Here is a 53806-nt window from a genome sequence, read left to right as displayed (position 1 = left end):
CACCGGGCCTTGCGCCAGCAGGCGCGACCAGACGCGGCGGAACTGGTCGGGCGTCGCCGCCTGCAACTGCGCCGGCGTGGGCGTGGCGAAGCGCGGATCGCGGTCACGCAGCAGCCAGTCGAGATCGCGGTTGATGATGCCGTTGGGATCGCGGCTGAAGGAATCATACCCGATGCTGGCACTGGCGATGGCACGTTCCACCGGTGCCGCATCCCAGCGCGGCTGGGCCAGTTTGGCCGCGAACAGGTACAGCTGGTTCTCGAGGTCTTCCTGTCGGGTCAGGCCTTCGAACACGAAGGCGCCGTCCTCGATTTCGAAATCGAAGCCCAGCTTGCTGCCGGCGGCGGCCCGGTCCAGCTCGTTCTGGCCCAGTTCGCCGACCCCGGAATTGACCAGCGCCATGGCGCCAAGCTGCGCATAGACGGCTTCGTCGTCCTCGAACCCGCGCCAGCCTGCGCCCCAGCGCACGCGGACGGTGACGCGGCCCGGTTCGTTGTCGCGGCCGAAGATGATCGCCCGCACGCCGTTGGCGAAGGTCAACCGCTCGACATCGAGCACGCCGAGCGGTTCCTGCACGGTGGGCAGCACGGGTTCGCCCAGCGGCGGCAGGTCGGCAAAGTCGATGGGTTCAGCGTTCTCGCGGGCATCGGCCAGGGCGACCGCCGGTTGTTCCAGCGCCGCGCGCAGGTCGGCCTCGCTCGCACCACGCGGATCGGGGCTGAGCATGACGGCGCGGATGACTTCGCCCTCGAACAGTTCGCGGGTGGCCTCCAGCACCTGTTCGGGCGTGAAGCGTTCGCTGATCGAGCGGAACACCTCAAGGAAGGTTTCCGGGCTGGCGATGGCTTCGCGGATATCGACCGCCTGCACCACCTGGTCCGCCAGTTCGGACCCGGCCTGGATGCGCGACTGCTCCACCATGTCGACGAAGGCGACGTCGAACAGCGCCACGGCCTGGTCGATCTCGTCCTGGCTGGGCGGATGATCCAGCGCATCGGCAATCACGCCGCGCGCATCGGCCAGCGCCGCTTCCCAGTTGTCGCCGATGGGGGTGATCGACACGAAAGTGCCGTCGACCGTGCGGCTCACCTTGTCGCGCCCGACCGAGGCCAGCAGATAGTCGCCCCCGGCGCGCGCGCGATTTTCCAGCCGCCGGTTGACGATGGCCACGCCAACCGAGCCGAGCAGGTTGCGGCGATTGTATTCGAGATTGTCGATCACCTGCACCCAGGGGCGCATGATGCCATACGACAGCGTACGCGGCTGTCCGGCCTCGACGATCACCTCGACTTCGCCCACCGGATTGTCCGGGTCGGCCCCGGCGGGTGCCACCGGGTCGCCGAAATCGGGCGCGGGCGTCACCGGCCCCTCGCCTTCCCAGTCGAGGAAATGGCGTTCGACCATGGCTGCCAGCACGCGCTCGTCGGCATCGCCGACCAGCACCACCACGGCATTTTCGGGACGGTACCAGCGCGCATGGAAGGCCTGCACGGCCTCTGCCGTCGCGCCCTCCAGCGTCTCCACCGTACCGATCGGGCTGCGGTTGGCGAGCCGCTGGCCGGCGAAGAAGGTTTCGGTCGTGGTTTCGGCAATGCGGCGTGCGGGGCCGGCGCGCTCGCGCCGCTCGGACAGCACGATCGGCACGTCGAGCGAGACGTTCTCTGCCGAGAGCACCGGATCGATCACCATGCCGGAGAACAGGCGAATGCTCTCGTCCATGCTGGCGCGCGTCGCATTGGGCAGGTCCAGCTTGTAGGTGGTCTGCGTCGGCGTGGTGGTGGCGTTGGTATCGTTGCCCAGCGCCGCGCCCAGCCGCTGGAAATGCGGGATCGCCTCGCCCTGGCCGAAATAGCGCGATTCGCGGAACACCATGTGCTCCAGCAGGTGGGCAAAGCCGCGTTCCTCGTCGGTTTCATGGATCGAACCCGCGTCGATGGCGACGCGCAGGCTCATCTGGCACGGCGGCACGCCGTTGCTGCGCACCGCATAGCGCACGCCATTGGGCAGTTCGCCGAACAGCCATTCCTCGTCGATGGGAATATCGGTGCCACGGTAGATCCACGGATCGTCCGGCTCCGCATATTGCGGCTGGTCCTCCGCCGTGGCGGGGATCGTGCAGCTTTCGAACTGCGCCAGCGCGGGGGCTGGAACCAGCAGGACGAAGGGAAGCAGGGCGCGAGCGAAACGCGAGAATAGAGTCATGGCGGCCCATTAGGTCAGCAAGCGATGAAGCAAGGGTGAATAGGGGCCAAGAAGTCCTTGCGCCACCCGTGCTTTCGCCAGTCTTGCCGCCAGCGGCCCTCGCCCCTACATCGCAGCCATGTTCATCGAGACCGAAACCACGCCCAACCCCGCCACGCTCAAGTTCCTGCCCGGCCGGCAGGTCATGCCTTCGGGCACGCGCGACTTCGCCACCCCGGAAGAGGCCGAGGCCAGCCCGCTGGCGCAGGCCCTGTTCGACACCGGCGAAGTGACCGGGGTGTTCTTCGGCAGCGAATTCGTGTCGGTCACCGCCGGACCCGGCGTCTCCTGGCCGGAGCTGAAGCCGCAGGTGGTGGCCGTGCTGCTCGACCATTTCGTGTCCGAGGCCCCGCTGTTCGCCGGCGGCGATGCCAGCGGCATTGCCGTCCCGCCCGAGGCCGACGATGCCGACATGGGCGACGACGATGGCACCGAGGATATCGTCGCGCAGATCAAGGAACTGATCGAAACCCGCGTACGCCCGGCCGTGGCCAACGACGGTGGCGACATCCGCTATCGCGGTTTCCGCGCCGGGATCGTCTACCTGCAGATGCAGGGCGCCTGCTCGGGCTGCCCCAGCTCCACCGCTACGCTGAAGCACGGCATCGAGGGGCTGCTGAAGCACTACGTCCCCGAAGTGAAGGAAGTGCGTGCTGCCTGACCGGCAGTGAACTTTCGGCGCGCTGCGCCGTTGTCCACGCAAACCCTCCCCGAATTCCTCCCGGAGTCCCCATGTCCGAACCGCTTTCCGATTCCGCCCTCGACCAGATCTTCCGCGAGGCGCGCAGCTTCAACGGCTGGCTCGACAAGCCGGTCAGCAAGCAGCAGATTCACCAGATCTACGAATTGCTGAAGATGGGCCCGACCTCGGCCAACCAGCAGCCCGCGCGCTTCGTGTGGGTTCGTTCGGACGAGGCGAAGCGGAAGCTGGCCGACTGCGCGATGGAGGGAAACAGGGACAAGATCCTCTCCGCGCCCGTCACCGTGATCATCGGTTATGACCTCGATTTCCACGAGCAGCTGCCCTGGCTGTTCCCGCACACCGACGCCAAGAGCTGGTTCGAGGACGAGGCGGCGCGCAAGGAAAGCGCCTTCCGCAACTCCGTGTTGCAGGGCGCCTACCTGATGATCGCCGCGCGCTCGCTGGGGCTCGATTGCGGCCCGATGTCAGGGTTCGACCAGGACGCCACGACCAAGGCCTTCTTCGCCGATCAGCCGCGCTATCGCGCCGACTGGCTGTGCTCGATCGGCTATGGCGACCGCGATTCCATCTTCGAGCGCAGCCCGCGTCCGGAATTCGAGCGCTTCAACCAGGTCGCCTGACGCGCTAGGCGGGGGGCGTGAGAACACTGGCGATAGATTGCGCGACCGAGGCGTGCTCGGCGGCGCTGTTCGACGGCACGACCCTGGTCGATGGCCGTTTCGAGGTGCTGGGCCGCGGCCATGCGGAGCGGCTGGTGCCGATGATCGCCGAATTGCCGGACAAGGGGCGCGCCGACCGCATCCTGGTTTCGCTCGGCCCCGGCAGCTTCACCGGTGTGCGCATCGGCATCGCCGCCGCTCGCGCGCTGGGCCTGGCCTGGGGTGCCGAGGTGCTGGGCTATCCCACGCTGGAACTCGTCCGCGCGCGCAGCTGGCAGCCGACCCCGCGCGCCGTGACGGTGTGCATGAACGGCGGCCACGGCGAATTCTTCCTGCAGAACTTCGGCGCCGACGCGCAGCCGGAAGACGAGGTGCGCTCGCTGAAACCGGCAGAGGCGGCCAAGGCTGCCCGGCACAAGGTCATCGCCGGCAACCGGGCGCGGGAACTGGCTGAACTGCTGGGCGACGACAGGCTGGCGCTGGAACTGCTGCCCGATGCCAACCACGCCCACCTGCTGCACGAAACGCGGCTGACCACCGACCTCACCCCGATCTACGGGCGCGGCCCAGATGCCAAGCCGCAGGCGGTGCGCAAGTGACCGACGCGCTCGATGCCATCATGCTGGTGATGCAGGAAGCCTTCGACGATCGTTACGGCGAGGCCTGGACTCGCCGGCAGGTGGCGGATTCCCTCACACTGCCCGGCACGCACTTCACCCTCGTCGGGATCGACCCGCAAACGGAATTCGCGGCCGAGGACGTGCGCGGTTTCGCGCTGACCCGGCAGGTTCTCGACGAAGAGGAAATCCTGCTGCTGGCCGTGCGCCCGGCCTATCGCGGCAAGGGCGTGGGCAAGCAATTGTTGCAGGAAGTCATTGATGCTGCTCGTGCACGCAGCGTTAGGCGCCTGTTTCTTGAGATGCGCGACGGGAATACGGCGGAACACCTTTATTGCGGCTCCGGCTTCGAAAAAATCGGATTTCGCAAGGGCTATTACCGCGGCGCAGTAGGCGGGCCTCTGGATGCCATTACTTTTGCCAAGCAAATAGCCTGAAGAGCGCAATTATTCGCGCCTTGTAATCACTTGCGCGATAGAGTGCTTGTACTTTCAGATGAAACCGAATGCTTCCCACTTGAAGTGACCGGGCCTTTGCGCCAATGGGCCTTCCAGCCGCTCCGAGTAACGAGGGTGGTTCCAATAATATTGGGTCACATCACAGAGGTACAAATGGACAATACTGATAACGGCACGAATGAAATGCTGATCACGCTGACGGCTGACATCGTGACCGCCCACGTCGCCAACAACAATGTCGACGTAGACACCCTCCCTTCGCTGATCGAGAATGTTTATGGCGCCCTGGCTGGCCTGGGTTCGCATGAAGTCGTCGAAGCCGCGCCCGAACCGGCCGTTTCGCTGCGCGCATCGGTGAAGAACGATCACATCGTCTGCCTGGAAGACGGCAAGAAGATGAAGATGCTCAAGCGCCACCTGATGACCGACCACGGCATGACGCCGGAGGAATATCGCGAGCGCTGGAACCTGCCCGCCGATTACCCGATGGTCGCCCCGGCCTACGCCGAGAAGCGCCGCCAGCTGGCGAAGAAGATCGGCCTTGGTCGCAAGCCCGGCCAGAAGGTCAAGTCCAGGAAGGGCTGACAAGCTGTAGAGGGCCCAAGGCCCATGCTTGAGTGAAACGCCCCGTGCCACTATGGCAACGGGGCGTTTTCATTTTAGCGGGATGAACCTTGCACCAACCGATCGATCTTGAAGCCCTGTGCGCCGAACGTGGCCTGCGTATTACCGACCAGCGCCGCATCATCGCCAAGGTGCTGTCCGAAAGCACGGACCACCCGGACGTGGAAAAGCTGCACGAACGGGCATCGGCGATCGATCCGAAGATCTCGATTGCCACCGTCTATCGCACGGTGCGCCTGTTCGAAGAGGCAGGGATCCTCGACCGCCACGATTTCGGCGACGGTCGCGCCCGCTACGAAGCCGCGCCGGAAGCGCACCACGACCACCTGATCGACGTCGAGACCGGCAAGGTCGTCGAATTCGTCGACCCCGAGCTGGAAGCCCTGCAGAAGCAGATTGCCGAGAAGCTGGGCTATCGCCTGGTGGACCACCGGATGGAGCTATACGGCGTACGCATCGGGCGCGAGGACAAGGGCTGAGGCCAGCCCCGTGTCGCCCGAACGTGCTGCCATTGCCGAGGGCGTCCCCACGAATATCGGCGTGATCGGCTGGGTGCGGCTGATTGCCCGCACATTGCTGCTGCTCCTGGCGCTGCTGGTCTGCGTGCCGCTGCATTATCTCTATCGCACCCTTGCCTATGGCTCGCCCTTCCCCATGCTGTTCCTGCGCTGGGGCGCGCGCATCTGCGGGGCACGGGTGAAGACCGAGGGGACGGCACTGCGGCGCGACGTGGTGTTCCTTTCCAACCACGTTTCGTGGCTGGATATCCTGGCACAGGCGGGCGCCAGCGGCACGGCCTTCGTCGCCAAGGCGGAGCTGGAGAAAGCCCCCGTGGTCGGCTGGCTCGCCAGCCTCAACCGCACCGTCTACGTCAAGCGCGAGGCGCGCAATAACGTCGCCGCCCAGATCAACGCCGTGCGCGAGGCGATGGCCGACAACTGGTCCGTCACCATCTTCCCCGAAGGCACGACCACCGACGGGCAATCGCTGCTGCCGTTCAAGACCTCGCTGCTGAAAATGCTCGAGCCCCCGCCGCCGGGCGTGATGGTGCAGCCGGTGGTGATCGACTACGGCCCGGTCGCCGAGGAAATCGGCTGGATCGGTGACGAAAGCGGCGTGAACAACTTCAAGCGCATCCTCTCGCGCAAGGGCAGTTTCCCGGTCACGATCCATTATCTCGAGCCCTTCGACCCGGCGGAGAACGGCAATCGCAAGGAAATCTCCGCCAAGGCCCGCGCCGAGATCGAGGAAAAGCTGGGCGAATGCCTCGGCAAGCCGCTGCGCGACTACGGTCTCGACGTGAAACCGGTCCGCTACACGCCCAAGCAGCAGCCCGATGATCCGCCGACCTAGGCGAAGGCTTCACCCCGCGCCGCGAATGCTGTAGGGGCGCGCCTCCATGAAACCGAGTGACACCCCCAAGACCTACCGGGTTAAGAGCTTCGGCTGCCAGATGAACGTCTATGACGGCGAGCGCATGGCCGAACTGCTCGATGCCAAGGGCATCAAGCCTGCCGCCGATGGTGAGGAGGCGGACCTGGTGGTGCTCAACACCTGCCACATCCGCGAGAAGGCGACCGAGAAGGTCTATTCCGATATCGGCCGGCTGAGGAAGGCCGACGGCTCCAAGCCGCTGATCGCGGTGGCGGGCTGCGTGGCGCAGGCCGAGGGCGAGGAAATCATGGCGCGCGCCCCGGCGGTGGGCATGGTGGTCGGCCCGCAGGCCTATCACCGCCTGCCCGACATGCTCGACCGCGCGGTGAAGGGTGAACGCTCCACCGACACCGACATGCCGGAGGACGCCAAGTTCGCCGCCCTGCCCAAGCGCCGCAAGGTGGCGCCGACGGCGTTCCTGACGGTGCAGGAAGGGTGCGACAAGTTCTGCACCTATTGCGTGGTACCCTACACCCGCGGTGCGGAAATCTCCCGCCCGTTCGGCGAACTGGTCGACGAAGCTGCGCGGCTGGTCGATGCCGGCGCGCGCGAAATCACGCTGCTGGGCCAGAACGTGAATGCCTGGAGCGGCGAGGACGCCAAGGGCCGCGCCGTAGGGCTCGACGGGCTGGTGAAGGAGCTGGCCAGGCTGCCGGACCTCAAGCGTATCCGCTACACCACCAGCCATCCCAACGACATGACCGACGGGCTGATCGCGGCCCATGGCGAGATCGACAAGCTGATGCCCTATCTGCACCTGCCGGTGCAGAGCGGCTCCGACCGGGTGCTGAAGGCGATGAACCGCAGCCACACGGCGGACAGCTACCTCAAGCTGCTCGACCGCTTCCGCGAAGTACGCCCCGACATCGCCCTGTCCGGCGACTTTATCGTCGGCTTCCCCGGCGAAACCGATGCCGAGTTCGAGGAAACGCTGCAGATCGTCGATGCCGTGCGTTACGCGCAGGCCTTCAGCTTCAAGTACTCGCCCCGTCCCGGCACTCCGGCTGCGTCGATGGACGACCAGATCGCCAAGGAAGTGATGGACGAGCGCCTGCAGCGCCTGCAGGCCGCGCTCAACCGCGACCAGCTGGCCTTCAACGAGGCGAGCGTCGGCAAGACCTGCGAGGTGCTGGTCGAGCGCAAGGGCAAGTACCCCGGCCAGTGGCTCGGCAAGTCACCGTGGCTGCAATCGGTATTCTTCGAAGGCGACGCACAGATCGGTGACCTGGTACGCGTGGAGCTGGCCGAGGCCGGTCCCAACTCGCTGAAGGGGCGCGTGCTCGAAAGCGTTTCGGCCTAGGGCCTATTCCTCGCCTTCATAGGCACGCGCCACGGCTCCGGCCAGACGGATGGCGGGCGCATTGGGAGCAAGGTCGTACAGGGCTTCGAGATAGGCGCGGTCGAAGCGCGTCATCGCATCCGGACCGCCCGCGACAGGAAATGGCGAGGTGACGCTGGAAGGCGAGCCAGGCTCGTCCAGCGGCACGAGGTCGGGCGCCATCAGCCGCATAGTGGCGTAGTCGGCCAGCCGGTCGATCTCCATGCCGGGCACGACATCGGCATCGACGATGATGACCGCGCTGATCACGGCGCGGCTGAATTCCAGGTCGACCCGGCGCGGCCAGCCGTTGTTGTTGACCCGCGTCTCCACGCTCAGCGCATTGTGCACGCCCTGCGTGCCGCCGGCGACATTCTGCTGGAAACCGATCGGACGGCCTCCGGCGTTGTAGGTTTCCTCGTTGTGCCAGACGAGCACCTGCTCGCCCCGGTAGATGGCGCGGTCGACATCGTTGCGCTGCTGTTCGGGCAGCAGCCAGGGCTGCTCGTCCTTGATCCGCTCCACCAGTCCTGCCGGATCGTGCCAGACCAGCACCAGCGCGTTCGCGCGCGAACAGTCGGCCGAGCCGTCCAGCCCAGCCTGCGCCGCGTTCTCCAAGATGCGCTGCGCGACATAGGCATTGCCCGCCGCGTTCAGCCCGCTGACCGAAACGCACAATTCGTCGAAGAAGCGGGTTGAAGGAACGTCGCGGCCATGTTCGCGCGCCATGGTCTGCACCGCTTCGCGCACCGTGGCCGGTTCTTCGGGCGCCTCGCCTTCCACCACGATGTCACGCGCTTCCTGCGCGGCGGCGGTGGCCGGGGTGACGACAACGGCAGCAAACGCCGCAAGCGAAGCAAGAAGGCGCGTTTTCATGGGCTTGCACATACCGCAATTATGACGGTGGTGCTACTTTCCACCGCGCAATTGCAGTGCCCGGCTTGCCTAACGCCGTGCGCAGCCTATCTTCCCTGCAGAGTTCGAAAGGAACAGATGGCTCGCAAAGCAACCCGCGATGGCGGCAATCATGCTGCCACGATCGCCCATCCGGAAGAGCGCCGAGACGCTTCCCGCCGCGCCCGGATCGAAGTCACGTTTGACGACCAGGCCGTGCTCGGCGCGCTGTTCGGCGAATTCGACGCCAACCTCGTCCAGATAGAGAACCGTCTCGGCGTCTATATCGCCGCGCGCGGAGACAAGGTTTCCATCGAAGGGGCGGAGGACGATGTCGCCCGCGCCCGCGACGTGCTGCTGAAGCTGCACGAAAAGCTGCTGACCGGCGAAGAGATGGACGCCGGCGCCATCGAGGCGCTGATTGCCATGTCCAACGAGCCGACGCTGGACGGCATCATCACCGGCGACGCCAAGGTGCCGCCGATCATGATTCGCACCCGCAAGAAGACCATCACCCCGCGCAGCGCCACGCAGGGCGACTACATGCGCCAGCTGGCCAGTCGCGACCTGATCTTCGCGCTCGGCCCGGCGGGCACGGGCAAGACCTACCTCGCCGTGGCCCAGGCGGTCAGCCAGCTGATCACCGGCAGTGTGCAGCGCCTGATCCTGTCGCGTCCGGCAGTCGAGGCGGGCGAGCGACTGGGCTTCTTGCCCGGCGACATGAAGGAAAAGGTCGATCCCTACCTGCGCCCACTCTACGACGCGCTGTACGACTGCATGCCGCCCGAACAGGTGGACCGCCGCATCGCCAGCGGCGAGATCGAGATTGCGCCCATCGCCTTCATGCGCGGGCGCACGCTGTCCGATGCCTTCGTCATCCTCGACGAGGCGCAGAACACCACGCGCGAGCAGATGAAGATGTTCCTCACCCGCTTCGGCCAGAACAGCCGCATGGTGGTGTGCGGCGATCCCAAGCAGGTGGACATTCCCGGCGGCGCCCACATGAGCGGCCTTGCCGACGCGGTGCAGCGCGTCGAGGGGCTGGAAGGCATCGGCGTCACCCGCTTCACCGCCGCCGACGTGGTGCGCCACCCGATCGTGGGCCGCATCGTCGAGGCTTACGAAGGCCCCGCCGAAGGACTCGGCCACGCCGACTGAGCGCGATGGAACTGGAAATCGACATCGAAGACTGGCCTGACGGCGAGTGGGAAGCGCTGGCGGCCCGCGCGGCAGAGGCGCTGGCGCAGGTGGCCGAGGAATTGGACCAGCCGCGTCTGGTCACCAGCCTGCTGTTCACCAGCGATGCGCGCATCCATGAACTCAACCGCGAATGGCGCCAGCGCGACAAGCCCACCAACGTGCTCAGCTTCCCCATGCTGGAGCGCGAGGACCTGGTCCATCTCGACCCGGACGGCCCGCCGGAAATGCTGGGCGATATCGCCCTCGCCTACGAGACCTGCGCCCGTGAGGCGGCGGAAAAGGGCGTGCCGCTGGACCACCACGCCAGCCACCTGATCGTGCACGGCCTGCTGCACCTGGCCGGCCACGATCACGAGATTTCCGAGCAAGATGCGGAAGAAATGGAAGCGCTGGAAGTGAAGGCGCTTGCACTTTTGGGCATCGGCAACCCATATACGCCAGATAACGCACCATAGGGGACAGCGACAGGGCGATGCCCGACACAGATAGACCGGAAGACTCCCAACAGGGAGAGGCGGAAAGTACTCACGGCGGCGGATTGTGGAATGCCATTCGCCGCCTGTTCGATGAGCCGGGCGACACCTCCCTGCGCGCGCAGCTGGAAGAGGCGATCGACGAGCACGAGGGCGAGGCCGGCAATGGCAGCGCCAGCGAGCTTGGTTCGGGCGATCTCTCCGCCACCGAACTCACCATGCTGCGCAACCTGCTGCATTTCAGCGAGCACGATGCCGACGACGTGGCGATCCCGCGCAGCGAGATCGTGGCGGTGCCGGCCGATGCCAGCTGGGACGAGCTGGTGGCGCTGTTCGCCGAGCACGGCCACTCGCGCATGCCGGTCTACCGCGACCAGCTGGATAACGTGATCGGCATGATGCACATCAAGGATGTGTTCGCCTATCTCGCCGCCGGCAGGGAAGCCCCGCGCGACTGGACCACGCTGATGCGCCAGCCGCTCTACGTGCCGCAGGCGCGCGGCGCGCTGGACGTGCTGGCCGACATGCGCGCCCGCCGGGTGCACCTGGCCATCGTGGTGGACGAATTCTCCGGTACCGACGGCATCATCACCATCGAGGACCTGGTCGAGGAAATCGTCGGCGAGATCGAGGACGAGCACGACGAGACTCCGGAAGAACAGGTCGTCGCCGTCGACGAGGGCGTGTGGGATGCCGATGCCCGTGCCGAGCTGGACGACGTGGCCAAGGTGGTGGGCGATCCGCAGCTGGCCGAAGTGGAAGAGGCAGTCGACACGCTGGGCGGCCTCGCCTTCGTGCTGGCCGAGGAAGTGCCGCAACCCGGCACCGTGCTGACTCACCCCAGCGGCTGGCAGATCGAAGTGACCGAGGGCGACGAAACCCACGTCACCCGCCTGCGGCTGCACAAGCCCGCCGAGAACGAGCAAGTAGCCGAAGGTTAGGTCACGGAGCGGTCATATTTGCTTCGCGTCGCACAATTTTCTTGTGCAGTGCGGCAAAAAACCTCTGCCTCCTTGGCGATTTGCCCTCGACAGCAGGGAATTTCGCACCGACATTGCCGCCATGCGTCGTCTACCGCCCCTACGTGCGCTCGAAGCCTTCATCCGCGTCGTCCGCCTGGGCTCGGCGCGCGCAGCCGCGCATGAGCTGGGGCTGAGCCCCTCGGCGCTGTCTCGCCGGATCAGCAATCTCGAGACTTTCACCGGACGCAAGCTGTTCTCGCGCTCGGGCCAGACGATGAAGCTGACCGACGAGGGACGGCAGTTCTACGATGCCGTCGCGCCGCATCTCGAATCGCTGGCCGCCGCCGTGGAGTCGCAGTCGGAGAACCTGCAACTGCTGCGCCTGCGCCTTGGCGTCATGCCGCTGTTCGGCACCCAGCGGCTGTTCCCGCGCCTTGGCGAACTGCGCGCTTCGCACCCGCGCCTGCACCTCGACATCGACACCGGACCGCACCTGATCGACCGCGTCGGCGACACGCTGGACGCCGCCATCACGCTGACCGCGAAGCCCGATCCCAGCCTCTATTCGGTGCAGCTGGACCAGAACACGGTCCACGCCATCGCCAATACCCAGCTGGCAGAGGAACTGGGCGACACGCCCGACATCGCCAAGCTGGAGAAGCAGACCTTCCTGCTGCACACCGACATGCCGGGCAGCTTCGATGCCTGGAAGGAAGCGCTGGGCATCCGCAACCTGCAACCGGCCGCCATCGATCACTACGATTCCGGCCAGCTGATCCTGGAAGCGGCGGCGCAGGGCATGGGCATCGCCATGATGCATGACGACCACCTGGCGCGGAACAAGGATCCCCGCCTCGCCAAGCTCTACGACGTGAAGGTGGAAAGCCCCTATTCCTACTGGTTCATCTGTCGTCCAGCAGACCTGGAGGCGCGACCGGTGCGAATTTTCCACGATTGGCTGGTCAACGCAGGCTTGTAGCGACACCCCCTAGCAAGGCCGGCCGAAATCGGGCAAAGTCGGGCAAAGTCAATGAGAGGGATTGCCTGATGAAACTCTGGACCAGCCTGCTTGCCGCCACGGCACTTGCCGCAACCGCCACGCCCGCTGCCGCGCAGATGCGCGCGCTCAGCGATCCGGTGGTGCCGCATCCGGACCCGGAAAGCCTGTTTACCAGCGACGACCCGGTACTCCACCGCAACAAGCAGGCGGCGCTGCGCATCCAGCGCGACCTGCTCAAGTGCGGCCACTGGGCGGACGCCGGCAACTGGCTGACCGACCGCTACATCCAGCACAACCCGGTCGCCGCATCGGGGCTGGAAGGGGTGATCTACTACTTCACCCAGATCGCCAACGTGCAGCCGCTCGATCCCTGCCCGGCGCTGTCGGCAGACGATCCGAACGGCGTGGTCGCGGTGATGGCGGAAGACGACTACGTGACCATCCTCACCCGCCGGATCGTCCCCTATGCCGACGATCCGACGCAGACCTACACCACGACCTGGTTCGACACCTGGCGCTTCGTCGACGGCAAGGCCGACGAGCACTGGGACCCGGCCACTTTGCCCACCGGCGGCCCGCCGGCTGCGCTCGACGTCAACCAGGTGCTGCAGCAGGCGCAGGACCGCGCGCTGATCGAGGACCTGATGTGGCGCTATGTCCGCGCCATCGATAGCTGGAATCCCGATGCCTATGCCGCCGTGTTCACGGAGGACGGCTCGTTCCTCGGCACGCAGGGCCGCGACAACCTGCGGCAGATGGTGGTGGACCTCGGTGCCAACCGTAACGAGGACTCGCCGACGCTCTACCACGTCATGTCGAACCAGAATATTTCCTTCCTCTCGCCCAGCGTGGCGGTGGTGAACTATTACTGGCAGACGGTCACCGGCGGCTCGCCGGGCGCGGAAACGCCGCAGCTTTTGGCGCAGGGCCGCGGCCGCGACGTGGTGGTGAAGCAGGACGGCCAGTGGCTGATCCGCAGCCGCGACGTGACGCCGCAAGGAGAGTAATCCCGCCGCACCGGCACAAAAAAAGGGGGCCGCATGGCCCCCTTTTCGTATGCGGTTGGCAATCGCCTCAGGCGACGGTCGCCTTGACGATCTTGCCCGGCTCGCGCGGCGGCTCGCCGGTGGGCAGTGCGTCGATATGCTCCATGCCGCTCTCGACCTCGCCCCAGACGGTGTACTGGTTGTCGAGGAAACGCGCGTCGTCGAAGCAGATGAAAAACTGCGAGTTGGCGCTGTTCGGGTCCATGGTGCGGGCCATGGAGCAGACGCCGCGCACGTGCGGTTCGTTGCTGAATTCCTGCTTCAGGTCGGGCTTGTCCGAACCGCTCATGCCGGTGCCGGTGGGGTCGCCACCCTGCGCCATGAAGCCGGGGATCACGCGGTGGAACACCACGCCATCGTAGAAGCCTTCCTTCGCCAGCTCGGTGATGCGGGCCACGTGGTTGGGGGCCAGGTCGTCGCGCAGCTTGATCACGACATCGCCACCCTTGCCGTCACCGCAATCGAGGGTGAAGGTCAGTTTCTCGTCAGCCATTGAATAGTCTCCTTGGAAGTTTGGCTGCGGGTTAGAGGATCGGGGGGCATAAGTCACCCGCTGCCTTGCTTTTGCCACGCATCTGCATAGACCCGCGAGTGATGGCCGATACCGATCTCCACGAACGCGACGCCGCGGCACCCCTGCAGGGTGAGGGCGAGCAGTTCGACGAGGAGAACCGGCTGAAGCCCGAATTCGTCGAACAGGTGCGCGACGCGCTGTATGACGAGATCGAGGACAGCGTCTACGACCTGGTCGAACCGCTGCACCCCGCCGACATCGCCGACCTGTTCGAGCTGCTCGACCGGCGCGAGCGCGCCGACCTGGCTGCCGCCATTACCGACCTGATGAGCAGCGAGGTGGTGGCCGAGCTGAACGACTATGTGCGCGAGGACATGGTCGAGGCGCTGCCGCCCGAGGCCGTGGCCGAGATCGTCGGCCAGCTGGATACCGACGACGCCGTCCAGCTGATCGAGGACCTCGACGAGCCGGACCAGCGGGCCATCCTGGCCGAGGTGGAGGCGGAAGACCGCGCCGTCATCGAGACCGCGCTGGCCTATCCGGAAGAGACTGCCGGCCGCCTGATGCAGCGCGAGCTGGTGGCCGTGCCCGAAAGCATGACGGTGGGCGACCTGATCGACTACCTGCGCCGCGAGGACCAGCTGACCACCGAGTTCTGGGAAGTCTTCGTGGTCGACCACCGCTTCCACCCGGTCGGCACCTGCCAGCTATCGTGGATCCTGCGTACCCCGCGCGACGTGGCGCTGACCGACGTGATGAAGCGCGACCAGACGCTGATCCCGGTCGACATGGATCAGGAAGAGGTGGCGCTGCGGTTCCAGAAATACGCGCTGATCTCCGCCGCCGTGGTGGACGAGAGCGGGCGGCTGGTGGGCCAGCTGACGGTCGACGACATCGTTCACATCATCTCCGAAGAGGCGGGCGAGGACGCCCTGCTGATGAGCGGTGCTGGTGAAGGCGACATCAACGAGCCGCTGCGCGATGCCTATTCCAGCCGCGTGCGCTGGCTGGTCGCCAACCTCGGCACGGCCGTGGTGGCGAGCACGATCATCGCCTTCTTCGGCGCCGCGATCGAGAAGCTGGTGGCGCTGGCCGTGCTGATGCCGATCGTCGCCAGCATCGGCGGCAATGCGGGCACGCAGACCATGGCCGTGACCGTGCGCGCCATCGCCATGAACCAGCTGACCCGGTCCAACACCAGGCGGCTGGTGCTGCGCGAACTGAAGGTAGCGCTGATGAACGGTGCGACCATCGCCGTGCTGATCGGCCTCGCCACGGCGGCCATCTTCACCTGGCAACTGGGCGCGGTGATCGCGGCGGCCATGGTGATCAACATCATCGTCTCGGGCATGGCCGGCGTGCTGGTGCCAGTGGCCTTCGAACGGCTGGACCAGGACCCCGCCGTTGCTTCCAGCGTATTCGTGACGATGATCACCGATTCAATGGGCTTCCTGGCCTTCCTTGGCCTAGCCGTGGCCAGCGGACTGGTCGGCGTCTAATCCGCCAAATTGCCGCCCCAGTGATCCAAGGCGCGCAAGTCGTCCGGGCTGAGTCCGAGTCGGGCTGCCTTCCTGTCGGCCGTGCGGAACATCTCGACGGTCGCCGGGTCCAGCGCCTTGTCGAATTCGATGCCGCAAGAACCCTGGCGAGCCCAGGCGACCGTGCCAAAGACAGTCGAGCCGCGAACCTGCAACTGCACGAAACTGCCAAGGGCCGGCACTCTCTCGGATATGACCTGCGCACCGGTGGCCGAGACATCGGTGAGGTCGACCGGGTGGCGGTGGACGGAAGTGTGCAGGTTTGCCGGCAAGGCGACGTCGGCCCGCTCGCACGCGCGCTGGTTTCCGCTCCTGCCAATCCTCTTGCGACCAAAGCCGCTCATCTTGCACTCCCCAATGGAAGCGGCCAGCCTGGCGGCAAAGGGTGAAAACAAGGTTTTCGCAGGTTCATTGCCAGCACCCGCCTACGGCAGGCGCCAACCGCTAGCCTTCGATGGGCGTGACGCGATAGGACTGGCTGCCGTCGGTGCGGGTGGAGAGGAAACCGCCGTCAGCATCGGCCGGACCGTTGGTCCAGCAGCGTTCCTGCTGGTCCTCACCGTCACCTTCCGGATCGAAGCACATGGTTTCGCCATCGGTGCGCCAGGTGCCGCCGCCGACCGGCGTATCGCCATCGAGATCGACATAGGTGCCGTCGGCGTTGAGCCGGGTGCGACCATACTCGGTCGTCTCGTCGCCCACGGCGTAGAGGCCCGGCCCGATCACGACGCCAGCCTCTTCGGCCGGCACTTCGGTTGCTTCCGCAGCCGCCTCGTCAGGCTGCTCCGCACAGGCGGCCAGAGACAAGCTCACCGCTGCAATTGCCAGACACCTCATTCGCCTGTCTCCTTACCGGATCGCCACCGGATTGATGATTGCCTGCACACTGCCCTGCATCCGCGGTGCGCCGAGCACGAAGAAGAACTCGTGCACGCCGTCCGCAGCCAGTTCGCGCGTATCGACCGTTTCAAGGATGTAGACGCCGTATTCGGCGATCAGCGTGGCGTGGACGGGCAGGAACACGCCGTCGGGATCAGGCGCGTTGCTTTCACCCGAGGCACTGTCCGAGCCGACGGCGACCACGCCCTGCTCCGCCAGCCAGCGCGCGGCATCGCCGTTGATGCCCGGGGCCTGGCTGACGAACAACTCGGCCTCGTCGATGCGGTTGAGCCAGCCCGTATGGATCAGCACCACGTCGCCCGCCTGGATGGTCACGCCCTGCGCCTCTGCCGCGGCCTGCACGTCGGCGGCGTCGAAGCTGTCGAGCGGCTCGTTCACCTCCACCCCGCGATAGGCCGCCATGTCGATCATCACCCCGCGCGTGGCGATTGCCGGGATGTTCTCCGCGCCATAGCGGATCAGCCCGTCGGGACGCACGATCTCGTCGCGCGGCACGCCGTTGTAGTGCACCCCGTCGATGCCGATGTGGCCCAGCCCGTCAATCTGCGTGCCGATGCCGAGGTGGGTGGTCACGCGGTCGTCGTTGCCGGTCACCTTGTTGGGGCCGAAAGTGCCAAGGTCGATGATTTCCATGGCGTAGCTGCGATCGCCGAAGGCCGGTGTGTCCGGCCCGCTAACCACGCCCAGCCGATAGACCTTGCCCTCGGTCACCAGGCCCGCGGCATCGCGCACCATGCCGGTGGTAAGGCCCGTCAGCGCGCCGGCATCGGGATCGCTGTAAAGCTGTTCCTCGGCATCGCCCGCGCCGGCGTCTTCATCACCCTGCTGCGTGCATGCGGCCAAGGCCAGTGCGGCAACTGCCACCAGATAACGCATGGAAAATCTCCCCTTCCCTGTTTCCCGCAGACTGCGCCGGGGAGGCTGCTCGCGCAATAGTTGAGTTCGGAAATCGGGGTTGAGCGCGGAATTCAGTCGCCTATCTAGATCCCATGCCGCTCAACCTCACCAAGATCGCCTTCGGCGCGAAGAGCTTTGCCGACATCGAGGAGTGGTACGCCAACCGGAAGAGTTTCAAGGTCAACACCCGCTATCGCCCCACCCGCTGGGAGGAGACGATCGGCGGTTCGCTATTCTGGATCCACGAGCACAACATCGTCGCCCGCTCGAAAATCCTCGGCTACTCGCAGCAGGACAACGGCCGCTGGTGGATCGAGATCGAACCGCGGCTGGTCCGCGTCATGCCGCGCCCCAAGCGCGCCCACCAGGGCTGGCGTTACCTCAAGGGAGAGCCGCCGCGCGACCTCGTCGATGGCGAGGAAATCGGCGACGTGATCCCCGGCCGGCTGGCCGGCAAGCTGCAGCGACTTGGCCTGATCTAATGCGCTACCGCTACGCTGCTTGAGCGCGGCCTGATTTGAGACACTGCCAACTCGTTGCTGGCGGTTCAGGCGCCGGGAACAATATTGCTGCTGCCTCGCTAGACCTGTAGATGAGTCGACAACGATGACCGAATCCCGCCTGATCAAGCCCAACCAGGAGTTGCTGGCCCGCCTGCACGCAGCCTGCCGGCCTGCGAGTGAACGCAGCGCCATCAGCCTGCGCGCCGGCAAGCCGGGGGAGCTCGACCACGTGCTCGAAACGCCCGAAAACGTCGCGCGAGAGGAACAGGCTCCGCGCAAGGGCGACTATCGCCCCGAAGAGGCCTAGGCCGCCGCTTCCATATTGGCGATCTGCAACAGCGCGCGGGCGAAGTTCTCCGGCTCCTGCGCGCCCTGCAATCCATACTTGTGATTGATGACGAAGGTGGGGACGGCAGCGACGCCGCCTTCGCGCCCGCGCTGTTCTTCCGCGCGCACGGCGATCTCCAGCGCCTCGTCATCGAGCGCGGCCTTCGCCGCTTCGGCATCCAGCCCGACATCGGCGCAGAGGCTCACCAGCACATCGCGGTCCGCCATGTTGCGACGCTGCTGGAAGTGCGCGGCGAACATGGCTTCCTTCAGCTTGGTCTGTTCGGCCGGGCCATAAGTGGCCAGCGCCCAGCGCAGAAGCTTGTGCGCGTCGAAAGTGTTCCACATCATTGCGGGCGGGGCTTCACCCTCGCCGCGCCAGTCGATGGGAAAGCCCACCCGCTCCGCCGCGCCCGCCAGTTCGGCGCGCATCGCCTCGATCTCTTCCTCGCTGCGGTTGTAGGTCTTCGCGAGGTGCTCTGCCTGCAGGCGGCCTTCGGGCGGCATGTCGGGATTGAGTTCGAACGGCATCCAGCGGATCGAGACCTCGACGTCGTCCTTGGCCAGTTCCACCCCGGCGAGGAAGCTGCGGTAGCCGACGAGGCACCACGGACACATCACGTCCGACCAGATATCGACCACCATCGGCGTGCTCACGACGTTCTCTCCAGCCACCAGTGCAACATGTAGTGGGCGATAGCCGAAGGCGGCGGTGGAATGAAGCTTTGCGACTCCCGTCCCCTGGCCATGGCCTCGGCCACTTCGTCGCGGCTGAACCAGCGCGCGTCTTCCAGTTCGGTATAGTCCACCGCCAGCTCACGGCTGTTGGCGTGGCCGTGACAGCCGATCATCAGTTGCGAGGGGAACGGCCAGGGCTGGCTGGCGAGGTAACTGACGTCGCGCACGGTGACGCCCGCTTCCTCCAGCACCTCGCGGCTGACCGCTTCCTCGATGCTCTCGCCGGGTTCGATGAAGCCCGCCAGCGCCGAGTAGCTGCCCGCCGGATAGCGCGCATTGCGGCCCAGCAGCAGGTCGCCGTCGTGCTCCACCAGCATGATCGATACGGGATCGGTGCGCGGGAAATGCTGCGCCTCGCAAGCCGGACAATCGCGTTGCCAGCCGCCCTTGGCGATCTGCGTCGGCTGCCCGCAATTGGCACAGAAGCGGTGCCGGGCGTGCCAGTCGATCAGGCTGCGCGCCCCGCCGAACAGGGCGAGGTCCGGCCCGCTGAGGCGAGACAGGGCGAGGATGTTGATGCGCTGCTCATAGGCCGGGCGCCCATCACCCTTGCCGGCAACGCGGGCGAACACGGGCGCCTCGTCGCGCAGCCCCATGAACACCAGCTCGGCATCGTCGGGCAGGTCGGCCATGCCCGATAGCACCAGCGTGTCGTCCTCGATCTTTGGGGTCAGCCCGTCGAGCGCCACCAGCAACGCGTCGTCGCGCTGGCGCAGTTCGGCCAGCTTGGCCGGATCGACGCGGAAATGGTCCGCACGGTCAAGCCCGTGCCCGGTGAACGCTAGCGGCCGCATTACCCTGCCAGCAGGCGCGCAGCGTCGGCGGCCACCAGCAGTGGGAATTGCGTCTGCACGTCGAGCGTTTCGGCGGGCATGTACTGGGTCATCAGGTTGTGCCGCAGGCCGTACTTCAGGTTGACGAGGCCAGCGGTGCCGGCCGCGCCGAACCAGCCGAACAGGCCCTGTGCATCGCCCGTGCCGACCAGGCCGCCGGCACCGTAGCCGAAGGATCGGCCACCCGTGCTGAACCCGCCGTTGGAGGCCAGCGTATCCGGAAAGAGGTTGGAGGTAGCCAGCCGCACCGCCGGTTCGCTGGCGACGCGGGTACCGTCGATCTCGCCCCAGCCCGCCAGCATGGTCAGGAAGCGGTCGTAGTCGCGCGGGGTGGAGACGAGCCCTGCCCCGCCGAAGGGGAAGGCCGGCTGCTGGAGGTAGACCGAGCTGTTCGGGAGGTCGAGCGGGACGGGGAATCCGCCCAGTAGGAAATAGTTGCCCGTGAAGCGGCCCACGTCCTCGCGCGCGACGCGGAAGCCGGTGGAGGTCATGCCACACGGCGCGAAGATGCGCTGTTCGAGGAAGCTGTCGAACGCCTGCCCGGTTGCCAGCTCGATGACGTGGCCCAGCAGGTCCAGGCTGACCGAATAGCTCCAGCGCGTGCCCGGCTGGTACACCAGCGGCATGCGCGACAGCCCCTCGGCGAACTGCGCCAAGCTGCGCACCGGCGTGCCACCGAAGATCTCGCGCGCGATGGGCAGGTTGCTGATCTGGCCCGGCACCAGGCCATTGGCGATGTAGGCCTCGCGGATCGGACCTTCCTGGATGATCGAATAGCCTAGGCCCGCCGTATGCGTCAGCAGGTGGCGCACGGTGATCGGGCGGACGGCCGGCTCCAGGTTGTCGCGCGTGATCGGCCCGTCATAGGTCTTCTGCACCATCATGTTGGCGAAGCCGGGGATGAAATCCGCGATCGGCTGGTCGAGCGACAGCAGCCCCTCGTCGATGCACATGACTGCGGCGAGGCCGGTGATCGGCTTGGTCATCGAATAGATGCGGAACAAGGTGTCCGGCCCGACCGTGCCATTGCCGCCGAACGTGCGCGTGCCCGCAGCGATGGTGTCGGCAGACCCCTGCCCGAAGCCGAGCGTGGCGACCATGCAGGCCACCCGTTCCTGCGCCACGTGATTGCGCACGAACTGCGATACGCCGGGCCAGCGGGTGCCGGCGGCGTCCTGCGCCCAGGCGGCAGAGGCGAAGGGCAGGCTGGATGCGGCCAGGCCCGCGCCCAGCATGGCGGAGCCGCGCAATACGGTGCGACGGTTCATGGAAGCGGAAATCTGGAAATCACGCATTGGGGGGAGGCATCCTTCGGGTCTCGTGCGTTGGCGCAAGTCTTAAGCAGCGAATTTCGCTGCGACAAGCTTGCAGGACGCCACTGTATTGCTTATGTATAACACATGCTGAACATCATCTCGATCCTCATCGGCCTGCTTTCGCTGGTCATCGTCATCCCGGCGCAGATCCCGCTGCTCGGCTGGGCGAACTGGATTGCCCTGCCCTTCGTGGCGGTGGGCATCATCATCGGGCAGATTTCCAGCAGCAACGGCGGACGCAACTTCTGCCTCGTCGTGCTGCTGATCGCTGCGGTGCGCCTGATGCTGGGCGGCGGCGTCTTCTAGCCCCGACCGGCAAGCACCAGCCGCGCTGCCTTCGCGAACAGCGTTGGCAGCCCGGCGTCCTCGATCGCCTCGACCGGCCACCATTCGCCTTCGCCCGCGGGCGACGGCTCGTCTCCCGCATGGATCGCCACACCCAGTTCGAGGTCGAAATGGGTGAAAGAATGGCGCACCACGCCGCCGCCTTTCCATGCCCCTGAGACGGGCGCTTCGTCGTCACCGTCGCCGCGCGCAGACCAGCCGTCGTCGGGCAGCGCGCGCATGCCGCCCAGCATGCCCTTGCCCGGACGCGTCACCAGCCACACCTGTTCCTCGCGCTCGATCCAGAAGGCCGTGCCCGTGCGGCTGGGCTTGGGCTTCTTCTTCGGCTTTACCGGCAGCTCCAGCGGATTGCCCTCGGCGCGCGCGCGGCAGTCGGCCGAAAGCGGGCACAGCAGGCACTTGGCATCGCGCGCCGTGCAGATAGTGGCGCCGAGGTCCATCATCGCCTGCGCAAAGTCGCCCGCGCGCTCTTCCGGAGTGATCTCGTCCGCGGCCGCGCGGATGGCCTTGCGCGAACCCGGCAGCGGCTCGCGAATGGCGAACAGGCGCGCAACCACCCGCTCGACATTGGCATCCACCACCACGGCACGCTCGCCAAAGGCAATGGCGGCGACGGCGGCGGCGGTATAGTCGCCCAGCCCCGGCAGCTTGCGCAGCTCAGCCTCGGTAGCGGGAAATCCGCCCATGGCTGCCACTTCCCTGGCGCATTTCACCAGGTTGCGGGCGCGTGAGTAGTACCCCAGCCCCGCCCATGCGGCCATGACCTCTTCCTCCGGCGCGGCGGCCAAGGCCTCCACGGTCGGCCAGGTTTCGGTGAACTTCGCGAAATAAGGCGCGACCGCCGCGACAGTGGTCTGCTGCAGCATCACTTCGGACAGCCACACGCGATAAGGATCGGGCGACGGCACCCCGGGCGCCGCGCGCCACGGCAGCTCGCGCGCGTGGCGATCGTACCAGTCGAGCAGTTTCGCGGAAATCGTATCGGTGGCGGTGGCGGACACAGCCGCCCTATGGCATGGGTAGCGGCCTCATGGAACGCAGCGATCCACCGAAGCCGGGGAAGACCGGGACGAAGCGCCCGTCAAAGGCGGCCAAGCCCTATGAGCGCCCGCGCGGCGGACCGGCCAAGCCGGTATCCGAGCTGGTGCCGCAAATCGGGCGCGCCGCCTTTCGCCGTTTCGGATTCGTGCAGAGCTCCGTGGTCACCCGCTGGCCGGAAATCGTCGGCGAACACCACGCCAAGGTCTGCGCCCCCGAAAGCATCCGCTTCCCGCCCGGGGAGAAGAGCGACGGCATCCTGCAACTGGTGGTGCTGCCTGCCCATGCCCCGCTGATCCAGCACGTGATCCCGGAAATCATGGAGCGGGTGAACCGCTTTTTCGGCTACCGCGCCGTGGCCAAGGTGAAGATGCGGCAAGGTGCGGTTAAGCCGCCAGCTGCACAAGGGAAGCGCACGGCCCCGCCCTCGCTCAAGCCGATCCCGATGGAACTGGGTGACAGCTTGCGCGATATCGGCGATCCCGAACTGCGCGCCGTGCTGGAATCGCTCGCGCGTTCTGTCGCGCAACAGGAAGAGGACGAAACCAAATGAAGCGCTGGGCACTCGCCGGCATCGCACTCATCGTCGCCCCGGCCGCCATGGTCGCGGCGCAGGACTGGAACCTGACCTACGCCCAGACCGAGCGCGGCCACCGCGTCGGCAATCCCGAGGCGGAGCTGCAGCTGGTCGAATTCGTCAGCTACACCTGCCCCCATTGCGCCACGTTCGCAGCGCAGTCCGATGCGCCGATGCGGGCGCTCTACCTGCACGAGGGCCGCGCGGTCGTGGAAGTGCGATCCTACATCCGCAACCCGGTGGACCTTGCCGCTTCGCTGGTGGCCGAATGCGGCGAGCCGGACGACTTTTTCGGCAACCACCGCGCGCTGATGCTGTCGCACAATCGCTGGATGGAAACCGCCCGCCAGGCCACGCAGGCGCAGATGCAGCGCTGGTCCACCGGTGCCATCGGCGCCCGCATGCGCGCGATCGGCGACGATCTCGGCTTCCACGAACTGATGGAGCCGCGCGGCCTGTCACGCGTGCAGGTCGACCAGTGCCTGTCCGACGAAGCCAAGGCGCTGGAAATCGTCGAGGCGCACGAAGCCAACAATGCCGATTTCGACATTCCAGGCACCCCCAGCTTCGCCCTGAACGGGCAGTTGCTGCCGGGGATTCACAGCTGGGGCCAGTTGCAGCAGGTGCTCGACAACCCCGCCGTGCTTGAAACCACGGTTGAATCTGACGCCGAATAGGGGAAAAGCCTGTGCAAAAGCGGCCTTTCGGGTCGTCACGCGCTTTTCAAAGCCAACCATCCCCGGTCTAACTTGGGCGTTCGCCCGGTTGCCGGTCAAACTTACGGGAAGACACATGACCAATTTGCGCCGTATCGCTTACGCCACCCTCGCCGCCCCGTTGGCGCTGGGCCTTGCTGCATGCTCCGATTCCGATGGCGAGATCGAGGCCGCAGAAGCCTATGAAGCGGTGGCAGCACCCGATGGCCAGGCCTGGACCGACATTGTCACGGTGACCGAGGCCGACGGCTACCAGCTGGGCAACCCCGATGCGCCGATCAAGCTGATCGAATACGGCTCGCTCACCTGCGGTGCCTGCGCCAATTTCGCCCAGACGGGCGCAGATCCGCTGGTGGAAGACTATGTCGCCACCGGCGTCGTTTCGTTCGAACTGCGCAACCAGGTACACAACGCCTTCGACCTGACGCTGGCCCGGCTGGCCCGCTGCTCGGCACCGGAAAGCTTCCACCCGCTGGCGCACCAGGTGTGGACCAACTTCAACCAGGTGATGGGCGGCGTGCAGGAAGGCCAGGGCGCGCTGGCCAATGTCGGCTCGCTGCCGGAAGACCAGCGTTTCATCGCCATCGCCGAAGCCGCCGGCTTCCTCGATTTCTTCGCCGCGCGCGGTGTCAGCCGCGATCAGGCCCGTGCCTGCCTGGCCGATTCCGAAGCGGTGATGGCCATCGGCGAGCGTTCGACCGAACAGTCCGACGAACTGGGCATCGATTCCACCCCCACCTTCATCCTCAACGGCCGCGTCCTCGAAGAACGCAGCTGGGAGGAGCTGGAGGCCGTGCTGCAGCGCGCCGGCGCGCGCCCGGCGGCAGAGAGCTGAGGGGTAACGGCGGGCGCCTATGGAGTTTCGCAAGCTAAGGCTGAGCGGCTTCAAGAGCTTCGTCGAGCCCGCCGAACTGCGCATCGAACCGGGGCTGACGGGCGTCGTCGGCCCCAACGGTTGCGGCAAGTCCAACCTGCTGGAAGCGATCCGCTGGGTGATGGGCGAGAACTCGCCCAAATCCATGCGCTCGGGCGGGATGGAGGATGTCATCTTCGCCGGCACGGCCAGCCGTCCGCCGCGCGACTTCGCCGAGGTGCAGCTCCACGCCGTCGATGACGACGGCGAACCGCTGGACGTCACCCGCCGGATCGAGCGCGGCGCGGGCAGCGCCTATCGCCTGAACGGCGATGACGTGCGCGCCAAGGACGTGTCGCTGATCTTCGCCGACGCCGCCACCGGCGCGCACAGCCCGGCGCTGGTGAGCCAGGGCAAGATCGCCCAGGTGATCGCGGCCAAGCCGGTCGAACGGCGCATGATGCTGGAAGAGGCGGCGGGTATCGCCGGCCTGCACGTGCGCCGCCGCGATGCCGAGAGCAAGCTGCGCAGCACCGAGAAGAACCTCGAACGTCTCGAGGACCTGATGGCGGGGCTGGACTCGCAGATTGCCTCGCTGCGGCGGCAGGCCAAGCAGGCCGAACGCTACAAGAAGCTGTCCGAGGAAATCCGCGTAGCCGAGGCGCGGCTGCTCTTCGCCCGCTGGCGTGACGCCGCAGCCGCGGCGGAGGCTGCGCGCGAACAGGCGCACGGGGCCGAAGCCAAGGTGGCGCAGGCGCAGGAAGCCGCCAAGGCGGCGGAGAAGGAACAGCGCGAACTCGCCGAAACGCTGACCGAATTGCGCGACGAACTGGCCGATCGGCGCGACGATGCCAGTGCCCATGGCCACCGCATGGCCGCGCTCGCCAGCCAGCTGGAAGCGGCGGAACAGCGGTTGCGGGATCTCGACCGGCAGAAGCAGCGACTGGAAGAAGACCGCGTCGATGCCGACCGCATGACGCGCGACGCGGCAAATGCGCTGAAGGAACTCGAGGCCGCGCTGGATGCCGGCGCCCGCCAGCTGGTGGCGGACGAGGCCAAGCGGCCCGATCTCGAAAAGGTGGTCGAAGCCGCAGAGCGCGCCAGCCGCGCAGCCGAACTGGCGCTGGCCAATGCCACGGCGGACCATGCCGGCGTCGAAGCCGAATGGCGCGTGGCCGAGGCGGAGATCGCCCAAGCCAGGTCGCGCATCGAGCGGCTGGAAAACGAGGCGCGGCGGCTGGAGGACCAGCGCAAGGCCCTGCTTGGCGAGAGCGACCCCGAAGAGGACGTCGCCGAGGCGCAGAAGGCGGTCGAGGCCGCGCAGGCCGAGGTCACCCGCCTGCGCGAGGCACTGGAAAACGCCCGCGCGCAGAAGGACGAACTGGCCGGTGCGCGGGACGAGGCTGCTTCCACCCTCTCTACCGCCAAGGCCGAACTGGCCGGTGTCGAACGCGAATGGCAGGCGCTGAAGCGCGACCGCGAGGCACGCGAGCGGCAGAAGAAGGGCGGCCACGGCATGCCCGCCGCGCTCGACCGCGTGGCAGCCGAACCCGGCTACGAACGCGCTCTCGCCGCCGTGCTGGGCCGCGATGCCAAGTCGCCGCTCGGCTCCCCCGAAGGCAAGGCGGAGGGGCGGTTCTGGACCGGCTCCAAGGCCCCTGCCGCCGTGGCCGACAGCCTCGCCAGCCACTTGCGCGATTGCCCGGCGGAACTCGCCGCACGCCTGGCCCTGGTGCACGTCACCGAGGAAGACGACGGGCGTGACCTGAACCCCGGCGAATGGTTGGTGACGAGGGACGGCTTCCTGCGCCGCTGGGACGGTTTCGTCGCCCGCGGCGAAGGCGCTGCCGAGGCCGCGCGGCTGGAGGCGGACAACCGCTTCGCCGAACTGGAAGGCCGGCTGCCCGCGCTGCGCGAAGCCGCCGAGCAGGCCGAAAGCGCCGAGACCGAAGCCAGGGAGACCCTGAGCGCGCTGCAACGCGACCTCGTGGCGCAGGAGCGCGCCATTGCCGAGGCGCAGGAAGACGAACGCCAGGCCCTGCGCAGGCTCGATCAGGCCGAAGCCCGCCGCGAACGTCTTGCCGCCCGCCGCGAGGAACTGGCCGAGAGCGGCGAGGAACTGGAAGCCCAGCGCCAGCAGGCCGCCGAAGAATTGGCCGCAGCAGAGGCCCGCAAGGCGGAGCTGCCCGATCCCGAAGCGGGCCGTGCCGCGCTGGATGCCGCGCGCGCCAGGAACGAGGCGAGCCGCGAAAGCGCACAGGCCGCCACCGCCTCGCTCGCCGCGCATGACCAGGCACTGGCCGTCGCGCGCGAGCGCGTTGCCACGCAGCGCGCCGACATCAAGGGCTGGGAAGCCCGCGCCGGCGATGCCGCCCAGCGGCTGGCGGGGATGGAAACCCGGTTCGAGGAAATCGAGCAGGAACGCGCCGTCATCGCCGCCAAGCCCGCCGGTCTGATGAAGGAAATCGAAGGCGGCGAAGCCGTGCGCGCGCGGCTGGGCGAGGAACTGGCCAAGGCCGAGGAAGCGGTCGCCGCTGCCGAGGCCAAGGCCCGCGCCGCCGACAACAAGCTGCGCGACCTGAACGAGGCGCTGTCCTCCGCCCGCGAGGCGCGTGCCACGCTGGCCACCCGCGCCGAGAACGAGGAGCAACGCCGCGAGGAAATGGCGCGCGTCTCCGGCGAACGCTTCCAGACACCGCCGCCCTTGCTGTCGCAGAAGTTCGAGTTCGACGAAGCCGGGGTAAAGCAGTCGCAGGTCGAGAGCGAAGAGATGGACCGCCTCGTCGCCAGCCGCGAGCGGATCGGCCCAGTCAACCTCGTCGCCGCCGAAGAACTGGAGCGGATCGAGGCCGAGCACGGCGCCAGCGCCGAGGAACAGGCCGAACTGGCCGAAGCCGTCGCCCGCCTGCGCGGCTCCATCGGCAACCTCAACCGCGAAGGCCGCGAACGCCTGCGCGCCGCGTTCGAGGAAGTGAACGAGCACTTCAAGCGCCTGTTCACCCGCCTGTTCGAAGGCGGCCAGGCGCACCTGGCGCTGGTCGACAGCGACGATCCACTGGAAGCGGGCCTGGAAATCTTCGCCCAGCCGCCGGGCAAGCGCCTGCAGTCGCTCAGCCTGCTGTCAGGCGGCGAACAGGCGCTGACCGCCACCGCGCTGATCTTCGCGCTGTTCCTGACCAATCCGGCGCCGATCTGCGTGCTGGACGAAGTCGACGCGCCGCTGGACGATGCCAATATCGAACGCTTCTGCGACCTGCTGGATTCGATGAACCGCGAGACGAGCACGCGCTACCTGATCGTCACCCACAACGCCGTCACCATGAGCCGTATGCACCGCCTGTTCGGCGTGACCATGGTGGAACGCGGCATTTCGCGCCTCGTCAGCGTGGATCTGGGCGAAGCCGAGGCTTTGGCAGCGGAGTAACGGAGCCAAGGGCACGTTTCGGTCGCCCCTCTTGTCAGGTCCGTGCGTCTGCGTGCAACTGCGATGCGCTCCACGCGCAGGCAGCAGCGGCGCCCAGGCTTTGCTGGAACGCGCCGATGCGCTTGGCGATGACGGAAGCTTGGGCAAGACTGGCGCGGCGATCTGAATCGTCACGCGCCAGTTCTGCATGCATCAGCGCCTGCTGATGCGCGGCATATTCCTTGTTGAGGTCCATGATTATTCTCCGGCCTGCTGCGGGAATGCCGTGAGCATGGCCGCTTGTCTGTTTGACGCTCAATCGACCATCGCCGCGACAAGTCGTCGCAGTTCCAAAGTCGAGAGAATTCCGGGCAGGTCCGATTTGCTATCGATCTGCCCGCGATTGCCCTGACCAATGCCGGGGCGTGTGAAATGGCGCTTGCTGGCGCCCGAAAACGTATGATTCATTATATCCTTGTCGGCAGCTCACTGGCTGCCCTGTTCATTATGTGTCAGCGCCGAAAACCGCGCTTGCGAGCACCGCCGGGACCTTGCCCGGGAGTTCGCTCGCGGAATACGATCCGACCCTTGGTCAGATCGTAAGGCGTCATTTCGACATGCACGCGGTCTCCGGCGACGGAACGGATGCGGTATCGCCGCATCTTCCCCGCCGTGTAGGCGATGATCTGATGCCCATTGTCGAGAGTGACGCCGAAGCGTCCATCAGGCAGGACCTCGTTGATCTCGCCTTCCAACGTCATGAGCTCTTCTTTCGCCAAATCGGATCCCCGCATGCAGAAAATCGTCTGCGCAAGGGCGTATCCCGTGGCAGAGCCGTGCAGCATGAAAGGGAAGATCGGTCGCCTTCGCGGCGTAAATCTAAATCCGTCGCAGGCGACGTTAGGCAATGTCTATATAGCACAATGTAAAAAAATTGCAAGGTCGTGGTCTGCGAAGAAAATTCCGTTTCGGTGGCGATTACGTTTCCTACACTGACAGCCGCCTTCTCAATCCAGCACCGCCCGCGGCCCCGGCCCTTTCAGGCCGAGCTGGTCGTCCTTGTTGTAGAGCTGGCATTTCTGCAGGCTCAGGCAGCCGCAGCCGATGCACTGGTCGAGCTGGTTGCGGGTGCGGTTGAGCAGGCGGATCTTGTCGTCGATCTGGTCGCGCATGGCGCGGCTGATCTTCTGCCAGTCGGCCAGCGTCGGGTTGCGGCCTTCGGGCAGCTTGGCGAGCTGTTCCTCGATCTCGGCGAGGCCCAGGCCCAGCTTCTGCGCGATCAGGATGAAGCTGACGCGGCGAATGTCGCTGCGCAGGAAGCGCCGCTGGTTGCCGCCCGATCGCAGCGGGTGGAGCAGGCCCTTTTCCTCGTAAAAGCGCAGCGCCGACACGGCGACGCCGGTGCGTTTGGACAATTGCCCAATAGTGATGAAGCTGGCTTGCGGCATGCGACCCCCTGTTTGCAGCTGCCGAAATTTTTTCCACAAATGCTTGACCTCAACTTAGCTTGAGGTTGCATAGAGATGCAAGCAGTGATTCGAAGCGTGCTTGCGAAGGTGCCTCACAATCATTGCTAAACAATGATTTGAATGAGGAATATGACATCATGGCTCAAGGAAAGATCGAACACGTCAACCTGACGGTCAGCAACCCGGCGCGCTCTGCCGCGCTGTTCGAGAAGCTGCTCGGCTGGGGCATTCGCTGGCAGGGACCGGCCCAGAACGGCGGCCACACCATCCATGTCGGGGAGGAGAACACCTACCTCGCGCTGTACACCGATGGCGGCGATCACCAAGGGCAGCGCAAGGGTATGCCGCTCAACCATGTCGGGCTGCTGGTGGACGATCTGGATGCTGCCGAAGCGGTGGTCGCCAGCGCCGGCCTCGAACCCTTCGGCCACGACGACTACGAGCCGGGCCGACGCTTCTACTTCTTCGATTGGGACGGGATCGAGTTCGAGGTGGTCAGCTATGCTTGAGTTCGTTCCGCAAGAACCGATGTTCGCTCGCCGCCAGCCGCGCGCAAAGCGCGAGCCTGCGCAAACGCACCCTCGCGCCGCACTGCCGCAGGGGCCTCAGAAGCTGTGTTCGTAGACCCGCGAGATGTCCCCGCCCCACTCGCCGTGATAGAGGTCGAGCAGGCGCTGGGCGGGCACCTTGCCGCTGTCGACGATCTCGCGCAGCGGGTTGAGGAAGCCGCTCTCGTTGTCGCCCATGGAATTGCGCCGGTCGCGGGCGACCAGGCCGGCATGGGCGATATCGAGAACCTCGGCGGCAAACTCGCGCATCGTGCGGCCGCCCGGCACCGGCGCATCCAGCGCCAGCTTCGGAACCGCCATGCGCAGTTCCTCGCGCTCTTCCATCGACCAGTCCTTCACCAGGTCCCACGCGGCATCGAGCGCGGACTGATCGTAGAGCAGGCCCACCCACAGAGCGGGCAGCGCGCAGATGCGGTTCCACGGGCCGCCATCGGCGCCGCGCATCTCCAGGAAGCTCTTCAGGCGTACTTCGGGGAAGGCGGTGGAAAGGTGGTCCTGCCAGTCCGCCTCGGTCGGCAGTTCGCCCGGCAGCACGGATAGCTCGCCCTTCAGGAAGTCGCGGAAGCTGAGGCCGGCAGCGTCGATGTATGTCCCGTCGCGGTAGACGAAGTACATCGGCACATCGAGCATGTAGTCGACATAGTGTTCGTAGCCGAAGCCCTCGTCGAAGACGAAGGGCAGCATGCCGGTGCGGTGCGGATCGGTGTCCGACCAGATGTGGCTGCGATAGGAGAGGAAGCCGTTGGGCTTGCCCTCGGTGAACGGCGAATTGGCGAACAGCGCGGTGGCGAGCGGTTGCAGCGCCAGGCCCGTGCGGAACTTCTGCGCCATGTCGGTTTCGGACGAATAGTCCAGGTTCACCTGGATGGTGCAGGTGCGCAGCATCATGTCGAGGCCGAGCGTGCCGACGCGCGGCATGTGCCGCATCATGATCTCGTAGCGCTGCTTGGGCATGACCGGCAGTTCTTCGCGGGTCTTGTCCGGCCACATGCCGAGACCGAGGAAGCCGACACCGCATTCCTTGCCCACGGTCTTTACCTGGTCGAGATGGCGGCCGGTTTCGGCGCAGGTCTGGTGCAGCGTTTCCAGCGCCGCGCCCGACAGTTCCAGCTGGCCCGCCGGTTCGAGGCTGATCGTGCCGTCCGCGCCGGACATGGCGATGGTCTGGCCGTTCTCCAGCACCGGCTCCCAGCCGAAGCGCTGCATGGCATGGAGGATGTCGCGAATGCCGCCCGGCTCGTCATAGGACGGGGCGCGGTGGTCATCGAGCTTGTAGACGAGCTTTTCGTGCTCGGTACCGATGCGCCAGCGCTCCACCGGCTTCTCGCCACGTTGCATCGGCGCGACCAGCTGGTCGCGGCTCTCGATCCGCGGTTCGGGCGTGTCGCTGGCCTTGCGCGTACTCATGGGAAAACGCCCTTAGCGGATTAAAGCCGATTGGCCACTGGCATTTTGACTTTATCCGACAAGCGCTTCAGCCGTCGGACCAGTCGCCGGCAAGGCCCATCCACAGGGCCGTGGCGGCGATGGCGGCGGTTTCTCCGCGCAGGATGCGGGGGCCGAGCGAGATCGGCCGGGCCTGTTCCAGCGCCCGGATTGCCTCGCGCTCGGCATCGTCGAATCCGCCTTCGGGGCCGACCAGCAGCGCCGCCTTGTGCTGCCCTTCCCCGCGTTCCGGATACTTGGTGAAGGCAAAGGCATCGCTGGCCGGATCGCCGCCGTCCTCGTCCGCGAAGAACAACAGGCGGTCTTCGGGCCAGTCGCGCAGCAGCGCGTCGAGCTTTTGCGGCTCGGCGAGGCGAGGCAGCGCGGTGCGGGCGCATTGCTCGGCCGCTTCGGTAACAATGGTGCGGGCGCGCTCGGGGTTGAGCTTGTCGGCGACGCAGCGGCGGGTGACGACCGGGTGGATTTCGGCGACGCCAAGCTCGGTCGCCTTCTCCAGCACCAGGTCGAAGCGGTCTTTCTTCAGCAGCGCGGGGCAGAGCCAGAAATCGGGCACCTGCTCGCGCGGACGCAGTTGCTCCACCACCCCCAGGGTGACGTCGCGCTTGCCGGCGGCGACGACTTCGCTGGCCCATTCGCCGGTCACGTCGTCGCACAGGATCACCACGTCGCCTTCACCCACGCGCATCACGCGGGCGAGGTAATGCGCCTGCGGGCCGGAGAGCGAGAGCTGCGCGTCTTGCGACAGTTCCTGCTCGACGAACAGGCGCGGGGCGGATTTGGGCGGCCAGGCGGGCGTTGCGGGCATGGCTAGGCACTAGGGCCAAGCGCAGCTAACAGGCAAGTCATGACAGCCGATACCGTTACCCCGGACAGCGAGCACAAGTCGCTGGCAGAGCGCCTGCCGCAGCCGTTTCGCGACTATGCGCTGCTGGCGCGGTTCGACCGGCCGATCGGCTGGTGGCTGTTGTTCTGGCCCTGCGCATGGGGCGTCTGGCTGACGGGCGCCGGGGTGCAATGGCAACTGGTGCTGTGGCTGCTGCTGGGCGCCATCGCCATGCGCTCCGCCGGCTGCGTCTACAACGACATCGTCGACCGGGACCTCGACAAGAGCGTGGCGCGCACCGCCAGCCGTCCCGTTGCCAGCGGGCGGGTGAGCCTGAAGGCGGCCTGGGCATGGCTGCTGGCCTTGTGCGCGGTGGGGCTGGTCGTGCTGCTGCAACTGCGCTGGCAGGCGCAGCTGGTGGCACTGGGCAGCCTGGCGCTGGTCGCGGCCTACCCGTTCATGAAGCGCATCACCTGGTGGCCGCAGGCCTGGCTCGGCCTCGTCTTCACCTGGGGCGCGCCGGTCGGCTGGATGGCCATGCGCACGGAGCCGCTGCCGGTGATGCTGGCGCTCTACGCCGGGGCCTTCTTCTGGTGCATGGGGTACGATACGATCTACGCCCTGCAGGACCGCGAGGACGATGCGCTGGTAGGCATCAAGTCCTCCGCCCTGCGGCTGGGCGGCAAGGTGAAGAGCGGCGTCGCCGCCTTCTACTCCGCTGCCATCGGCCTGTGGGGCCTCGCCTTCTGGCTGCTGCGGGGCGACTGGCTGGCGCTCCTCGCGCTGCTGCCCGCCGCGCTGCACCTCGGCTGGCAGGTGGCGACGCTGGAAACCGACAATGCGGAAAACCCGCTCGCCCGCTTTCGCTCCAACCGCTTTGCCGGCGCGCTGGTGGCAGCGGCCTGCTTCGTGGTCGGCAATTCGGGGGCCTAGGGCCTATTCGGCCGGCTGCGGCACCGGCTGGCCCTTGCGCGGGTTCAGGCGGCGGAACAGGCGCGACAGGCGGGCCGTGATCACGCCGTTCTCTTCCATCCAGTCGTAATATTCGCGGTATTTCGGGTCTTCGGCCAGCAGATGCGCCTCTTCCGTGCGCGCGCGCCAGTAGTAGATGGCGCTCACTACGCCCAGGAAGATGGAATTGCGCACCGCGTCCAGCAGCGAGTCCGAGGTGACCAGGAAGGGCATGTAGCAGAACCACCAGAAGGCGTTCTTGGAGAGGTAGGCAGGGTGGCGGGTGTAGCGGTATGGCCCGTTGGTGATGACACCGCGATAGGTGAGGTTGGAAAAGCGGATGCCGAAGGCCACCGTCGCCCAGGCGTAGATCGCGGTGAGGAACACCAGCCAGGCCGCCCAAAGCCACAGCAGCGGTCCGGTATCGGCCAGCCAGAAAGCCCAGTCGGCGGTGTTGTATTCGTACTGGATCACCCCGCCATTGCCCATGATGCCATAGACGAAGGGCGGGTAGCACAGCAGCGCCGCCAGCCAGCCGGCAAGGAAGGGGTTGCCGCTGCGGATATGCGCATCGAGCGGGCGTAGCGTCAGCAGGTAGCCGACCGTGCCGATCTGTACGTCGATCACGAACAGCAGTTCGAACAGCAGCACGCCGAGGCGCACCGGGTCGTTCAGGATGACGGAGGCATCGGTCTCCACCACGGCGGCGAAGCCGGGCGGGAGGATGCCGATCATGAAGGCGGAGAAGAAGCCCTTGATGATCCAGGCCCGCCAGTGCTTCTTCACCTGCTCGCCGTCCCAGGCCTCGCGCCCCACCAGCATGGCGCCGAAGTGCCAGCAATGGTCCTTGGGGTTCACCATCACCCGGTCGATCCAGATCACATAGGGGATGGAAAGGACGAACATCGGGATCGCCGCCCAGCCGATCACCTGCATGGCGAAGAGGTAGTTCCCCTCCCAGTACCAGCGGCACAGGATGTAGAGCGCGCCGATGATGAACCACGTCGCCCACAGCCCGGCGAGCTTGGTGATGGAAATGTCGAGCACTTCGGACACCGCACGCCGGCGGCTCCAGTCGATCCCGGTGGAGGGATTGCGATGCACCTTCTCCACGATCACCGACCATGCCGCCATGGCGAGGCCGGTAAGAATCATCGTCGCCAGCGCGGCATTGGGGCCGGACAGGCGGCCGCGCTCGTTCGGCCAGCCCATGAAGGCGCAGATATCCGGCCAGTTGCGGGCGACGAGGACGCAGGACAGCAGCGTGAACAGGCCAACGAAGCCCACCCACGGAGAGACGTCGCTAACAGGCGGTCGCGACGCAGTTTTGCCATGCCTATCCATCGCGCCCGTCCTAGGCGCGAAGGGTTAAGGGGCGGGTAACGCCCGAACGGCCTGTCCCGCTTCGGAACAGTTAGCGGTAGGCGTGAATCTTGCCGCTATCGTCGAGGATATACAGCGTGTTGTTGGCCACTATGGGCGGCAACGAAACGCCGTCGTCGAGGCGAGTGAAGTCGGCTGCCTCGCCGGTCATCACGTCCAGCGAGCGGACATTGCCGCGGCTGCTGGCGACCCACAGGCGACCGCTGGCCAGCACCGGACCGGTCCAGAACACCGGGCCTTCGCGATCGTCCGGATCGCGCCAGCGTTCCAGCTGGGTGAGCCAGCGGATGCGGCCGGTGTTACGCTGGATGGCCAGCATCTGCGCTTCGTCGGTCAGGGTGAACACCCATTCGCCGATCACCGTGGGGGTGGAAATGCCCGCCAGCGTCAGTTCCCAGATGCGCGTACCGGTCAGCAGTTCATAGGCTGCCATGCGGCCGCCCTGGCCCAGCGCGTAGACGCGGCCCTGGTCGATAATCGGATCGGCGTCGACGTCGGTCAGCGTGCCGACCTGCGTCGAGATCGAGGTACGCGCCAGTGCGTCCGACCACAGTTCGCGCCCGTTCTCGTAACGATAGGCCACCAGCTCGCCGCTGGAGAAGCCGGCGATCACCGTGCCCTGCCCGGCGGCGGGTGCCGCCACGCCGAACACGCCGGACTGGCCGGAGGCGGCAGCACGCTGCCACACGATTTCGCCGTCCTCTGCGCTCAGCGCAAAGATCTGGTTGTCCTGCGTCATGACGAACACGTCGTTGAAGGCGACAGTCGGCGAACCGCGCAGCGGACCGGCCGGCTTCACGCGCCAGATCTCGGTGCCGTCGCTGGCATTCAACGCGACCACATCGCCCACGCCGTTGGTGGCATAGACGCGCCCGTTGTCGTAGGTGGCGCCGCCACCGAAGGTCGCATCCTCCAGGTCGCCCGACACGCGGATGCGGTGCGTCCAGCGACGTGCACCGGTCTCCGCGTCGAAAGCATGGATCACGGCCGCGGTATCGACCGCGAACAGCATGCCCTCGCCCACCACCGGTGCGGCGGCCAGGCGGCGGGTATTCGTCGTACCGGCGATGCTGGCGGTCCAGGCGCGGCTGGGCGCAGTCGACAGCGTGACATGGCCGGCCACCTTGGCGGCGTTGCCGCCAGCCTGGCTCCAGGTGGTGTTGGTCTGTGCCGGGGGCAGGATCACCGCCGTGTTGGCAAGATCGGGATCCGCGGTAATCTCGGTCGCGATGCGCGACAGGATGGGAATGCGCTGGCCTACGGTCGGCGTGTCGTCCTCATCGTCGCCGCCGCCGCCGAACAGGCCGCCGCTGCACCCGGCCAGAGCCAGGGCGAGTACGGGAGCGGCAAGATACTTCATCATCGTCATTATTCTCGCTCTCAGTTCACCAGCTGGACAGCAGGTGCTTCCTCTCCGGTGATTTCCGCCAGGGTCGCATCGACATCCTCGATGGCGTCAAATCCAAGCATGCCGGCCAGGCGGCGGGCACGGTCGCGGATGGATGCCGGGACATCATCGTTGCCCGCCAGTTCCACCAGCAGGGCACCGGCCTGGTCTTCCTGACCTTGGTCGATGTAGGCGTTGGCCACCAGTTCGGCGGCGCTGCCGTAATAGGGACTGTCCGGCACGGCGATCGGCCCGACGCGCGCCACCACGTCCTGCGGCTGCATCTCGTCGTACTGCACGGAAACGCCGCGGATCGTGGCAATGTCGCGCAGTTCGGCAGGCAGGTCGGCATTGCCGGAAATGCGATCGTAGATGGCCACGGCGTCGGCGGGGCGTTCGTCCTCGATAGCAATGCCGGCGCGCAGCATGGCGGCCATGGTGGCAACGCCGCCCTCGCCTTCTGCCAGCATGGCCAGTTCGCCGTCGGCGATCTCGCGGTTGCCCGCTTCCAGTTCGTCGATCGCCTGGATCAGCTGTTCGGACTGTGCCTCCAGCTCGCCCTCGCTGCGATCCTGCCAGAACAGGATGCCGCCGAAGGCCGCGATGCCCAGCGCGAAGGCAATGCCCAGCGGCCAGCCGTATTTCTTTGCGAAATCGCCGACCTCGTCCTGGCGGACGGCCTCGTCCACCTCGCGCATGAGCATTTCCTGCTCTGCATCGAGCTTCTGCGCCGGAGCGGGCTTGTCGGGGCTGTTCGAAGGAGTCGGTTGTCTGGCCACTATGCGTCGATCTGCTGGAATGAACGGTTGAGCCGCGCTCTTTAACGGATGGGGCGGGCTTTTCAATCGAAGAGGCGAGCCTGTCCCCGTGCGGGTGAATGGCCGCTTAAGCCTGTTTCCGCGCGGATCTACTCCGATTTCGGGTATTTCTGCATCAGCCCCCAGTAGAGCGCCCGGTAGCGTTCGATCATCTTGCGTTCGTCGAACTCCTCGCGCGCCTTCTGACGATTGGCCTGCCCCATGCGCTTGCGGGTGACCGGATCGTCGGCCAGCCGCGCGAGCGACCTGGCGAAGGCCTTTTCCTCATCCTTGCCGGTAATCGGATCGACCAGCGCGGGGCCGTTGTCGCTGGAAACCATAGTGCCGATGTCGCCCACGCGCGGTGCGACTATCGGCAGGCCCGCCGCCATCGCCTCCACCACCGAGATCGGGAACTGTTCGGAGCGGCTGGAGAGCGCGAAGATGTCGAACAGGCCGATCAGCTTCTGCGGCTCGGCCACGAAGCCGGGCAGGTGCACGCGGTCCTCCACGCCCCAGCGTTCGGCCTCGGCCAGCAGTTCCTCGCGTTCCGGCCCCTCGCCCACGATCACCAGCTGCCATTCGGCCGGCATGCGGTCCATCGCGCGTACCAGCACGTCGAGCTGCTTGACTGGGCGCAGGCCCGCCAGCGTGCCGACCCAGAACTCGTCCTTGTGCTTGACCAGGCCAGGCAGCAGGTCGCGCTTGGGCGGCGCGGCGAAGGCGCGAGTGTCGATGCCGTTCGGGATACGCCGCACGCGGGTGCGCGGCTGGCTCCACACGTTGAGGGCGATGTCCTCCAGCTTGGCGGAAGGCACCACCAGCGCCGCCGTGCGCCCCAGTGCGATCTTGCGATACCAGTTGCGGCGCTTCTTCAGGCGCTTGGCCTCGTCCTCGTTGAAGCCGTCCTCGTGATGCACCAGCGGCGGCAGCTTGAAGGCATCGGCGAAGACGGTGTGCGCCATCACCGCGTCGATCGCCCCCCAGTTGTAGGTGCAGATAAGGTCATACCCCGCCATCGCCTTGGCCAAGGCAGACAGGCGGCCGGGTGTCGGGCGCCCCTGCAGGGCGGGGAACTTGGGCCAGCTCACCCGCGCCTTGTTGCCCAGCAGCTTCGCCGCGCCGCGCTTTTCGAGATCGCCGGAGACGATGGCGTGGTCCACCTCCCGGCCCCATTCGTTGATCAGGCGGACATTGCGCAGCTCCTTGCCCCCGGCATCGAAGGTGGAGTGCAGGTGCAGGATCTTCGGCGTCTTGCTCATGCCACCCTCGACAGCAGCCGCGCGATGGCTTCCTGCGCCACCGGCTCTTCCAGCGTCGGCACGTGGCCCACGCCCGGCACGGTAACGGCGTCCAGCCCTTCGACCTCCTTGGCCATCCGCGCGAAGGTCTCGGCCGAGAGGATGTCCGACAGCTCGCCGCGCAGCGCCAGCACCGGGCGGCCCGCCAGCGCACGCCAGGCCGGCCACAGATCGATCTCGCCGGCGTCTTCCTCGGAATCGAAGGGCTCGGCGATCTTCATGTCGTAATCCAGCGTGATGCGGCCGTTGCCCCCCACGCACATCAGGCGCTTGGCCAGCTTGAGCCAGTCCGCCGTCTGGAAATCGGGATAGATGTAGCTGGAGCTGTCCTTCAGCGCCCAGGCGGCGTGCATCCAGGTGGGATAGCTGCGGCCCTGGCCGACGTAGTCCTTGATCCGCTCCAGTCCCAGTTCCTCGATCTCCGGGCCGATATCGTTGATGATCGCGCCCGCCAGCCGCTCGCCATGGATGGTCGCCAGCAGCATGGTGATGATCCCGCCCAGCGAGGTGCCCAGCAGCACCACCTTGTCGAGCTTCGCCTGCTCCAGCAGCGCGGTGATGTCCTCGACATAGGTCTTCGGCGTATAGCTGGCCGGGTCCTTGGCATAATCGCTGTCGCCGCGGCCGCGCAGTTCCGCACAGATCACGCGCCACTCGCCAGCGAAGGCATCGGCCACCGGCTCGAAATCGCGGGCATTGCGGGTCAGGCCGGGGATGCACAGGATCGCCGGGCGATCCGCGCGTCCCGGGTAATCGCGATAGTGCAATTTCAGCCCGTCGCTGCTTTCCCAGCTGCCGTCCGTATAGGCGGTGTCGCTCAAGTCCGGTCCTCTTGGATTCGCCCTGCCTTGCGGCGGGCCAGGTGAAGCTCCACTAATGGAAGCATGCGCAGCGAACCGCAACCTCACGAATACGACCCCGACACCGCTATCGAGCAGGTCGCGGATTTCCTTGCCGATCCGGTGCAGGCGGCGGACTTTCCGCAGGCCAACTTGCGCTTCCGCAACAGCCGGTGGGACAAGGCGGTAGGGCTGGATTCGCTCTCCGACGAGGAGTGGGTGCGCCATTTCGCCCGGTTCGAGCCTTTGCCCGGCAACCTGCCGCAACCGCTGGCCCTGCGCTACCATGGCCACCAGTTCCGCGTGTACAATCCGGAAATCGGCGACGGGCGCGGGTTTCTGTTCGCCCAGCTGCGCGATGGCGATGGCCGCCTGCTGGACCTTGGCACCAAGGGCAGCGGCACCACGCCCTATTCACGCACGGCCGACGGGCGACTGACGCTGAAGGGCGGCGTGCGCGAGATCCTCGCCACCGAGATGCTGGAGGCGCTGGGCACGAATACTTCCAAGACCTTCTCCATCATCGAGACGGGCGAGGCGCTGGAGCGCGGCGACGAGCCCTCGCCCACCCGCTCGGCGGTGATGGTGCGCCTGTCGCACGGACATATCCGCGTCGGCAGTTTCCAGCGACTGATGGCCTTCGAGGAGAACGACCACCTCGCCCGCCTCGTCGACTATTGCCTCGCCACCTATCCCGGCCCGCCGCCGCCGGAGGACGCACCGGGCCGTGACGAACCGGCCGTGCAGCTGATGCACCAGGTCACCGAGCGGCTGGCCGACCTTGCCGCCAGCTACATGGTGGCAGGCTTCGTCCACGGGGTGCTCAACACCGACAACATGAACGTGACGGGGGAAAGCTTCGACTATGGCCCGTGGCGCTGGCTGCCGGCGTGGGAGCCGGGCTTCACCGCCGCCTATTTCGACCAGACCGGCCTCTATGCCTTCGGTCGCCAGCCCGAGGCGATCCGCTGGAACCTCGGCCAGTTCGCCATCGCCCTGCGCCCGCTGGTGGAGGCCGAACCGCTGGTGGCCGCGCTCGAACGTTTCGGCCTGCTCTATCACCAGGCCATGGCGCGGCGTTTCTGCTGGCGACTCGGCATCGAGGCGCGCGGGCTGGAGCAGGACGCCGCCGTCATCAACGCCGCCGAAGTCGCCATGCGCGAAGGACGCATCGGCCCCGACGAATTCTTCTACCGCCATCGCGGCGGCCGCGCGGCAGAGGGTGCGCTGGCAGACGCCCTGCAGGGTTATCGCGAGCTCGACAGCACGCACGACTACTGGTCCGACGGCCAACCGGAATCCATGCTGATCGACGAAGTCGAGACGCTGTGGTCCGCCATCGACGAGCGCGACGACTGGCAGCCCTTGGCGGACAAGATCGCCCGCGTGCGGCGCATGGGCGAAGCCTTGGGAGAGCCTCCGCCGGCACCGGGGTGCCAAGTCGCCGAATAGTTGATAGGTTGCCTCCAGCGTTTCAGGACCTTGGAGGGAAATCCATGCGCAAGATCGTGATCGGTATCGCCGCCCTTGGCATCGCGGCGTCGGCCGCCGCCATCGAACCGGGCAACTGGGAAGCGACCAGCCGGATGGTCGACATCGAACTGCCCGACAGCATCCCGGCGGAGACCGCCGGCATGGTGCGCCAGATGCTGGGCGATCGCACCTTCACCAGCACCACCTGCGTCACCGCCGACCAGATCCAGAATGCGCCGGAGAACCTGTTCCGCGAGACCAATGGCGATTGCCAGTATTCGGAGTTCGACATGTCGGGGGGCACGCTGCACGCCGTGGCGCAGTGCAATACCGAGGAAGGCACGATGACCATGACCATGGACGGGACCTACACCGACACCACCTACGACATGACCATGGCCATGCGCGGAGACATGGGCATGGGACCGATGACAATGAATTATGCGGTGACGGGTCGGCGCGTCGGGACATGTAACTGATTGAAGCCAAAGCATTCGCAAACAGGCATGGTGACCGTCTTAACCCTAGAGCTTAACCGCGGCTTTGCGCCTGCGGCTTAGTTTCTCTAAGGGCCGATCCAGTTTCAGATTCAACCAAAGGGCGCTGCGCCTTGTCCGACACCCGAGAACTCGTTTCCTATGAACCTGCGACCAACGCCGAGCTGTGGCGGGGCAAGCATGGCGACGTCGACGATCTCGTCGATCGGGCACGCCGTGCCTGGCCGGCCTGGGCGGCGGAACCGCTGGCCAAGCGCATCGAACTGGTGCGCCGCTTCGCCAACGAAGTGCGCAAGGACCAGGACGACTTCGCCGAACTGATCGCGCGCGAGACGGGCAAGCCCCTGTGGGAAGCCCGCACCGAGGTGGAAGCGGTCATCGCCAAGGTGGAAATCTCGGTGAGCGCCTACGCGGAGCGGACCGGTCAGCGCAAGCTCGACAGCGCGCTGCAGGGCACTGCCGCGCTGCGCCACAAGCCGCATGGCGTGATGGCCGTGCTGGGGCCGTACAACTTCCCGGCGCACCTGCCCAACGGCCACATCGTACCCGCGCTGATCGCGGGCAATGCCATCATCCTCAAGCCTTCGGAAAAGACCCCGGCGGTGGGTGAGCGGCTGCTGACCTATTTCAACCGGGCCGGAATTCCCTCGGCACTGGTGCAGTGCCTGATCGGCGGCCCGGAAGAGGGCAAGGCGCTGGTGGCACATTCGGGTGTCGACGGCGTGCTGTTCACCGGCTCCGCCCAGGTGGGCATCGCCATCAACAAGAAGCTCGCCACCAATCCGGGCAAGATCGTCGCGCTGGAAATGGGTGGCAACAATCCTATCGTGCTGTGGGACACCCCGAAAATGTCCGACGCGGCGACGCTGATCATCCAGTCGGCCTTCACCACCGCCGGACAGCGTTGCACCGCCGCGCGCCGACTGATCGTGAAAAGCTCGATGTACGACGAGGCGGTGGAAACGGTGAAGAAACTCGCCAGCCGGATCATCGTTGGCGCGCCGTTCGACGAGCCGCAGCCGTTCATGGGTCCGGTGATCGACGTGAACACGGCAGACCAGCTGACCGAGAGCTTCCTCTACCTGCTGTCCAACGGCGGCAAGGCGATCTCGCACCTGCGTCGCCCGCAGGAAGACCTGCCCTTCCTTTCGCCTGCCATCATCGACACGACCGCGATGAAGGAACGCCCCGACGTGGAGCTGTTCGGACCGATCCTGCAAATCATCAAGGTCGACGACTTCGACCAGGCCATTGCCGAGGCGAACAACACGCGTTTCGGCCTTTCGGCCTCGCTGATCGGTGGCTCGCCGCAGCAGTACAACCGCTTCTGGGCGAATATCCGCGCAGGCATCGTCAACTGGAACCGCCCGACCAACGGTGCTTCCAGCGCTGCGCCATTCGGCGGCATCGGCCTGTCGGGCAACCATCGTCCGGCGGCATTCTACGCCGCCGACTACTGCGCCTACCCGGTCACCAGCACGGAAATGGAACAGCCGCGCGCCAGCGTTGGCGTCGGCTTCAAGGATGCCGGCTAACCACAAACGAGGCGTCCAGGCCGCTAGGCCCGGACGCCTCGGCGCGACCCCCTTTGACACGACCCAGAGAGTCGCGCTTCGAGACTGCCCAACAGGGGAGGCAGTACCGATGCCGGAATTTCGGCTAATGTTGATCCCGGAAGAGGCGCGGATATAGCGCCATCAGTGTTAACCGCAAGCAACCACCGGAAAAGTTTAATTAAATTTTCCAAAAGGGGCTGATTGGGCAAGATGACAGAAGAATCGGTCAGCCAACGTCGTGCCTTGTTATGTGCCTTGGCGACGCATGCGATCTGGGGCGGCCTGCCGCTTTACCTTATTCTTGTGGACGAAGTGCCGCCGCTCGAATTCGTGGCATGGCGCACGCTGTTCACCTTGCCCGTCTGCCTGCTGTTCCTCTGGCGGTTCGGCCAGTTTGCGGAAGTGCGGCGCACCGTGAAGGATCGCCGCACGCTCCGCACGCTGCTCGCCAGTTCGTGCATGATCGCGATCAACTGGTTCCTCTATGTCTGGGCGATCCAGACACACCACGTCTACGCCGCCAGCCTCGGCTATTACATCTTGCCGCTGGTGATGATGGTGCTGGGCATGCTGTTCCTGGGCGAACGCCTGTCCCGCTGGCAGCAGGCCGCCGTGGTCATGGCCGCCATCGGCGTCGCGGCGTTGGCCGCCGGGGCGCTGACCACGCTGTGGGTCAGCCTGACGCTGGCAATCACCTTCGGCATCTACGGCCTGCTGCGCAAGACGGTGAACGCCGGACCGCTGGTCGGCCTGACAATCGAGGGGACGATCCTGCTGCCACTGGTGGCGGGTTACCTCACCTGGGAGGGTGTGTCCGGCAATGGGATCACGCTGGGCCGCGAACTGGTCGAAAGCCTGGCAATTGTCTTCTCCGGCGCGCTGACGGCGATCCCGCTGATCCTGTTCGCCACGGCCACGCGCGCCCTGCCCTACACCGTGATCGGCTTCCTGCAGTTCCTCTCGCCCACGGCGATCTTCATCCTCGGCCTGACCGTGTTCGGCGAGGATCTGAAGCCCGCGCAGCTGATCTGCTTCGTGCTGATCTGGCTGGCGATTGCGCTGTTTACCTGGGACATGTGGCGCGGCGCACGGCGCACCGCGAAGAACGTCGTCCCGACCTAGCCGACGAAGCGCCAGCGCAGGCTCTCGCCCGCATGGAAGGGCACCAGTTGCGTATCCGGACCGGGCAGCGCGGCGGGCACTTGTGTCTCCACCTTCTCCAGCGTCACCTGCGCTTCATTCACCGGCAGGCCGTAGAAGCGCGGTCCGTGCAGGCTGGCAAAGCCCTCGAAATGCTCGATGGCGCCCTCTTCCTCGAAGACGGCGAGATAGCTTTCCAGCGCGAAGGGCGCGTTGAAGATGCCCGCGCAGCCGCAGGCGCTTTCCTTGGCCTCGCGCGCGTGCGGCGCGCTGTCGGTGCCGAGGAAGAACTTGGAGCTGCCGCTGGTCGCTGCCTTGCGCAGCGCCAGCCGGTGCGCCTCGCGCTTGGCGACGGGCAGGCAATAGGCGTGCGGACGGATGCCACCGACCAGCATGGCGTTGCGGTTGATGTGCAGGTGCTGCGGGGTGATCGTCGCTGCGACATTGTCAGGCGCGCCGGTCACGAAATCGACCGCCTCGCTGGTGGTGATGTGCTCGAAGACCACCTTCAGCTGCGGCAGCTCGGCGATCAGCGGCTTGAGGATGCGTTCGATGAACACGGCCTCGCGGTCGAAGATGTCGATGTCGGCGCTGGTCACCTCGCCATGGACGCACAGGACCATGCCGATCTCCGCCATCACTTCCAGCACACCGCGGATATTGGCGATATCGGTGACGCCACTGTCCGAATTGGTTGTCGCCCCGGCCGGGTAGAGCTTGCAGGCGGTGAACACCCCCTGCTGGAACCCGCGCCGCACCTCTTCCGGGTCGGTATTGTCGGTGAGGTAGCAGGTCATCAGCGGGGTGAAGTCGGCGCCAGCCGGAAGTGCGGCCATGATACGCTGGCGATAGGCTTCACCCGCGGCAACGGTCGTCACCGGCGGGGTGAGGTTCGGCATCACGATGGCGCGGGCGAACTGCCGCGCGGTATGGCCCGCCACGGCTTCCAGCATGGCACCGTCGCGCAGGTGCACGTGCCAGTCGTCGGGGCGGCGGATCGTCAGGCTGTCAGTCATGGTTTGCCTATGGCGCGCGCCGTCCTATCTGTCACCCATGAGTTCAACCTGCCTCACCAGCCGCGCCGTGGTGCGCGTGTCCGCCACCGACCAGACGGAAGATCCCGCCGCCTTCCTGCAAGGCCTGCTCACCAATGACGTGACCGGCGACTTGCCCGGCTATGCCGCGCTGCTGACCGCACAGGGCAAGACCATGTTCGACATGATCGTGTGGCGCGACGGGGCGGACCTGCTGCTCGACTGCGAGGCGGACCAGGCCGAGGACCTGGTGAAGCGCCTCTCGCTCTACCGCCTGCGCCGCAAGCTGGCGATTGCCGTGGACGATTCGCTGAAGGTGCACTGGCAGGCAGAGCCGCGCGAAGGCGCCGCCGCCGATCCGCGCCTTGCCGCGCTCGGGCATCGGTGGCTGTCCACCGAAGCAGGAGAAGCCGCCGACCACGCATGGCAGTCCCATCGACTCGCGCTCGGCGTGCCCGAGGGGCACACGGAGCTGGCCGACATATTGTGGCTGGAAACCAATGCCGTGGAACTGAACGGCGTCAGCTTCACCAAGGGTTGCTACATCGGGCAGGAGAACACGGCGCGGATGAACTGGCGGCAGAAGGTCAATCGCCGGCTGGTGATCGTGCCGCTCGATCGTTCGGAAGAGAAGCGCCGCAAGGTCGCCTATCCCGAACTGGGCCTCGCCGTGGACCACCTGCGGGTGGATGACATTCCGGCGGACCTCAAGCCCGCCTGGCTCGAGCTCTAGGCCAGCAGCCCGCTTTCCTTGAGCGAGGCCACCAGCATCGCCTCTGCCCGGTCGCGCGCGGCCATGCGATCCACGTTCAGCGATTCGGCCAGCTGCTCACCCATCAGCGCGTCTCCCAGTGCCAGCAGCACCAGGGTGAACGTCGTTTCATGCATCGACAGCTTGGCGTCGTGCTGTGCCTCTTCCGGGGCGAGGTCGTCGACCAGTTCGTGAATCGTCTCGACGATCGGGTTGAGCGCATCCTCGTTACCCGAGGCCAGCATCCAGCTTGCCAGCGGCCCGCCGCCCTCGCGCCCGAAAGCGTCGAAGGTCAGGTCCACCACTTCGCGGGGACTGCCGATGCCCGCACGGGTCGCCCGCACCGCCTCGCCGATGGTGTCGCAGACCGTCTGCGCGAGGTGGCGCGCCAGTTCCTTCTGCAAGCCCGAGGCCGATCCGAAGTGGTGCAACAGGTTGGCGTGGGTGCGTCCGATTCGCCCGGCAACCGCCTTCAAGGTGACGCTCTGCGGACCGGTTTCGATCAGCAGCGCCCGCGCCGCCTCCAGCGCAACCGCGCGGCTTTCCTCTGGGCTGAGGCGCTTCCTTATTGACATTAGTGTAAGTTTCTCTCACATAGGTCACGAGGGACAAGGCTGATTCGGACCATGATATGACCGCAAACACACCTCCCAAGGCAAGCCCCGCGGAAATTGTGCTCCATGCGCGAGACCGTCGCTTCGGCCGCAACGTGCAGCGCAAGAAGGGCAAGGACCCTGTCGCCGCAGCCTGGTTCCTGGCGCTATCCGCCTCCTTCCCGCGCGGCGAGGCCATGTTCATCGAGGCCGTGAAGGCCCACCGCGACGGCACCCCCGAACGCCTGGCGGGCGAAATCCGCGAGTTCATCAAGCAGGAAGTGAACCACACCCGCGAACACATCGCCTTCAACCGCGCTGCGGTGGAAGCCGGTTACGACGTTACCAATGTGGAGCGGCGCGTGAACGCGCTGGCGGACGAGGCGCTGGACGCCCCGCGCATCGTCACCCTGGCGATTACCATCGCGCTGGAACACTTCACCGCCATCATCGCCCACCTCTTCCTCACCGACCCGGACAGCATCGTGTCCGACGGGATCGGCGATCCCGAACTGTGGCGCTGGCACGCTGCCGAGGAAATCGAGCACAAGGGCGTCGCCTTCGATACCTGGAACCACGCCACCCGCGACTGGACCGACCGCAAGCGGTACATGGTCCGCACGCTGGTGATGCTGAAGACCACGGCCCGCTTCCTGCGCAACCGCGTGCGCGATTCGCTGGAACTGATGGAGCAGGACGGCATCACCGGCTTGTCCGCCCGCTGGAAGCTGTTCGCCTACCTTCTCGGCAAGCCCGGCATGCTCCGGCGGATCTTCCCGGCCTGGCTGTCGTACTTCCGCCCCGGTTTCCACCCGTGGGACCACGACGACCGCGAGCTGATCCAGCTGCACGACAGCGCCTATGCAGCCGCCAACATGGAGGCCGTGCCCGCCGAATAGCAGGCACGGCACACCCGATCAGGCTGCCTGGTCGGTCACCCGTTCGACACAAGCCGGATTGAGGCGCTCGTAGCGCCGGGCGAGCACCAGCTCGCCACCCCGCGCCAGGCACGAGGTCGGCCGCACTTCGCCCGTTTCCACGAAACCGGCGGCGCGCAGCACCTTTCCGCTGGCGGCATTCTCCAGGTAGTGGCCGGCCTCGACCCGCTCGATACCCAGCGTATCGGAAATCTCGAGCACGCCCTTGGCGGCCTCGGTCGCGTAGCCGCGCCGCTGCCACTTGTGCCCGATCCAGTAGCCCAGCTCGTGGCCACTATCGTCCATCGGCTCAATCCCGATCATGCCGATCAGCGGCGCGCCGGACAGTTCGGGCAGAGTGATGGCAAACTTCAGCGCACCGTTGGGGACCGGCTTGCGGGCAAAGGCGACGGCATCGGCCGGGCGATAGGGCCACGGCGCGCGCGCCAGCATGCTGACAACGCCGAAATCGGCGATGCCGCGATAGATCTCGCGCCAGTCTTCGGGGAACAGGGGCCGCAGGAACAGCCGCTCGGTACGCATGAACATTGTTATTCTCCCCATGGGCCGGGTGCCCGCCTCCAGTGGGCCTCCGGTCTGACCTCGCGATGACGGCGAGGCAGTTTTTCGGAAGGAGAATCAAAAAAGGAGACGGGGCGGCCCCATCTCCTTCCGAATTTCCGGACCTGTGGTGTCCGGAAGGGGCCATCCCGGTGGATGACCCCTTTATCTGGTCATCCGGTTATTCGGCGGCTTCCGCCATCGCGTCGACCGAGACGTATTTGCGGCCGAGCTTGCCGTCGTGGAAACGGACGACGCCTTCGGTCAGCGCAAACAGCGTGTGGTCCTTACCCATGCCGACATTGGCACCCGGGTAGAACTTCGTGCCGCGCTGACGCACGATAATGTTGCCGCCGATCACGTCCTGACCGCCGAACTTCTTCACACCAAGGCGACGGCCGGCTGAATCGCGACCGTTACGCGATGAACCGCCTGCTTTCTTATGTGCCATTGCGTCTTACTCCGTATGCATCCGGGCCAAAGGGCACTTGGGCCGGATTATTCCTTGTCAGCCGTCTTCTTGGCGGCGGGCTTCTTGGCGGCGGCCTTCTTCGGCGCTGCCTTCTTTGCGGCGGGCTTCTTGGCCGCAGCGGTTTCCTTCTTGGCGGCCGGCTTCTTGGCCGGAGCCTTCTTGGCAGTGGCCTTGGCGGCGCCAGCGGCTTCCTTCACCGGAGCAGCCTTGTGCGCCTTCGGCGCGGCCTTCTCTTCGGAAGTGTCCTTCTTCGGAGCGGCGGCCTTCTTGGCCGGAGCCTTCTTGCCTTCGCCAACGGCGGTGATGCGCAGCAGCGTCATCTGCTGGCGGTGGCCGTTCTTGCGGCGATAGTTGTGACGACGGCGCTTCTTGAAGACCGTAACCTTCTCGCTCTTCGCCTGGGCGATCACTTCCGCCGACACGGTGACCTTGGCGGCATCGGCGATCTTGTCGCCTTCACCGGCCAGCAGGACATCGTCCAGCACGATCGTGTCACCGGCCTCACCAGCCAGCTTCTCGACTGCGATCTTGTCTCCTTCGGCGACGCGATACTGCTTGCCGCCCGTGCGCACTACTGCGAACATGGTGCTCAAATCCGTTTCTTCTGGTGTCTTACCCTGCACCCCAACCCTGGAAACCAATCCAGCGCCAATGCGCAGCAACGACAAAAAAGGCGCCCACAGGGCACCGTAGAGAGCGCAGCCGTTAGGCGAAGCACCCGAGACTGTCAACCAAGAGATTGGCCGAAAGTCAGCCAAAATGCATGCTGGAAAGCCCGTGCGAGGGAATGTAGGGCAAAAGCCGCATGAGACAACCGCTGCGCCCGCTTTTCGTCCTTACCATGGTGCCGCTTGCCGCCTGTGCCGCGCCGCGTGACGAGTACCCGTCGCTGGCGGTGCGCGACATAGAGCGCGTTACGGGGACGATGGAGGTGGAGCCGGCGCCGCCGCCTCCGCCACCCGCCCCTGCGCCCGCCACCATCGAACAGTTGCAGCAGCTGGCAGCCGACGCGCGCTCGGCTCATGCCGAATTCCTCGAAGCGGCGCCTGCGGCCCGATCGACCGTCGTCGCGGCGGCCGGGGCCGAGCATGGCAGCGACGGCTGGGCCCGCGCGCAGGTTGCCATCGCGGACCTGGAGGCGCGACGCAGCCGGACGACGATTGCGATGGCCGACATCGACCGGATTTTTGTCAGCGCAATGTCAGATTCCGTGCATATTGAAGAGATTGAGGCTACTCACGCGGAAATCGGCAGCTTGCTCGCCGAGCAAGATGCGGTGGTCGATTCGCTGCTGGAGTTACTCACATCATGAGCTTGGCCTGTGCTTCCTGTCCCGTGCGCGATAGCGCCGCCTGCTCGGTTCTTTCCGAAGATGAGCGTGACGCGCTGGCGAAGGCCGGGCGCACGCGCGAGCTTTCCCGCGGGGAAGTGCTGTTCGCCGCCGGCGACGAAGACACTGTCTGTGCTACCCTGCTCAGCGGCGCACTGAAGGTCTGTTCCTACGACGAGGAAGGCAACGAGCGGATCCTGGCGCTGATCCACCCTGCCGGCTTCGTGGGCGAGATGTTCGCTCCCTTCGCCGCGCATGACGTGGTGGCGCTGACCAAGACCAAGCTGTGCGTCTTCGCCCGGGCCGATATGGAACGCGCGCTGGAGACCTATCCCGACCTGACGCGTGCCCTGCTGCGTCGTTCGCAGGAAGACCTTTACTGGGCGCGGCAGTTGCTGGCGCTGGGCTCCGGCCGCAGCGCGACCGAGCAGGTCGGCACCTTCCTGCTGGCGCTGGCACAGGCGGCGAGCGATTCGCCGTGCCACCCCAGCCAGAAATTCGAATTGCCGCTGACGCGCGGCGAAATGGCCAGCATGCTGGGCCTGACGATCGAGACGGTCAGCCGGGCGCTAACATCGCTCGAACGCGAAGGGGCGATCAAGCGCGACGGAGCGCGCGGGATCGAATTGCTCGACCCCGCGCGCCTGGAGGGTTCGGTCTAGGTCGGGAGACGATCAGACCAAGGCAGCAATTGCCACCACGCACACCCCCCACAGGAAGATGAGTACAGGCAGGATCATCACCTGCACCGTGGCATCACGGGCACTGGCGCGGCCAGATGCGGTCATGACGCCTTCCTGCTGAAAACGGCCCCAGGTCTTGGACTTGCTCTTCGTCTGGGGTGCGAGACGCGTCCAGACGAGCGGCAGGCCGAAACCGGCGATAACGGAAAGTGCGAAGATCACCGCGAGGATGGTCAGCTCGGGATGGGCGAAGGTCACCGCCAGCATGGCGATGAAGCCGAGGTAGAGGCCCACCGTTCCGATGTAGAGCCCCTTGGGCAGTTCGAAAGTGCGGTCGACGGGCGCGGCAACGCGCGGCGCGTCAATGTGAATGTCGGCGTGCTGGGCAATCTGCTCGCGGGTAAGTTGTTCGGCCATGTTGGGGCTCCTTCCTGTGCGAAAGGAGATGCCGCGAATCGGACCGGGCTGCCTTGACCTCGATCAAATGGCCCAGCGGGCCAGGTCCTTGTGGTCATCCGCGCGCGGTTCGATCCAGTGCCAGCCGTCGCTGCGCTGCTCGCGCTTCCAGAACCAGCTGTTGGATTTCAGGTGATCCATGCAGAAATCGACCGCGTCGATCGCCCCGCGCCGGTGCCGGGCGCAGGCTGATACGAGCACGATCGGTTCTCCGGGACGCATCACGCCGTGGCGGTGCACCATCAGCAGGCCCATCAGCCCGAATCGGTCCGCCGCCTGCTCTGCCAGCTGCTGCATGCCCGGCAGGGTCATGCGCTCGTAATGCAGCAGTTCCAGCGCCTCGACATCGTCCTCGCCGCGCACTTCGCCAACGAAGGTGCACACGCCGCCAAGGCCGGGATGGGCATTGGTGAACGGGCCGACGAACTCGCCGGGGTTGAACGGCTGGTCGAGCAGCTTGACGGTGATCGCCATGTCAGCCTCCGCTGACGGGCGGGAGCAGCGCCACCTCGTCGCCATCCTGCGCGGCCAGCGCGGTCTTGTCCGCCAGCACGGCGCCGTTGAGCGCCAGCTTGGTGCGTTCGTCACCAGCTGCCTGCGCAATGTCCTCGCCCAGTGCCTGCGCAAGATCCGCCCAGTGGAGCGGAGCGGTGACTTCGCGCTCGCTCTCGCCGGCAATGTCAGCCAGCTTGCCGAGGAAGACGACGGTGACCGCCATCAGCCGCCCGTCATCGACATGTGGCGCGGCTGCGCCGGGGCAGCGCCCTTCTCGATGCGGAAATGGTGGCGCTCGGGCTTGATTCGCATGGCCTCGTCCAGCGCGGCGGCGACGTTGGCGTCAGGCGCTTCGGAGCGCAGCGCGGCGCGCAGGTCCACCTTCTCCGCCCCGCCGAGACAGGCGTAGAGCTGGCCGGTCGCGGTCACGCGGATGCGGTTGCAGCTGGCGCAGAAATTGTTGGTGAGCGGGGTGATGAAGCCCAGCCGACCGCCGGTTTCCTCCACCCGGACATAGCGCGCCGGGCCGCCCGTCGAATGATCGATGTCGGTGAGCGTGAACCGCGTTTCCAGCACGTCGCGCACGGCCGGCAGCGGCAGGTAGTGGTCGACGCGCTCGCCATCGACCTCGCCCAGCGGCATCACCTCGATCAGCGTCATGTCGTGGCCGTTGGTGCCGGCCCATTCGACGAGGAAGGGGATTTCCTCCTCGTTGAGGCCTTTCAGCGCCACGGTGTTGATCTTCACCTGCAGGCCGACGCGCTTGGCCTCGGCGATGCCGCGCAGCACGGGAAGCAGTCGGTCGCGGCGAGACAATTGTTCGAACAGCGCGCCGTCCATCGTGTCGAGCGAGACGTTCACGCGGCGCACGCCGGCCTCGAACAGGTCGCCCGCAAATTCTTCCAGCCGGGTGCCGTTGGTGGTGAGCGTCAACTCGTCCAGCCCGTTACCCAGCTTGCGGCCCAGGGCCTGGACCAGCTCGATCACGTCGCGACGCACCAGCGGCTCGCCACCCGTCAGGCGGATCTTGGTGATACCGCGTTCGATGAAGGCGAGGCCCAGCTTGTGCAGCTCTTCCAGGCTCAACACTTCCTTCTTGGGCAGGAAGGTCATGCGCTCCGGCATGCAGTAGGAACAGCGCAGGTCGCAGCGATCCGTCACTGACAGCCGCAGGTAGGAAATGCGGCGCTGGAAGGCGTCTACGAGGGGCTGGGAACAGGACATGGGGCCAATCTAGTCGCTTGTGTCCGCTACGGCCAGCACTTGCCCGGTAACGCCGGGGGCTGCGGCCAGATAGACGCATACTTCGTCCAGCGCGGCGTCGGCAGCACCGACCACGCCGTTCACGCGGCAGGGCGCGGCCTCGCGCGCCAGTTCCTCGACCGCAGCCTTGCGCCAGCCTTGATGCTCGTGCCCGGCGGGATCGAACAGCACGACAATGTCGTGATCGGCCGAGGCCTTCCGTGCCGCGGGAACGATACGCGCATGGAACGCCGCCGCCGCATCCAGCGGGCCATCGGGCAGCGATCGCGCCTCTATGCGGGCCAGCTCGCTCACTTGCGCTCCCGCACCAAGGTGATGCCGATTTCCTCGTCCGCCTCGCTCAGCGCCAGCTTGACGATCTTCACGCTGATCTCCTCGACCCGCTCGTCCTGCAGGAACAGCGTCTCGCAGACATGGTCCGCCACCGCCTCGATCAGCTTGTAGTGCCGGTCGCCCAGCGCTTCCGAGCAGGCGAACTTCAGGTCCATGTAGTTCTTGCTGGCATCTAGCGGCGTGTCGGCATCGTAATGCCGTTCCACCTTCAGCTTGACGCGCACGGTGAAGCGCAGCGGCTGCGGCTGGCCGGTCTCTTCGGAATAGATGCCGGTGTGCACCATGTGCACGAAGTCGACGAGTTCGAGATGAAGGCTATCGGCCATATGCGGCGCGTGATTACAGCCTGCGACGCGTTTTACAAGAAAACAGACACAGTCAACGAACCAAACCTGCCAGCGACCATGGACCTTTGGTCGCAGTTGACGATTGCCCCGGTTTAAGGGCACTCCTGTCGTCAGTCAGGGAAAGGGAGCCAATCATGGCCGCAATCGAAGCAACGGCGACGACGCCGAAAGCTCAGAACAAGTTCATCCGCTGGATCGGCAACTTCGTGCTAGGCGGCGCAGTGCTGATGGTGGCGATCGTGCTGATCGCCGCCACGCTTGCGCGGTTCGACATGATCGACAAGCTATCGGGCTTCATCCCCTTCGCCATGGCGCTCAACCCCGCCCGCGCGCTGACGATCATCGGCGGCGTCGCGCTGATCTATGCGCTGGTGAAGAAAGTCGGGCCGACTAAGAAGCTGCTGGCGGGCACGGTGCTGTCGATTGCCATGGCCTTTGCCGTCTATTCCATGCTGATCATCCCCGCAGGCAACGTGCCGCCCATCCACGACGTGACCACCGACCTCGACGATCCGCCGCAGTTCACCGTGCTGGATGTTGACGTGCCGGTCAGCACCGGCCCCTTCAGCCAGGAGGAATGGCGCGCCTTCCACGAAGGTGCCTATGCCGACGTGCAGCCGATCGTGATCTCCGCTCCGCCGGAAGAGGTGCTGGCTAGCGCGCAGGCCCTGGCCGAGGACCGTGGCTGGGAAATTGCCAGCTACGATGCCGAGGCGGGCAAGCTGGAGGCGACTGCAACCGCTGGCTACGTGCGTTTCTATGACGACGTGATCGTGGAAGTGACACCGATTGCCGACGGCTCCACCCGCGTGG

At 66.2% G+C, this 53806-nt stretch carries 64 protein-coding genes (2 of these 64 only partly in view); 32 read left to right on the top strand and 32 right to left on the bottom strand.

Annotated elements, in window-relative coordinates; translation table 11 throughout:
• A protein-coding gene (locus tag OZN62_RS13380) for a M16 family metallopeptidase (protein WP_269100397.1) crosses the window boundary here: on the bottom strand, positions 1–2202 show its 5' portion. It extends 738 nt beyond the left edge of the window; 2202 of the gene's 2940 nt are visible here — the first part of the coding sequence; its start codon is at positions 2200–2202; its stop codon lies beyond the left edge, outside the window.
• Positions 2203–2320: 118 nt separating this feature from the next.
• Here OZN62_RS13380 and OZN62_RS13375 point away from each other — a divergent pair, with 118 nt between their 5' ends.
• The 8 genes from OZN62_RS13375 to miaB all read left to right on the top strand — a co-directional run bounded on the left by OZN62_RS13375 (position 2321) and on the right by miaB (position 8036).
• Positions 2321–2902 carry a NifU family protein gene (locus tag OZN62_RS13375; protein WP_269100395.1) on the top strand — a complete coding sequence of 194 codons (582 nt, stop codon included), beginning with the start codon at positions 2321–2323 and terminating at the stop codon, positions 2900–2902.
• Positions 2903–2973: 71 nt separating this feature from the next.
• On the top strand, positions 2974–3564 hold the full coding sequence (locus OZN62_RS13370) for a malonic semialdehyde reductase (protein ID WP_269100394.1): 591 nt from the start codon (positions 2974–2976) through the stop codon (positions 3562–3564).
• A 17-nt stretch (positions 3565–3581) separates the two neighbouring features.
• Complete coding sequence (gene tsaB, locus OZN62_RS13365) at positions 3582–4202, top strand: tRNA (adenosine(37)-N6)-threonylcarbamoyltransferase complex dimerization subunit type 1 TsaB (RefSeq protein ID WP_269100391.1); 621 nt, start codon at positions 3582–3584, stop codon at positions 4200–4202.
• Complete coding sequence (locus OZN62_RS13360) at positions 4199–4657, top strand: GNAT family N-acetyltransferase (protein ID WP_269100389.1); 459 nt, start codon at positions 4199–4201, stop codon at positions 4655–4657. Before tsaB ends, OZN62_RS13360 begins: the two co-directional genes overlap by 4 nt.
• A gap of 174 nt (positions 4658–4831) precedes the next feature.
• Positions 4832–5263, top strand: coding sequence for a MucR family transcriptional regulator (locus tag OZN62_RS13355; RefSeq protein ID WP_269100388.1), 432 nt, complete (start codon positions 4832–4834; stop codon positions 5261–5263).
• An 89-nt stretch (positions 5264–5352) separates the two neighbouring features.
• Positions 5353–5781, top strand: a complete 429-nt coding sequence (locus OZN62_RS13350) for a Fur family transcriptional regulator (RefSeq protein ID WP_269100387.1) — start codon at positions 5353–5355, stop codon at positions 5779–5781.
• A 10-nt stretch (positions 5782–5791) separates the two neighbouring features.
• Positions 5792–6655, top strand: coding sequence for a lysophospholipid acyltransferase family protein (locus OZN62_RS13345; protein ID WP_269100386.1), 864 nt, complete (start codon positions 5792–5794; stop codon positions 6653–6655).
• A 46-nt stretch (positions 6656–6701) separates the two neighbouring features.
• Entirely contained in the window at positions 6702–8036 is a 1335-nt protein-coding gene (gene miaB / locus OZN62_RS13340) for a tRNA (N6-isopentenyl adenosine(37)-C2)-methylthiotransferase MiaB (RefSeq protein WP_269100385.1), read from the top strand.
• Between the two features lie 3 nt (positions 8037–8039).
• Here miaB and OZN62_RS13335 read toward each other — a convergent pair whose 3' ends face one another.
• Positions 8040–8930, bottom strand: a complete 891-nt coding sequence (locus OZN62_RS13335) for a hypothetical protein (RefSeq protein WP_269100383.1) — start codon at positions 8928–8930, stop codon at positions 8040–8042.
• Positions 8931–9047: 117 nt separating this feature from the next.
• Here OZN62_RS13335 and OZN62_RS13330 point away from each other — a divergent pair, with 117 nt between their 5' ends.
• The 5 genes from OZN62_RS13330 (at position 9048) to OZN62_RS13310 (ending at position 13590) form a co-directional block, all read left to right on the top strand.
• On the top strand, positions 9048–10106 hold the full coding sequence (locus tag OZN62_RS13330; RefSeq protein ID WP_269100380.1) for a PhoH family protein: 1059 nt from the start codon (positions 9048–9050) through the stop codon (positions 10104–10106).
• Between the two features lie 5 nt (positions 10107–10111).
• The gene (gene ybeY, locus OZN62_RS13325; protein WP_269100379.1) at positions 10112–10603 is read left to right on the top strand and encodes an rRNA maturation RNase YbeY; all 492 of its coding nucleotides are present in this window, start codon (positions 10112–10114) and stop codon (positions 10601–10603) included.
• A 17-nt stretch (positions 10604–10620) separates the two neighbouring features.
• The gene (locus tag OZN62_RS13320) at positions 10621–11562 is read left to right on the top strand and encodes a hemolysin family protein (RefSeq protein WP_269100377.1); all 942 of its coding nucleotides are present in this window, start codon (positions 10621–10623) and stop codon (positions 11560–11562) included.
• A gap of 121 nt (positions 11563–11683) precedes the next feature.
• Entirely contained in the window at positions 11684–12562 is an 879-nt protein-coding gene (locus tag OZN62_RS13315) for a LysR family transcriptional regulator (RefSeq protein ID WP_269100375.1), read from the top strand.
• Positions 12563–12630: 68 nt separating this feature from the next.
• Positions 12631–13590: an SgcJ/EcaC family oxidoreductase gene (locus OZN62_RS13310; RefSeq protein WP_269100374.1), complete on the top strand. Its 960-nt coding sequence runs from the start codon at positions 12631–12633 to the stop codon at positions 13588–13590.
• Positions 13591–13657: 67 nt separating this feature from the next.
• Here the strand turns inward: OZN62_RS13310 and OZN62_RS13305 are convergent, their stop codons facing one another.
• Positions 13658–14122 carry a peptidylprolyl isomerase gene (locus tag OZN62_RS13305; RefSeq protein ID WP_269100373.1) on the bottom strand — a complete coding sequence of 155 codons (465 nt, stop codon included), beginning with the start codon at positions 14120–14122 and terminating at the stop codon, positions 13658–13660.
• Positions 14123–14223: 101 nt separating this feature from the next.
• Between OZN62_RS13305 and mgtE the strand changes: the two genes are divergently transcribed.
• Positions 14224–15642 carry a magnesium transporter gene (gene mgtE / locus OZN62_RS13300; RefSeq protein WP_269100372.1) on the top strand — a complete coding sequence of 473 codons (1419 nt, stop codon included), beginning with the start codon at positions 14224–14226 and terminating at the stop codon, positions 15640–15642.
• On the opposite strand, the gene OZN62_RS13295 is transcribed toward mgtE, so the two are convergent.
• The 3 genes from OZN62_RS13295 to OZN62_RS13285 form a co-directional block, all read right to left on the bottom strand.
• Positions 15639–16025 carry a PilZ domain-containing protein gene (locus tag OZN62_RS13295; RefSeq protein WP_269100370.1) on the bottom strand — a complete coding sequence of 129 codons (387 nt, stop codon included), beginning with the start codon at positions 16023–16025 and terminating at the stop codon, positions 15639–15641. The genes mgtE and OZN62_RS13295 overlap by 4 nt on opposite strands.
• Positions 16026–16125: 100 nt before the next feature.
• Entirely contained in the window at positions 16126–16494 is a 369-nt protein-coding gene (locus OZN62_RS13290) for a hypothetical protein (RefSeq protein ID WP_269100368.1), read from the bottom strand.
• A gap of 36 nt (positions 16495–16530) precedes the next feature.
• The gene (locus tag OZN62_RS13285) at positions 16531–17457 is read right to left on the bottom strand and encodes a cyclase family protein (protein WP_269100365.1); all 927 of its coding nucleotides are present in this window, start codon (positions 17455–17457) and stop codon (positions 16531–16533) included.
• A gap of 113 nt (positions 17458–17570) precedes the next feature.
• On the opposite strand from OZN62_RS13285, the gene OZN62_RS13280 reads away from it, so the two are divergent.
• Both OZN62_RS13280 and OZN62_RS13275 read left to right on the top strand, forming a co-directional pair.
• Positions 17571–17960: a DUF1489 family protein gene (locus tag OZN62_RS13280; protein ID WP_269100364.1), complete on the top strand. Its 390-nt coding sequence runs from the start codon at positions 17571–17573 to the stop codon at positions 17958–17960.
• A 124-nt stretch (positions 17961–18084) separates the two neighbouring features.
• Entirely contained in the window at positions 18085–18288 is a 204-nt protein-coding gene (locus tag OZN62_RS13275) for a hypothetical protein (RefSeq protein WP_269100362.1), read from the top strand.
• On the opposite strand, the gene OZN62_RS13270 is transcribed toward OZN62_RS13275, so the two are convergent.
• The 3 genes from OZN62_RS13270 to OZN62_RS13260 are packed head-to-tail and all read right to left on the bottom strand — an operon-like array spanning position 18285 to position 21174.
• Complete coding sequence (locus OZN62_RS13270) at positions 18285–18965, bottom strand: DsbA family oxidoreductase (RefSeq protein WP_269100361.1); 681 nt, start codon at positions 18963–18965, stop codon at positions 18285–18287. The genes OZN62_RS13275 and OZN62_RS13270 overlap by 4 nt on opposite strands.
• On the bottom strand, positions 18962–19840 hold the full coding sequence (nudC, locus tag OZN62_RS13265; protein WP_269100359.1) for an NAD(+) diphosphatase: 879 nt from the start codon (positions 19838–19840) through the stop codon (positions 18962–18964). Before nudC ends, OZN62_RS13270 begins: the two co-directional genes overlap by 4 nt.
• Positions 19840–21174 (bottom strand): serine hydrolase domain-containing protein, encoded by a 1335-nt coding sequence (locus OZN62_RS13260; protein WP_269100357.1) that lies wholly within the window; start codon positions 21172–21174, stop codon positions 19840–19842. Before OZN62_RS13260 ends, nudC begins: the two co-directional genes overlap by 1 nt.
• A gap of 105 nt (positions 21175–21279) precedes the next feature.
• Here OZN62_RS13260 and OZN62_RS13255 point away from each other — a divergent pair, with 105 nt between their 5' ends.
• A complete protein-coding gene (locus OZN62_RS13255) occupies positions 21280–21501 on the top strand; it encodes a hypothetical protein (RefSeq protein ID WP_269100355.1) in 222 nt (73 codons plus the stop codon).
• Here OZN62_RS13255 and mutY read toward each other — a convergent pair.
• The gene (gene mutY, locus OZN62_RS13250; protein WP_269100352.1) at positions 21498–22541 is read right to left on the bottom strand and encodes an A/G-specific adenine glycosylase; all 1044 of its coding nucleotides are present in this window, start codon (positions 22539–22541) and stop codon (positions 21498–21500) included. The two genes, OZN62_RS13255 and mutY, sit on opposite strands and share 4 nt — an antisense overlap.
• A gap of 14 nt (positions 22542–22555) precedes the next feature.
• On the opposite strand from mutY, the gene OZN62_RS13245 reads away from it, so the two are divergent.
• The 4 genes from OZN62_RS13245 to OZN62_RS13230 all read left to right on the top strand — a co-directional run bounded on the left by OZN62_RS13245 (position 22556) and on the right by OZN62_RS13230 (position 28148).
• Positions 22556–23131, top strand: a complete 576-nt coding sequence (locus OZN62_RS13245) for a DUF721 domain-containing protein (protein WP_269100350.1) — start codon at positions 22556–22558, stop codon at positions 23129–23131.
• Positions 23128–23832 (top strand): DsbA family protein, encoded by a 705-nt coding sequence (locus tag OZN62_RS13240; protein WP_269100348.1) that lies wholly within the window; start codon positions 23128–23130, stop codon positions 23830–23832. The genes OZN62_RS13245 and OZN62_RS13240 overlap by 4 nt, the downstream gene beginning before the upstream one ends.
• A gap of 115 nt (positions 23833–23947) precedes the next feature.
• Positions 23948–24706 (top strand): thioredoxin domain-containing protein, encoded by a 759-nt coding sequence (locus OZN62_RS13235; RefSeq protein ID WP_269100347.1) that lies wholly within the window; start codon positions 23948–23950, stop codon positions 24704–24706.
• A 19-nt stretch (positions 24707–24725) separates the two neighbouring features.
• Positions 24726–28148, top strand: a complete 3423-nt coding sequence (locus OZN62_RS13230) for a chromosome segregation SMC family protein (RefSeq protein ID WP_269100346.1) — start codon at positions 24726–24728, stop codon at positions 28146–28148.
• A 34-nt stretch (positions 28149–28182) separates the two neighbouring features.
• Here the strand turns inward: OZN62_RS13230 and OZN62_RS13225 are convergent, their stop codons facing one another.
• The 4 genes from OZN62_RS13225 to soxR form a co-directional block, all read right to left on the bottom strand.
• On the bottom strand, positions 28183–28383 hold the full coding sequence (locus tag OZN62_RS13225) for a hypothetical protein (RefSeq protein ID WP_269100345.1): 201 nt from the start codon (positions 28381–28383) through the stop codon (positions 28183–28185).
• 59 nt (positions 28384–28442) lie between these two features.
• Positions 28443–28595 (bottom strand): hypothetical protein, encoded by a 153-nt coding sequence (locus tag OZN62_RS13220; RefSeq protein ID WP_269100343.1) that lies wholly within the window; start codon positions 28593–28595, stop codon positions 28443–28445.
• A gap of 44 nt (positions 28596–28639) precedes the next feature.
• The gene (infA, locus tag OZN62_RS13215) at positions 28640–28906 is read right to left on the bottom strand and encodes a translation initiation factor IF-1 (RefSeq protein WP_269102187.1); all 267 of its coding nucleotides are present in this window, start codon (positions 28904–28906) and stop codon (positions 28640–28642) included.
• Between the two features lie 228 nt (positions 28907–29134).
• Positions 29135–29575, bottom strand: a complete 441-nt coding sequence (gene soxR, locus OZN62_RS13210; protein ID WP_269100342.1) for a redox-sensitive transcriptional activator SoxR — start codon at positions 29573–29575, stop codon at positions 29135–29137.
• 158 nt (positions 29576–29733) lie between these two features.
• On the opposite strand from soxR, the gene OZN62_RS13205 reads away from it, so the two are divergent.
• Complete coding sequence (locus OZN62_RS13205; RefSeq protein WP_269100341.1) at positions 29734–30105, top strand: VOC family protein; 372 nt, start codon at positions 29734–29736, stop codon at positions 30103–30105.
• 96 nt (positions 30106–30201) lie between these two features.
• Here OZN62_RS13205 and OZN62_RS13200 read toward each other — a convergent pair whose 3' ends face one another.
• Together OZN62_RS13200 and OZN62_RS13195 are read right to left on the bottom strand one after the other, a co-directional pair.
• On the bottom strand, positions 30202–31572 hold the full coding sequence (locus tag OZN62_RS13200; RefSeq protein ID WP_269100340.1) for a glutamate--cysteine ligase: 1371 nt from the start codon (positions 31570–31572) through the stop codon (positions 30202–30204).
• A 67-nt stretch (positions 31573–31639) separates the two neighbouring features.
• Positions 31640–32416 (bottom strand): 16S rRNA (uracil(1498)-N(3))-methyltransferase, encoded by a 777-nt coding sequence (locus OZN62_RS13195; protein ID WP_269100339.1) that lies wholly within the window; start codon positions 32414–32416, stop codon positions 31640–31642.
• A 39-nt stretch (positions 32417–32455) separates the two neighbouring features.
• Here OZN62_RS13195 and ubiA point away from each other — a divergent pair, with 39 nt between their 5' ends.
• Positions 32456–33367, top strand: coding sequence for a 4-hydroxybenzoate octaprenyltransferase (gene ubiA, locus OZN62_RS13190; protein ID WP_269100336.1), 912 nt, complete (start codon positions 32456–32458; stop codon positions 33365–33367).
• Positions 33368–33370: 3 nt separating this feature from the next.
• Here ubiA and OZN62_RS13185 read toward each other — a convergent pair whose 3' ends face one another.
• The 5 genes from OZN62_RS13185 to OZN62_RS13165 form a co-directional block, all read right to left on the bottom strand.
• The gene (locus OZN62_RS13185) at positions 33371–34729 is read right to left on the bottom strand and encodes a methyltransferase family protein (protein WP_269100335.1); all 1359 of its coding nucleotides are present in this window, start codon (positions 34727–34729) and stop codon (positions 33371–33373) included.
• A gap of 70 nt (positions 34730–34799) precedes the next feature.
• Positions 34800–36137: a PQQ-like beta-propeller repeat protein gene (locus OZN62_RS13180; RefSeq protein ID WP_269100334.1), complete on the bottom strand. Its 1338-nt coding sequence runs from the start codon at positions 36135–36137 to the stop codon at positions 34800–34802.
• Between the two features lie 11 nt (positions 36138–36148).
• Entirely contained in the window at positions 36149–36934 is a 786-nt protein-coding gene (locus tag OZN62_RS13175; RefSeq protein WP_269100333.1) for a tetratricopeptide repeat protein, read from the bottom strand.
• A gap of 128 nt (positions 36935–37062) precedes the next feature.
• A complete protein-coding gene (locus OZN62_RS13170) occupies positions 37063–38214 on the bottom strand; it encodes a glycosyltransferase family 4 protein (RefSeq protein WP_269100332.1) in 1152 nt (383 codons plus the stop codon).
• Complete coding sequence (locus OZN62_RS13165; protein ID WP_269100331.1) at positions 38211–39074, bottom strand: alpha/beta fold hydrolase; 864 nt, start codon at positions 39072–39074, stop codon at positions 38211–38213. The genes OZN62_RS13170 and OZN62_RS13165 overlap by 4 nt, the downstream gene beginning before the upstream one ends.
• 63 nt (positions 39075–39137) lie before the next feature.
• On the opposite strand from OZN62_RS13165, the gene OZN62_RS13160 reads away from it, so the two are divergent.
• The 4 genes from OZN62_RS13160 (at position 39138) to rarD (ending at position 43740) form a co-directional block, all read left to right on the top strand.
• On the top strand, positions 39138–40544 hold the full coding sequence (locus OZN62_RS13160) for a protein adenylyltransferase SelO family protein (protein ID WP_269100330.1): 1407 nt from the start codon (positions 39138–39140) through the stop codon (positions 40542–40544).
• Positions 40545–40588: 44 nt separating this feature from the next.
• On the top strand, positions 40589–41044 hold the full coding sequence (locus tag OZN62_RS13155) for a DUF3617 domain-containing protein (protein WP_269100329.1): 456 nt from the start codon (positions 40589–40591) through the stop codon (positions 41042–41044).
• Between the two features lie 131 nt (positions 41045–41175).
• Complete coding sequence (gene astD, locus OZN62_RS13150) at positions 41176–42597, top strand: succinylglutamate-semialdehyde dehydrogenase (RefSeq protein ID WP_269100328.1); 1422 nt, start codon at positions 41176–41178, stop codon at positions 42595–42597.
• Between the two features lie 231 nt (positions 42598–42828).
• A complete protein-coding gene (gene rarD, locus OZN62_RS13145) occupies positions 42829–43740 on the top strand; it encodes an EamA family transporter RarD (protein ID WP_269100327.1) in 912 nt (303 codons plus the stop codon).
• Here rarD and pyrC read toward each other — a convergent pair.
• The gene (gene pyrC, locus OZN62_RS13140) at positions 43737–44774 is read right to left on the bottom strand and encodes a dihydroorotase (protein WP_269100326.1); all 1038 of its coding nucleotides are present in this window, start codon (positions 44772–44774) and stop codon (positions 43737–43739) included. The genes rarD and pyrC overlap by 4 nt on opposite strands.
• A gap of 37 nt (positions 44775–44811) precedes the next feature.
• Here pyrC and ygfZ point away from each other — a divergent pair, with 37 nt between their 5' ends.
• Positions 44812–45525: a CAF17-like 4Fe-4S cluster assembly/insertion protein YgfZ gene (ygfZ, locus tag OZN62_RS13135; protein WP_269100325.1), complete on the top strand. Its 714-nt coding sequence runs from the start codon at positions 44812–44814 to the stop codon at positions 45523–45525.
• Here ygfZ and OZN62_RS13130 read toward each other — a convergent pair.
• Positions 45522–46118 (bottom strand): TetR/AcrR family transcriptional regulator, encoded by a 597-nt coding sequence (locus OZN62_RS13130; RefSeq protein ID WP_269100324.1) that lies wholly within the window; start codon positions 46116–46118, stop codon positions 45522–45524. The genes ygfZ and OZN62_RS13130 overlap by 4 nt on opposite strands.
• Before the next feature lie 98 nt (positions 46119–46216).
• Between OZN62_RS13130 and OZN62_RS13125 the strand changes: the two genes are divergently transcribed.
• Positions 46217–47035, top strand: coding sequence for a metal-dependent hydrolase (locus tag OZN62_RS13125; protein WP_330848749.1), 819 nt, complete (start codon positions 46217–46219; stop codon positions 47033–47035).
• An 18-nt stretch (positions 47036–47053) separates the two neighbouring features.
• Here the strand turns inward: OZN62_RS13125 and OZN62_RS13120 are convergent, their stop codons facing one another.
• The 3 genes from OZN62_RS13120 to rplU form a co-directional block, all read right to left on the bottom strand.
• The gene (locus tag OZN62_RS13120) at positions 47054–47602 is read right to left on the bottom strand and encodes a GNAT family N-acetyltransferase (protein WP_269100322.1); all 549 of its coding nucleotides are present in this window, start codon (positions 47600–47602) and stop codon (positions 47054–47056) included.
• 193 nt (positions 47603–47795) lie between these two features.
• Positions 47796–48065 (bottom strand): 50S ribosomal protein L27, encoded by a 270-nt coding sequence (gene rpmA / locus OZN62_RS13115; protein WP_269100321.1) that lies wholly within the window; start codon positions 48063–48065, stop codon positions 47796–47798.
• 47 nt (positions 48066–48112) lie between these two features.
• Positions 48113–48670, bottom strand: a complete 558-nt coding sequence (gene rplU, locus OZN62_RS13110) for a 50S ribosomal protein L21 (protein ID WP_269100320.1) — start codon at positions 48668–48670, stop codon at positions 48113–48115.
• A gap of 221 nt (positions 48671–48891) precedes the next feature.
• Here rplU and OZN62_RS13105 point away from each other — a divergent pair, with 221 nt between their 5' ends.
• Entirely contained in the window at positions 48892–49398 is a 507-nt protein-coding gene (locus tag OZN62_RS13105; protein ID WP_269100319.1) for a hypothetical protein, read from the top strand.
• A 23-nt stretch (positions 49399–49421) separates the two neighbouring features.
• Positions 49422–50078, top strand: coding sequence for a Crp/Fnr family transcriptional regulator (locus tag OZN62_RS13100; protein ID WP_269100318.1), 657 nt, complete (start codon positions 49422–49424; stop codon positions 50076–50078).
• 12 nt (positions 50079–50090) lie between these two features.
• On the opposite strand, the gene OZN62_RS13095 is transcribed toward OZN62_RS13100, so the two are convergent.
• The 6 genes from OZN62_RS13095 to OZN62_RS13070 form a co-directional block, all read right to left on the bottom strand.
• Entirely contained in the window at positions 50091–50516 is a 426-nt protein-coding gene (locus OZN62_RS13095; protein ID WP_269100317.1) for a hypothetical protein, read from the bottom strand.
• Between the two features lie 63 nt (positions 50517–50579).
• Positions 50580–51029: a molybdenum cofactor biosynthesis protein MoaE gene (locus tag OZN62_RS13090; protein WP_269100316.1), complete on the bottom strand. Its 450-nt coding sequence runs from the start codon at positions 51027–51029 to the stop codon at positions 50580–50582.
• Between the two features lies 1 nt (position 51030).
• The gene (locus OZN62_RS13085; RefSeq protein WP_269100315.1) at positions 51031–51273 is read right to left on the bottom strand and encodes a MoaD/ThiS family protein; all 243 of its coding nucleotides are present in this window, start codon (positions 51271–51273) and stop codon (positions 51031–51033) included.
• Complete coding sequence (moaA, locus tag OZN62_RS13080) at positions 51273–52274, bottom strand: GTP 3',8-cyclase MoaA (RefSeq protein ID WP_269100314.1); 1002 nt, start codon at positions 52272–52274, stop codon at positions 51273–51275. Before moaA ends, OZN62_RS13085 begins: the two co-directional genes overlap by 1 nt.
• Positions 52275–52283: 9 nt before the next feature.
• Positions 52284–52607: a Rossmann fold domain-containing protein gene (locus tag OZN62_RS13075; protein WP_269100313.1), complete on the bottom strand. Its 324-nt coding sequence runs from the start codon at positions 52605–52607 to the stop codon at positions 52284–52286.
• Positions 52604–52972 carry a dihydroneopterin aldolase gene (locus tag OZN62_RS13070; protein WP_269100312.1) on the bottom strand — a complete coding sequence of 123 codons (369 nt, stop codon included), beginning with the start codon at positions 52970–52972 and terminating at the stop codon, positions 52604–52606. Before OZN62_RS13070 ends, OZN62_RS13075 begins: the two co-directional genes overlap by 4 nt.
• A 155-nt stretch (positions 52973–53127) precedes the next feature.
• Here OZN62_RS13070 and OZN62_RS13065 point away from each other — a divergent pair, with 155 nt between their 5' ends.
• Positions 53128–53806: the 5' portion of a DUF1499 domain-containing protein gene (locus OZN62_RS13065; protein ID WP_269100311.1), read on the top strand. The gene runs 92 nt beyond the window's last position; only the first 679 of its 771 coding nucleotides appear in the window; the start codon lies at positions 53128–53130; the stop codon falls past the right edge of the window.

The sequence above is a fragment of the Aurantiacibacter sp. MUD11 genome, from assembly GCF_026967575.1.
In the GTDB taxonomy this organism is placed as follows: Bacteria; Pseudomonadota; Alphaproteobacteria; order Sphingomonadales; family Sphingomonadaceae; genus Alteraurantiacibacter.
This window is presented reverse-complemented; position numbering and strand designations above follow the sequence as displayed.

Bases quoted from the DNA above. Each gene is read 5' to 3' on its own strand.
- OZN62_RS13085 (WP_269100315.1), bottom strand. From the start codon at position 51,273: ATGGCGGTCACCGTCGTCTTCCTCGGCAAGCTGGCTGACATTGCCGGC.
- OZN62_RS13355 (WP_269100388.1), top strand. From the start codon at position 4,832: ATGGACAATACTGATAACGGCACGAATGAAATGCTGATCACGCTGACG.
- OZN62_RS13315 (WP_269100375.1), top strand. From the start codon at position 11,684: ATGCGTCGTCTACCGCCCCTACGTGCGCTCGAAGCCTTCATCCGCGTC.
- OZN62_RS13155 (WP_269100329.1), top strand. From the start codon at position 40,589: ATGCGCAAGATCGTGATCGGTATCGCCGCCCTTGGCATCGCGGCGTCG.
- ygfZ (WP_269100325.1), top strand. From the start codon at position 44,812: ATGAGTTCAACCTGCCTCACCAGCCGCGCCGTGGTGCGCGTGTCCGCC.
- nudC (WP_269100359.1), bottom strand. From the start codon at position 19,840: ATGCGGCCGCTAGCGTTCACCGGGCACGGGCTTGACCGTGCGGACCAT.
- OZN62_RS13105 (WP_269100319.1), top strand. From the start codon at position 48,892: ATGAGACAACCGCTGCGCCCGCTTTTCGTCCTTACCATGGTGCCGCTT.
- OZN62_RS13280 (WP_269100364.1), top strand. From the start codon at position 17,571: ATGCCGCTCAACCTCACCAAGATCGCCTTCGGCGCGAAGAGCTTTGCC.
- OZN62_RS13260 (WP_269100357.1), bottom strand. From the start codon at position 21,174: ATGCGTGATTTCCAGATTTCCGCTTCCATGAACCGTCGCACCGTATTG.
- rplU (WP_269100320.1), bottom strand. From the start codon at position 48,670: ATGTTCGCAGTAGTGCGCACGGGCGGCAAGCAGTATCGCGTCGCCGAA.
- soxR (WP_269100342.1), bottom strand. From the start codon at position 29,575: ATGCCGCAAGCCAGCTTCATCACTATTGGGCAATTGTCCAAACGCACC.
- OZN62_RS13130 (WP_269100324.1), bottom strand. From the start codon at position 46,118: ATGTCAATAAGGAAGCGCCTCAGCCCAGAGGAAAGCCGCGCGGTTGCG.
- ybeY (WP_269100379.1), top strand. From the start codon at position 10,112: ATGGAACTGGAAATCGACATCGAAGACTGGCCTGACGGCGAGTGGGAA.
- OZN62_RS13200 (WP_269100340.1), bottom strand. From the start codon at position 31,572: ATGAGTACGCGCAAGGCCAGCGACACGCCCGAACCGCGGATCGAGAGC.
- OZN62_RS13220 (WP_269100343.1), bottom strand. From the start codon at position 28,595: ATGAATCATACGTTTTCGGGCGCCAGCAAGCGCCATTTCACACGCCCC.
- rarD (WP_269100327.1), top strand. From the start codon at position 42,829: ATGACAGAAGAATCGGTCAGCCAACGTCGTGCCTTGTTATGTGCCTTG.
- OZN62_RS13255 (WP_269100355.1), top strand. From the start codon at position 21,280: ATGCTGAACATCATCTCGATCCTCATCGGCCTGCTTTCGCTGGTCATC.
- OZN62_RS13195 (WP_269100339.1), bottom strand. From the start codon at position 32,416: ATGCCCGCAACGCCCGCCTGGCCGCCCAAATCCGCCCCGCGCCTGTTC.
- OZN62_RS13285 (WP_269100365.1), bottom strand. From the start codon at position 17,457: ATGCGTTATCTGGTGGCAGTTGCCGCACTGGCCTTGGCCGCATGCACG.
- OZN62_RS13295 (WP_269100370.1), bottom strand. From the start codon at position 16,025: ATGAGCGGCTTTGGTCGCAAGAGGATTGGCAGGAGCGGAAACCAGCGC.
- rpmA (WP_269100321.1), bottom strand. From the start codon at position 48,065: ATGGCACATAAGAAAGCAGGCGGTTCATCGCGTAACGGTCGCGATTCA.
- mgtE (WP_269100372.1), top strand. From the start codon at position 14,224: ATGGCCGATACCGATCTCCACGAACGCGACGCCGCGGCACCCCTGCAG.
- miaB (WP_269100385.1), top strand. From the start codon at position 6,702: ATGAAACCGAGTGACACCCCCAAGACCTACCGGGTTAAGAGCTTCGGC.
- OZN62_RS13205 (WP_269100341.1), top strand. From the start codon at position 29,734: ATGGCTCAAGGAAAGATCGAACACGTCAACCTGACGGTCAGCAACCCG.
- OZN62_RS13180 (WP_269100334.1), bottom strand. From the start codon at position 36,137: ATGACGATGATGAAGTATCTTGCCGCTCCCGTACTCGCCCTGGCTCTG.
- OZN62_RS13370 (WP_269100394.1), top strand. From the start codon at position 2,974: ATGTCCGAACCGCTTTCCGATTCCGCCCTCGACCAGATCTTCCGCGAG.
- OZN62_RS13330 (WP_269100380.1), top strand. From the start codon at position 9,048: ATGGCTCGCAAAGCAACCCGCGATGGCGGCAATCATGCTGCCACGATC.
- OZN62_RS13240 (WP_269100348.1), top strand. From the start codon at position 23,128: ATGAAGCGCTGGGCACTCGCCGGCATCGCACTCATCGTCGCCCCGGCC.
- OZN62_RS13375 (WP_269100395.1), top strand. From the start codon at position 2,321: ATGTTCATCGAGACCGAAACCACGCCCAACCCCGCCACGCTCAAGTTC.
- moaA (WP_269100314.1), bottom strand. From the start codon at position 52,274: ATGTCCTGTTCCCAGCCCCTCGTAGACGCCTTCCAGCGCCGCATTTCC.
- OZN62_RS13230 (WP_269100346.1), top strand. From the start codon at position 24,726: ATGGAGTTTCGCAAGCTAAGGCTGAGCGGCTTCAAGAGCTTCGTCGAG.
- OZN62_RS13310 (WP_269100374.1), top strand. From the start codon at position 12,631: ATGAAACTCTGGACCAGCCTGCTTGCCGCCACGGCACTTGCCGCAACC.
- OZN62_RS13235 (WP_269100347.1), top strand. From the start codon at position 23,948: ATGACCAATTTGCGCCGTATCGCTTACGCCACCCTCGCCGCCCCGTTG.
- OZN62_RS13170 (WP_269100332.1), bottom strand. From the start codon at position 38,214: ATGAGCAAGACGCCGAAGATCCTGCACCTGCACTCCACCTTCGATGCC.
- OZN62_RS13320 (WP_269100377.1), top strand. From the start codon at position 10,621: ATGCCCGACACAGATAGACCGGAAGACTCCCAACAGGGAGAGGCGGAA.
- ubiA (WP_269100336.1), top strand. From the start codon at position 32,456: ATGACAGCCGATACCGTTACCCCGGACAGCGAGCACAAGTCGCTGGCA.
- OZN62_RS13225 (WP_269100345.1), bottom strand. From the start codon at position 28,383: ATGGACCTCAACAAGGAATATGCCGCGCATCAGCAGGCGCTGATGCAT.
- OZN62_RS13070 (WP_269100312.1), bottom strand. From the start codon at position 52,972: ATGGCCGATAGCCTTCATCTCGAACTCGTCGACTTCGTGCACATGGTG.
- OZN62_RS13335 (WP_269100383.1), bottom strand. From the start codon at position 8,930: ATGAAAACGCGCCTTCTTGCTTCGCTTGCGGCGTTTGCTGCCGTTGTC.
- OZN62_RS13305 (WP_269100373.1), bottom strand. From the start codon at position 14,122: ATGGCTGACGAGAAACTGACCTTCACCCTCGATTGCGGTGACGGCAAG.
- pyrC (WP_269100326.1), bottom strand. From the start codon at position 44,774: ATGACTGACAGCCTGACGATCCGCCGCCCCGACGACTGGCACGTGCAC.
- OZN62_RS13095 (WP_269100317.1), bottom strand. From the start codon at position 50,516: ATGGCCGAACAACTTACCCGCGAGCAGATTGCCCAGCACGCCGACATT.
- OZN62_RS13185 (WP_269100335.1), bottom strand. From the start codon at position 34,729: ATGGATAGGCATGGCAAAACTGCGTCGCGACCGCCTGTTAGCGACGTC.
- OZN62_RS13275 (WP_269100362.1), top strand. From the start codon at position 18,085: ATGACCGAATCCCGCCTGATCAAGCCCAACCAGGAGTTGCTGGCCCGC.
- OZN62_RS13245 (WP_269100350.1), top strand. From the start codon at position 22,556: ATGGGTAGCGGCCTCATGGAACGCAGCGATCCACCGAAGCCGGGGAAG.
- OZN62_RS13090 (WP_269100316.1), bottom strand. From the start codon at position 51,029: ATGGCGATCACCGTCAAGCTGCTCGACCAGCCGTTCAACCCCGGCGAG.
- OZN62_RS13160 (WP_269100330.1), top strand. From the start codon at position 39,138: ATGCGCAGCGAACCGCAACCTCACGAATACGACCCCGACACCGCTATC.
- OZN62_RS13120 (WP_269100322.1), bottom strand. From the start codon at position 47,602: ATGTTCATGCGTACCGAGCGGCTGTTCCTGCGGCCCCTGTTCCCCGAA.